Origin of the sequence: Comamonas trifloxystrobinivorans, assembly GCF_043359985.1 — a bacterium.
In the GTDB taxonomy this organism is placed as follows: Bacteria; Pseudomonadota; Gammaproteobacteria; order Burkholderiales; family Burkholderiaceae_C; genus Comamonas; species Comamonas trifloxystrobinivorans.
In genome coordinates this window covers 57,236-104,616 of record NZ_JBHZGV010000015.1, presented here as the reverse complement: position 1 = coordinate 104,616, position 47,381 = coordinate 57,236, and the positions used below count along the sequence as shown (strand labels likewise).

Here is a 47,381-nt window from a genome sequence, read left to right as displayed (position 1 = left end):
AAGGCAGTTTCCAAGACGTGGAGCTGTTACCTATGTCCTTGAACTAATGTGTTACCTATGAGTGTGAGTCATACCGGCACGTTTTTTCCCCTCGCTTTTTGTCGTGCAACAAAAAGGGAGGTCGCCTGCCGGGGCGAGACCCGGACAGCAGCGGCAAGCAACAAGCACCACGCCAGTGAGAAAACCAGCCCACCAAAATCGAGCCACCTACAGCGCGCTCGAATCCCGCGCCACCAATAACCCGTATCATCGCCGCCATGCCCGCTCCGCCCACCACCACCAGTTCCAACACCTCAGCCACGCAGGTGCAAGTGCGCGTGGCCGCAGCATCGGAGCAAATGGCACAGCAGCTGATCGAGCAACTGCAAACCACACTGGGAACGCCAAATGACTGGTTGTGGCAAGCCGATACCTATGCAACTCTCCACAGTGCCCGCCAAGCCACTGGCGATGCCGTGCTGCTGCTGGCCCCGCCGCTTGGCGCCAGCAATGGCAGCGATTCCGACGCACAAGCAGCACTGATGCAAACCCGCCAGCATCTGGTCGCGCATGGCCAGTCTTTTCAGCTGCTGTTCAGCCAAGGCCCGCGCCTGCTCGAAGAAGCTTTGACGGCCTTGTGCAACAGCTTCCCCGACGCCCCAGCCTTGCAAGCACGCCGCGCCGCCTTGCGCGAGCACGGCAATCTTTCGCGCTGGAGCTGGAGCTGCGAAAAGTGCAGCGATCCCGACTGCGAGCTGCGCTTGTTCAAAGGCCTGCTGAACACGGCGCAGACATAAAAAAACCACGCCGGCTTAGGCGTGGTTTGCGTGGATTGGGGCTTTGCATTCTTGCTTTTTTGAAAGCAGTACCGGCTTATTGCACCAGCTTCGATGCGGGCGGGTGGTTGCCCGGATCGGTGAACAAATGCGCTGCGTCTACCGCGTCAAACCGGTACTGCTGGCCGCAGAACTCGCAGCCCACTTCGATCAAGCCTTGCTCGGCCAGAATGCTGTCGGTCTCTTCCTGGCCCAGGTTGCGCAGCATATTGCCCACGCGCTCGCGGCTGCAGGTGCAGGCAAAGTGCGGGCCACCTTCGCCGTCTTCGGGCACAAAGCGCAAAAGCTTTTCTTCCCAGAACAGGCGGTGCAAGATGGTTTCCACATCCAGGCTCAGCAACTCGTCGCGGGTCAGGCTGGCGGCCAGGTGGGCGATGCGGTTGTAATCTTCGTTCTGACCGAACTGGTCGGCCTCTTCCGTGCCGTACGCGCCAGCGGCCAGGTTGCCTTCGCCCTTGATCGGCATGCGCTGCACCATCAAGCCAGCCGCCACTTGCTCGTTGGCGGCCAGCACCAGAACGGTATCGAGCTGTTCGGACTGGCGCATGTACTGCTGCAAGATGGCAGCCAGGTTGTTCAGCGGCTCGCCTTCGGCATCGACCAAAGGCACCACGCCCTGGTAAGGTTGCTGGCCAGGCAAGCGGTCCTTGGGGTCGAGCGTGATGGCGCAGCGGCCTTTGCCGTGGCGGTTGACCAGGTCGGTCAGCGTGTCGCTGGGCTGCACATCGCCAATCATGGTGACGGTGGAACGCACGCTCAGATTGGTCTGCACTTCGGCCACGGCCAGCTTGACCGGGCCGTCGCCCATGATCTGGAACACCAGGGCGCCATTGAACTTGATGTTGGACTGCATCAGCACGCCAGCGGCGCTCATCTCGCCCAGCAGCTCTTGCACCGGCAGCGGGTAGGCACCCGAGCTGGTGTTGGCGGCACGGCGGCGCAGAATCTCTTGCCACGCATCCGTCAGGCGCACGATGGCACCACGCACGGGCAGGCCATCAAACAAAAATTTATGCAGTTCAGACACCTTGTGTTCTTCCAATCCTGGTTGGCGTACGGCAGACGCGCTGCCGCCGCTGTTCGCTATTGTCAATCGGCCAATTTTCGCAGACCCGCCTGAAAGCGTTTCGCGTTGGCCATATACCCTTGGGCACTGCGCTTGAGGCCGGCAATCTGCTCCTCGGTGAGCTGGCGCACCACCTTGGCCGGGTTGCCGACGATCAGGCTGCCGTCGGGAAATTCCTTGTTCTCGGTGACCAAGGCACCGGCACCTACCAGACAGTGCTTGCCGATCTTGGCACCGTTGAGCACGATTGCTCCCATGCCGATAAGCGACTCGTCGCCAATCGTGCAGCCGTGCAAGATGACGTTGTGGCCGATGGTGACGTGCTTGCCAATGTCGAGCGGCTTGCCCTTGTCGGTGTGCAGCACGCTGCCGTCCTGGATATTGCTGCCCTCGCCCACCCGGATCGGGTCGTTGTCGCCACGCAAAACCGAGCCAAACCACACGCTGCTGTCTGCCGCCAGGTGCACCCGGCCAATCACTTGCGCGCTGTCTGCCACCCAGGCCGATGCGGCCACTTCCGGTTGCACTCCATCCAATTCGTACTTCGCCATCTTGTCTCCTGTTTTGATCTCGTCTGCCCATGCCGGCTGCATACGCGCAGCCGCAAAGCCGCGGCGCCAAGCGCCTCGGGGGCTGAGCCATAATTGTAGAGATGGAATTACGCCAAACCGCCCTGCAAGCCTTGTGCACGGCCGACCCCGAAGAAAAATCCGCCCTGGCGCTTGCCATGTATGCGCAACAAGCCAGTATTTCAATAGCCACCGAAGCCGTTCTGAGTGCCCCCGTCGGCATCGAGCTACCCGGCCACCCAGCCCGGCCCGAGCTCAAGCCCCACACCTCGGTGGCACGCCGCTCGCCGGCCACCGCCGAGGGCCGTGCCATCCTTTTACATGCGATCGCGCACATCGAATTCAATGCCATCAACCTGGCGCTCGACGCGATCTGGCGCTTTGCCGGCATGCCACGCGCCTTTTATCTGGACTGGCTGCAGGTAGCGGCCGAAGAAGCCAAGCACTTTCGCCTGCTGCGCGCCCACTTGCAAAAATGGGGCAAGGACTACGGAGATTTTCCGGCGCACCAAGGTTTGTGGACCATGTGCGAGAAAACCGCCTCTGACATTGTGGCGCGCATGGCCCTGGTGCCCCGCACGCTGGAAGCGCGTGGCTTGGATGCAACACCCCAGATTCAAGCCAAATTGCAACAAACCGGCGCCCCCGATGCGCTGGAGGCTGTCGCCATTCTGGACATCATCTTGCGCGAGGAAGTGGGCCATGTCGCCATTGGCAACCACTGGTACCGCCACCTGTGCCAACTCCAAGAGCTAGACCCAGAGGCGCATTACAGCGAATTGGTGGCTCGCTATGAGGCACCAAGGCCCAAGCCGCCGCTGAACCTGGCAGCCCGCAGCCAGGCCGGTTTCAGCGAAACCGAGCTGGCCTGGTTGCAGGCCCAGTTGTAACAAGCGCAACGCACTGCGCGGACGCGGCAATGCAAATAGCGATAAAAACCTGTGGCTGCAGTCCAGTCCACGCCGGTGGCAGCGTCCAAATTCAACGAGAATAATCGCTGGTTCCGAGATATAACGATTTGCCGAGTCCGCCCGTGCCGGCCAGTGCAGGCGGTGGTTCCAGTGGTCCATGCAACACACGAGCGCGTCATCTTCCTTCCCTCAACCCGCAGCTGCGGCTATGGATTTCACCTCCCCCGCACCCCCCATTGCCTGGCAGTCCATCAAGGATGCCAACGGGGCCTTGGTCGGCCACGAAATCTTCAACCGCTCGCGCACGGCCTCGGCCCACACCATGGATTCGGATCTGGCGCTGGCACATGCGGTGCTCTCGCACATCCAGCCCGTCTCGCTGCTCGACAACGGCCTGCTGTTCCTCAACACCACCTATGAAAGCCTGCGCGGCGCGCACCTGGATTTGCCGCCCGCCAACCAGATCGTGCTGGAAATCCCCTCGCTCGGCCACGCCGCGTCGAGCGAAGTCGAAGCCCGCCGCCCCGCGCTGGCCGCGCTGCGCGCCAAGGGCTTTGCACTGGCCTTCAACCACTCGGTGCTCGATTCTTCTTACGCACCCTGGCACGACCTGGTCAATTACCTGAAGATCGATTTCTCGGTGCTCGCCGCCGACCGCGCCGTGCTGATGATCCAGTGGGCACGCCGCATTCCTGGCGCCACGCTGATCGCCGACAAAATTGAAACCGCCGCCCAGCTGCAGTTGGCCCAGGAGAACGCCGTCGACCTGCTGCAAGGCTACGCCGTCAGCCGCCCCGAGCCGGTGCCCGCCCGCGTGGTGCTGCCATCTATCGAAGAGACCAATAGCCTGGTCGAACAACTCAACAACCGCGCCGAAACCGCTGCGCTGTCGGCTTTTTTACAGACCCAGCCGGCCCTGCTGTTCAACCTGCTGCGCATGGCGCGCTCGCTGGGCATGGCACAAAAACACAGCTACGCATCGCTGGAGCAATTGCTGAGCGTGCTCAGCCGCGAGCAACTCAAGGCCTGGGCCGGCATGTTGCATTCCGTGGCTACGGAGACAGAGCGCCCGCCCGAGTGCAAGCAAATCTATATCGACGGCAGCCTGCACCTGGTAGCCGCAGCCGCGCAGCAATGGCCGCAAGTGCCGCCCGCCAGCATCCACCTGATCAGCCACGCGCTGCTGCTAGGCCAAATGCTGGGCCTGCCTGTGCCGCTGTCGGCCGAGCAGCTGCTGCCGCCGGCTTTGTCGGCACCGGTTCAAGCGCTGGCCGAGCAATGGCAAGCTCTGGTGCAGCCGTACAGCCCGGATTGCTGAGCAGCAGCACCTGAAACACAGCCCACAAACCACAGCCCCGGCCACTCGCAGAGAGTGACCGGGGCTGTTTTCATGCTGCGCCACCCTGTTTGTTAACAAGGCGGCGCAAAGCCAGGCTGGTTTTCAATCATCCAAATGCTCTTCGTGCGCGCGCTCACGGATATAGAACGCCGCGATCAAACCCAAAGCCACGCCAAACATGACGTAGAAAGCCGGAGACATGGGCGAGCCCGTGGTCTTGATCAACCAGGTGACGATGAACTGGGCAAAGCCGCCGAACACCATCACTGCAATGTTGTAGGCCATGGACATGCCGACCGAGCGCACATTCGCTGGAAACAGCTCGGCCATCACCGTGCTGAACACGCCAAAGAATACCGACACAAACAGGCACACGACCACTTGCACGGTCATCAGCTTGGCAATCGTCGGGCCGTCCGTCAGCCATGCGTACAGCGGGTACAGCACGATCAGATAGCCCAGCAGCGAGCCGATCATCAGCGGACGACGGCCCACGCGGTCCGACCACGCACCCATGAAAGGCATCAACACCACCATCAGCGCCGCGCCCGCCATCTGCACCATGAAGGTGTCGTGCAGCGGCAGCTTGAGCGTCACGGTCGAGTAGGTCACCAGATAGGTGAAGGTGATGTAGATCGACACCGTGGCCGTCACCACCAGCCCCATGCCCACCAGGGTTTCGCGCGCGTGTGTGCGCAGCATCTCCAGCACGCCCACTTGGCGCACGGTGCCAGCGGCTTGCGCAGCCTTGAGCTTGACAAACGTCTCAGGCTCTTCGACATGGCGGCGGATATAAATGGCCACCGGCACAATCAGCAAGCCCACCGCAAACGGAATGCGCCAGGCCCAGGACATGAGCTGCTCCTGCGTGAAAAAGTCGGTGATCAAGGTGCCCACGGCAGCGCCAATCAGCAAGGCGGCCATCTGGCCCGTCATCTGCCAGGAGCCATAAAAACCGCGCTTGCCCTTGGGCGCGAGCTCAATCAGCAAAGCCGTCGAGGTACCGAACTCGCCACCCGCAGCAAAGCCTTGCAGCAGACGCGCCAGCACGATAAAGATCGGCGCCCAGATACCCACGCCCTGGTATGTTGGCGCGAAAGTGATGAGCGCAATGGCCACAGCCATGATGGCGGTCACCATCACCATGGCCGCCTTGCGGCCCTTGCGGTCGCCATACAGGCCCAACAAAATGCCGCCCACCGGGCGCATAAAAAAACCCACGCCAAACACGGCCGTGGTCATCAGAATCTTGTTGAGATCGTCGCTCGGATCGTTCGGGTTGCTCGGGAAGAACAGCTTGGCCACGATGGGCGTCATAAAGGCGAAGACGAGAAAGTCATACCATTCCAGCGCGTTGCCGATGACAGCGGCCAGAATATTTCTCTTGGATACAGCAGTTGATTGCACGCAAAAATCCTAAAAACACAAGTCGCAGTACAAGGTCAGCGCTGCCGGGTAAGCCCATCAGCACATGCCGTTGCTTTACACAAAACCCCTTCACCAGCAGCCACCGGGCCACGCCGCAACGCCGCTATGCGGTGCAAGCCAAAACTCTCAAAACGGGGGATTTGGAAAACAAGCGATGCGCGCGCCATGCGAAACCCACACGGGCGGCCAGAAAGAGGCAGGAAATTGTAGCGGCGGCCCTGCGCGCCGCCGCCCGGCGCAGCGATCTTTTCTGCATCAGCTACCAACCGCTGGGAATAAGCGGATAAAAATGCTGGTTTGCAGGAAGGCGAGCGCTGACCCTCCGACCTCACCGCTCTTCGCCCGATACCCCACCTGCACTTCCACCAAGCGGCACCGTTCTCGCAGGCTGTTCGGCTGCTCGGCTGCTCGGCTGCTCGGCTGCTCGGCTGCTCAGCTGCTCAGCTGCTCAGCTGCTCAGCTGTTCAGGATGCCCTTCCCCACCCCTTTCAGCCAGCGCCTGCGATCGCAGCCAATACCGGCGGTTTGGCTGCCGCAGAGCAGCCAAACTTCGTGCTCTGACTTGCGGTCGCTGTTTGAACGGAGAGCCTTCGGCTCGGAGTGAGTTCGACCGCACGCCGGTATTGGCTGTGATCGCAGGTTGCCCCGAAAGATTCGCTACGCGAAGCTTTCGGGGGACGCTGGATGTGGGGCAGATTTTTCGCCGGGGCGAGACCCGGCCAGCAGCCGCATGCAATGCCCACCAACACCAGTGAGGAAAACAGCCTGAAAGCCAGTACCCGAAGCACGCCACGCCAACCCGCGTAGCGCAAAAAATAGCCGCTGCCTGCCTAACAGGAAGCGGCCATCTTCAATGCTCGCGCGCGGCTGACGCAGCAGCATCAGCATCAGCAATAGCTACTGCCTCACCGCCTGTCCGCCAACGCATGGGCAATCGTGCCCAAATCCACATACTCCAGCTCGCTGCCAATTGGCACGCCCCGCGCCAAGCGGGTAAAGCCCACGCCTCGGCGCTGCAATGCCTCGCCAATCACATGTGCTGTCGCCTCGCCCTCGGCGGTGAAGTTGGTGGCCAGAATCACTTCTTGCACCACGCCATCGCTGGCTCGCTCCAAAAGCTGCTGCACGCCTATGTCGCGCGGGCCAATGCCGTCGAGCGGCGACAAGCGCCCCATCAGCACGTAATACAGGCCTTTGTAGGCACCGGTGCGCTCCAGCGCAGCTTGATCGGCTGGCGTCTCTACCACGCACAGGCGCGCTGCGTCCCGGCCAGCGTCGAGGCAAGTTTCGCACACTGCGTTCTCGGTAAAGGTATGGCAGCGCTCGCAATGCCGGATACGCGTGCTGGCCTCGTGCAGCGCGCGCGACAACTGCTCTGCGCCCGCACGGTCGTTCTGCAACAGGTGGAAAGCCATGCGCGATGCCGATTTGACGCCTACGCCAGGCAGGCGGCGCAGCGCCTGCACCAAGGCTTCGAGGGTGCTGGTATCAGACATGGAGGGCAGCCTCCGCCTCGCGCAGGCTGCCGAACAGCGACTGGGACAAGGCTTAGAACGGGAACTTCATGCCACCGGGCAGGCCTGGCATGCCAGCGGTGATCTTGCCCATCTTCTCGTTGCTGGTCTCTTCGGCCTTGCGCACGGCGGCGTTGAAGGCGGCAGCCACCAGGTCTTCGAGCATATCCTTGTCTTCGCTCAGCAGGCTGGGGTCGATGGTCACGCGCTTGACGTCGTGCTTGCAGGTCATCTGCACCTTCACCAGGCCAGCGCCCGATTCGCCTTCGACCTCGATATTCGCCAGCTCGTCCTGGGCCTTTTTCAGGTTGTCCTGCATGGCCTGGGCCTGCTTCATCAAACCAGCGAGTTGTCCTTTGTTGAACATGAAATTTCCTTGTTTCTTGAAAACCGGTCGTGCGTGCAAGCGCAGCGCTTGCACAAACGCGCCATCATAGGGGTTGAATACTGCCAGGCACGATTTTCGCGCCAAATTGCTGTATCAGCGACTGGACATAAGGGTCATTGCGCACCACTTCTTCGGCGGTGCGCTGGCGCGCATGCTGCGCCTGGGCCTTGCGCCGCGCCGGGCAATCCTGCACCGGGCCGACGCTGACCTCGATCTTGCCCACCAGGCCTGCAGTCACCAGCGCCGTGCGCAAGCGCTCAACCGTGCCGGGCTGCGCCAGCGACTCCAGATCAACCTGCAACCACCAGCATTCGGGCTCGCGCCGCAGCAACTGTGAGCGCAACGCCAACTGGCGCGCCACGGCGGTAATGGCCTCGGCCTCGATCAGGCGCACCACAGTGTCGTTCCAAAAACCGCCTTCGGGCGTATCGACAAAATCGGCAGGCACGCGGCCCAGGCTTTCGCCAAAAGTATTGGCCGGCTTGTCGTACTCGCTCACCTGGTGCGCTTGCACGGGCAAAGCGATCAGGCTGGCAGGCGCCGGAGCTGGGTGCTGGCCGTTGTGTGCGGCATCGTCATGCTGTGCAGCTGGCTGGTGCGCAGGCGCAGCATCTTGCAGATAGGCCTCGTCGGGCACATCGTCAAAATACGGCGCGTCGTCATTCGCTTCATGCGCCTGGGGCGCCATCTCTTCTTCGTCGTCGCGCTCGTCGGCATCGGCGCTTTCATCAACAACATCCTCTGCGGCGGCACTGGGCGCAGCGGGGATAGGCTGGGCGCGCGCTGGAATCAAATCTTCGGCCGTGCGGACCGGCAGCTTGACGGCATCGGCCGCTGGTGCCGCAACAGCGGGCACGGCGGCAACTGGCGCTGGCTCGGCTTGCACTTGGGGTGCAACCACTTCCACTTCTGCGGACTTTTGCGCAGGCTCGTCTGGCAACGGCTCCCAAGGCGGCACTTCGGCGGCTGGAGCGGGAGCAGGCTTATGTATCGGCGCTGCCGTGTTGACGGTCGGTGTTGCCGGGCTGGGTGCAGCCGCAACGGGTGCTGGTGATGGCGCCGCCGTTGGCGCTTCTACTGTTTTGATAGCTGCCGGCGCTGGCTGGACAGTACTTACAGTGGGTTTCGCTGCAGCCGCTGCATGCGGCGCAGTGCCAGCACCTAAATTATTTGCTGTTTTTTTTTCAGCCTCGCCCGCAGGCTTGAAGGCCAGCAAACGCAGCAGCGCCATGGTCAGCGCCGCGTACTCGTCGGGGGCCAAACCCAGCTCGGCACGGCCATGCAGGGCAATGCTGTAGAGCAACTGGGTTTCATCGGCTGGCATCAATTGCGCCAGGCGCAGCAGCTCTTGCTGCTCGGCATCGTCGCTGGCAACAGCCGCTTGGGCTTTGTCGGGTACCGCTTGCAGCACAGCCATGCGCTGCAATTGCACGCTCATATCCTCCAGCGTCGACACGGCAGACAAACCCTGGTGGCGCAACTGGTCTACCGTAGCTACCACCTCGGCACCATCGCCACGCGCCAGTGCATCAATCAGGCGGAACACATGGCTGCTGTCCACCGCGCCCAGCATCTGGCGCACGCCGGCCTCTTGCAACTGGCCGCCGCCAAAAGCGATGGCCTGGTCAGTCAGCGACAGCGCATCGCGCATGGAACCACGGGCCGAGCGCGCCAGCAAGCGCAGCGAAGGCGCATCGGCCGAAATATTCTCTTGTGCCAGCACCTTGGCCAGGTGCTCTTGCACCGTCTCGGGCGCCATCGGCCGCAGGTTGAACTGCAGGCAGCGCGAGAGCACGGTCACCGGCACCTTTTGCGGATCGGTCGTGGCCAGCACAAACTTCAGATACTCGGGCGGCTCCTCCAGCGTCTTGAGCATGGCGTTAAAGGCGGTATTGGTGAGCATGTGCACTTCGTCGATCATGAAGACCTTGAAGCGCCCCTGCACCGGCTTGTACACCGCCTGCTCCAGCAAGCCTTGCACCTCGTCCACGCCGCGGTTGGAGGCTGCGTCCAGCTCGGTGTAATCGGGGAAACGGCCGCTGTCGATCTCGGTACAGGCCGGACACACGCCGCAGGGCGTGGCGGTGATACCGCCCTGGCCATCAGGGCCCGTACAGTTGAGCGACTTGGCCAGAATGCGCGACACCGTCGTCTTACCCACCCCACGCGTGCCCGTGAACAAATAGGCATGATGCAGGCGCTGCTGGGTGAGCGCATTCGTCAGCGCCTGCACCACGTGCTCCTGCCCCACCATTTCAGAAAAATTCCGAGGGCGGTATTTGCGAGCGAGAACAAGATAAGACATAGCCCCGCATTCTACGGGCAGACGCAGCGGCCATCGGGGCCGCGCTGTCGGTTACAACCGACAAAGCCGCCCAAGCCGCGCCAGCAGCACCTCTGCGCCCTCGTCCCGGCTGATTTATGCCCGGATTGCCCCGAGGGCCCTGTTTCTTTCGGTACAATGCAGCGCTGACGGGCCTCCTCGCATGGGGAAGCGGCCAACCGGGTCAGGTGGGGAACCAAGCAGCCCTAACTGTGGATCCAGTGCCGAGGGTAAGGCTCGTCACCTTTCGATGGGAAACCTCTTTACAGACAAGAGGCTGTCTTTCCCAGCAAAGGCATTCAACCCAATTTGAAACGCCTCCGGCAAACTTTGTCGGTGCTTGGCTGCGCCTAGCCCTTGGTTGCGCCAAAGGCCATGGCATGCCCAGCCTCGCGTGCATGCGCCAGCGTTTTCACGACTTAAAAATCGTCGTTGCCAAAGCCGCCGCCAAAACCACCTCCGCCACCGAACGAGTCGTCCTGGGTGACGCCGAACGGATTTCCGTGAATGTCTACATCGTCCACCATCGGTGTTCCATCGATATTCACTTGCGGTTTGTTCAGGTCCGATAAATCGGACCCGATTTTTTCCATGCCGCTGTCAAATCCGAAAATATCCGTCAGCCACTTCAGCATACTCACCACCTCATAGTTAGTATAAATTTTCGCGCCCAGGCAAATTCTTCGCATCGAACTCTATAGCCTGCCGCTGCCGCTATCAATCACCCAGGCGTCGACCGCAAGCCTGAACCTGCGCGTACCCATCTCCGCAAGAGCGCCCGCCATACCAGTCTTCTCCCACTCGGTGATTTCCGACTTGGGTAACCAGCCAACTTCACCAATCGTGTGGAAAACAAAGCCTGAAAAAACTCGTCCAAAGATTTATTTTTAGTAAGCAGTCACACCGAATATGAAATGACGTTGTCGCTGCGCGACTGCGCGCAGAAAAAGGGCTGGGCAGCATTAAGATGAATCGCATGAGTACCACCGTAATTGAAATTCTTATTGTTGTAACCCTGGCGTCTGCTCTCATTCCTCTGCTTTTTCCAGACATCTTTGGCAATGGCAAAGATGAAGAGTAATCACCGTCCATAACAAAGCCCCTCGCAAGGGGCTCAGGGTTGATGACAGGTGAAAGAATTCACCGCTTCCCACCGCCTCCGGGGGGGGTTGTTGCTTCGGCCTTCTCCTGATGGATTGCCCGACTTGCTGGGCCAGCAATTTTTGGCCGCACCATCTCCACAGAAGCCTGAAACCCAGAAGCCGCAAACGTCTGCAGAGCTCACGCAGTCCAAGAAAGCTAAACAGCTGCAGGCCATGAGCGGCCCATAGCCGACCAAGCAACTGCTTTTCCTCGGCAATTCTTATTAGCCCGAGCTCTTCAAAAAAAGCACCTGCTCCTGCTTTTGGGCAGGAGCAGGCGCCGCGGGGCACTGCGTCAGACTGCTTTCCAGAAAATATAGTCGGCTTGGTATTGCACGACTTGCTTGCTGCCCAGGTTGCTGGCACCGCAGGCCATGCTCGGTGCGACTCCTCCCTTGGTTGTTACTCGCTGAATGTAGGTCACACCTTGCATGGCTCCCATGCCGGTGGCTGGGTTTGCCTTGACCAGTTGCAGCGGGATGTTGCCTGTACCAGCGGGCGCCACGGCCACCTGTGTCGCTGTGACTTTGGATCCATCATTGTTTTCCCAGGTAGCGGGTGGGCCCCAGTATTTGCCGATGACCGCGCCACTGCGGGTCTGCAGCTTGGCGTCGGGGCCGACAAACACCCATTCGTGTTCGTTCGCCATGTCCTTCTTGGCTCGGCATTCGTAGGTGATCTGACCGACGCCCACGGTTTCCATGGCTACTTTGTGCCCCGCAGGCACCTGCACGGCTGCAGGGAGCTCCGCTTGTGAATAGGTGGAGTGGGTGGACATGGATGAACAGGCGGTGAGGCTCAGCGCCGCTACGCCAAGGGCTGCCAGAGAGAGGGTCTGTTGATGCTTCATGAGAATGTCCTCGAACAAGGTGGAGAAAAACGCACCGCGCAGGTTTTGCTCGGTGCCCAGGGTGCTGCGTGTCAGGCCCCAAAAGACAGGGCGTTGCCGGGCAAAGGTTGCCCCAGCGCTGAGATCAGTGCGGTGTAGTGCATGGTCTCATCGGCGGCCAAACGGCCCGCAACCTTGGCCAGGTCACGGCTCTCAAATGCGGGAATGACGCCCAGGTAAGCGTTGGTCGCGCCAAGCTCCAAGCGTGCGGCCAGAGCCAACACATCGTTTTGGGTTTTGAGCGTGTTGGCCTTCAGCGCTTCGGCATAGGTCTGCATCGACGCCTCGGCCACCGGCTTGCCGCCCATTTTCTGAATGGTCGCAATCAGGGCGTCACGGTGGGCTTTGTGGTGGCTCTGAAACTGCACCGCCACATCCAGCACCGGCTTTTGCAGCAGGCCGCTGCCAGCGCCCAACTGGTAGGCATTGATGGCCTCATGCTCCAGCCCCAGGGCCACATTCAGAATTGATACGTCCTTGGACGGATCGCTGCTCATACCCTGCGCCAAGGCCTCGTTGCCCGCCAGCATGGCCACTGCCACCGCTGACAAAGTGCCTGTGGTGCCAAGAAAGCCGCGACGCGAGGCTTGCTGGAGAGAACGACCTGCAAACAGATGGATACCCATGATGACTCCTGGTTGACTGTGGGGCTGCGCCGGCCATTTTTTTGTGTCCGACACCTGTAATACGCAGCTCTTGAGGCAGCGGATTCAGGTTTTTGAAAATATTTTTTTCGGTGATTTATCGCCTGACCACATCCAGCCTGCGAGATGCTGCGTATAGATAAGCAGAGCAGATCGGCAAGAGCTGTTGGCATTTTTCCAACAGCGCCGCACGAAAGAGCGCTTGTGATCACAATGGCTGCATGAGCGCCCACACACCGGACAAGCAACTGATGGAACTACTCGACCGCGTAGCTGCCCGAGAAGAGGCCGCTCTCAAGCTTTTGTATGACCAGACCGCCTCGCGGCTGTATGGGCTGGCTTTGCGCATCGTCGGCAACAAGGAGTGGGCTGAAGATGTTCTGCAAGAGAGCTTTCTGGGTATCTGGCGCAACGCAGGCAGCTACCAGGATTCGCTCAGCCCGCCTTTGGCCTGGATGGGCATGGTGGTGCGCAGCCGGGCCCTGGACTTTTTGCGCCGACACCGGGCCGAGCGCCAGCATCTCCATCTGCCGGTCGAAGACCTGGAAGAGCAGTTGCCAGACCAGCAAACGCAAAGCCCGATGCAATACGTAGAGGCCAGCGAACAGGCAACCGTGCTGCAGCAATGCCTGCAACAGCTGGAGCAGCCCCAACGCCAGGTGGTGAGCCTGGCCTATCTGAGGGATTGGAGCCACAGCGAACTGGCCAGTCAGCTGAAGCTGCCGCTGGGAACCGTCAAAACCTGGATGCGCCGCAGCTTGGAGCAATTGCGCAAATGCATGGCTCGCCATGTTTGAGTACCGGGAGTCTGTGCCATGAATCTGAGCCAAAACCCCGAGTTGCTTGACCGTCTGGCTGCGGCCTATTCCCTGGGCACGCTGCGCGGCGGGGCCCGCCGGCGCTTTGAGCAACTGGCTCGTGAATACCCGCAAGTGCGAGCCGCCGCCCTGCTGTGGCAAGGCCGCTGGTCTGCCTTCGCCGAGGTGCAGCAACCAGTGGCGCCCGATGACGCGGTCTGGGTACGCATCAACAACCTGCTGCAAGCTGAAAAAACCAACGCCCCGCTAGCCCAGCAACACAACGCGGCACCACCATTACCCGTGCACGCACTGGCTTGGTGGCGTGGGCTGGCCTTGGCAGGCAGCTTTGCCGCAGTGGCCGCCGTCGCCGTGGGACTGTGGTCGCACCAGGGGCTCAAAGTGGCGTCACAGCAGCAGCTGGCGTCGCTACAAACGCAACTCCAGACAGCGCAGGCCGCATTGCAGGCTGCGCCGCAGATCCAATACGTGGCGGTGTTGGCCGACGGCAAGGCCGATGCGTCCATGCTCGTGACCTTCGACCCCAAAAACAAGCAATTGGTTTTGCAGCGCGTGAGCGGTTTCAAGGAGGCGGACAACCAGTCTCTGCAACTCTGGGCTTTGCCCCAGCAAGGTGCACCGCGCTCCTTGGGCGTGATGGGCGCCGGCAAGCTCGAGCAGATCTCCGCGCAAGAGACCGATGTGAACGCCATCCCAGCTCTGGCCATCAGCCTGGAGCCCAAAGGCGGCGTGCCCAGCGCAACGGGGCCAACGGGGCCGGTGCTGTTCAAGGGCGCACTCATTCGCCGGGATCTTTGATTCCGACCTGCGCCAACGCCTCAGCGCCCGGCGCCCAGTGCCCCGCGCCTGATGCCCGCGTGGCGAAAGCAGGCACGGCGATTTTTCAAGGCCCGTTGCCTTGCAAAAATCGCCGCACGTGCCCATCACACTTCCGTGCAGCACCCGGCTTCTTGAGCCGGGCAGCATAGAGCTTGGTCGGTGCAAAACACCCGTCAAACCACCTTGCCAGGGTTCATCAAGCCGTTCGGGTCCAGCGCGGCTTTGAGCGTGCGCATCAGCGCAATCTGCTCGGGCGAGCGCGCGTGGCCCAGCCATTTGCGCTTGAGCGTGCCTATACCGTGCTCAGCGGAGACGGTGCCGCCAAACTCGCGCACCAGGCCGTAGACGATGGCGTCGATCTTTTCCTTGGGCTGCTCCTCAGCGCCCGGCTCGTACACGATGATGTGCAGGTTGCCATCGCCGATATGGCCGTAGAACAGCGTGACCGGGTCGCGCAGCGCCGCGTGCAGCGCCTCGCGGCAGCGCACGACGTATTCGTCCATGCGGGCGATTGGCAGGCCCACATCAAAGGCCACATGACGCGGGAAAAACGAATGCAGATCGCCGGTTGCATCGCGGATCGCCCAGAACGCCTTGCCGTCGGCCAGCGACTGGGCAATGGCCGCGTTGGGGATACTGCCCTCTTCCAGCATTTCGCCGAGCCAGGCCTCAAAGCGCGGCGCATCGTATTCACCGTCCGTGCCCAGCGCCTCGATCAGCACGTAAGCGCCATGCGCCGTGGTGTCGCCTTCGAAGGGACTGCGCACGCCGGGCGCCTGGGTGGTGGCAAAGTTCCAGTACTCGGGCCACATCACTTCGAAGGCCGAAAGTATCGGCCCCAAACCTTGGCGGGCCGATTGCAGCAGCGTGAGCACATTGCCAAAATCACTCGCCGCGCAGATGGCGACCATGGTGGACGCCGGCTTGGGCGAGAGCTTGAGCACCACGCGGGTGATGACGCCCAGCGTGCCCTCGCTGCCGATGAACAGCTGCTTGAGGTCGAAGCCCGCGTTGTTCTTGATCATCTTGTTGAGGCTGGTGACGACCGTGCCATCGGCCAGCACCGCCTCGATGCCCAGCACCATCTCGCGCGCCATGCCGTAGCGGATGACGCGGTTGCCGCCCGCATTGGTCGCCAGGTTGCCGCCGATGGTGCAAGAGCCGCGTGCGCCCAGGTCCAGGGGGCAGAAAAAGCCGGCCTCGCTGGCCGCGTTCTGCACTGTCTCCAGCGGCGTGCCGGCCCAGACCGTCATGGTGGCCGATGCGGCATCCAGCTCTTCGATGCCGCTCATGCGCTCCAGCGACAGCGCAATCTGGCTCTCTGCCGCACGGGCGCCGCCGCACAGACCAGTCAAACCGCCCTGTGGCACCACGGCCACGCCATGCTGGTGGCAGATGCGCAGCGCGGCAGATACGCCAGCAGTATCGGCAGGCCGCACCACGGCCAGCGGCGTGGAAGGCAGCAGGCCGCTGTAGTCGTTGCGGTTGCGCTCGGGCACGGCGTCGCCGGCCAGCACGGCGGCCGGGCCCAGCTCCGCCAACAGCGCTTCGATCACGGAGCCCATCACAGTGTCTTGTGTCATATCGTTTGCTTGCCGGCCATCAGCCGCCGTAGAGGAACTTGGCTGGCCCGGTCACGAGCCAGGGGAAAATGACCATCAGCAACAGCATCAGGAACTCAGCGATCATGAAAGGCCAGACGCCCCGGATCACGTCGTCCATCTTGATGCGCGCCACCCCGGCCACCACGTTGAGCACCGTGCCCACCGGCGGCGTGATCAACCCGATGGAGTTGTTGATGATGAACAGCACGCCAAAGTAGATCGGGTCAATGCCGGCCGCTTTGACCACGGGCATCAGCACCGGCGTCAGAATCAGAATGGTCGGCGTCATGTCCATGGCCGTGCCCACCACCATCACCAGCAGCATGATCATGAACATCAGCAGCATCGGGTTGCCGATGAAAGGCTGCAGCATGTCCACCACCTTGCCAGGCAGATCGGCCACGGTAATCAGCCAGGCCGACACCAGCGCCGCCGCCACCAGAAACATCACCACGCCCGTGGTACGCGCAGCGGTAACGAACACGGCGTAGAGCTGCGAAAGCTTCAGTTCGCGGTAAATCACCACGGCCACGAAGATCGAGTACACCGCAGCCACCACGGCGGCTTCGGTCGGCGTGAACACGCCAAAGCGCAGGCCCACCAGAATGATCAGCGGCAGCATCAGCGCCCAGCCCGCCTTGCGGAAGGCCAGCCACACCTCGCCTTTGGTGGCGCGTGGTGGCGGCGTAACGTGCTCCTTGCGCACCAGCCACCACCAGGTGATCCAGAGCGAAGCGCCAATCAAGATGCCGGGGAAAATGCCGGCCAGGAACAGCTTGCTGATCGAGAGGTTGGCGGCCACGCCAAAAATCACAAAGCCGATCGACGGCGGGATGATCGGGCCGATCACGCCGGCCGCCGCGATCAGGCCGCCCGAGCGCGCCTTGTCGTGGCCAGCCGCCACCATCATCGGGATCAGCAGGGCCGACAGCGCCGCTGCATCGGCCACGGCCGAGCCCGACAGCGCCGACAACACACAAGCCGCCACAATGGCCACATAACCCAGGCCACCGCGCACATGGCCAACGATGGCCAGCGCCAAATCCACAATGCGCTTGGACAGGCCGCCGGTGTTCATCACCTCGCCAGCCAGCATGAAGAAAGGCACGGCCAGCAGCGGAAAGCTGTCGGCGCCGTTGACAACGTTCTGCGCCAGAATCTGCGCGTCGAACATGTCCAGGTGCCACATCAGCGCCACGCCGCACAGCAGCAGCGAGAAGGCGATAGGAATGCCGATCGCCATGGCGCCCAGCAGAGAAATCAGAAAGACAGCGATGGTCATGGTATTGGTTCTCCCGTGCTCAACGCTTGGCCGCAGCGTCGGCGGCAGCCTGGCGGTCTTCTTCGGCAATGCGCGCCTGCAGCGCCTCAAACTCGGCGGTTTCCTCAGACTCGCGCACCATCACCAGCGCATCGCCTTGCAGCTTGCCGCTGAGCACACGCCACAAATCCCACAGCAAAAAGACTGCGGCCGACGCAGCAAACACCACGCCCGAGAAATAGAAGATGCCGACCGACATGCCCGTGGTCGGGCCGGTAACGTCGAGGTTGATCTGCGTCTGCTCCCAGCTGCCCACGGCCAGCAGGTAGCACACCCACAGCATCAGCAGCTGGCCCACCACCAGGCAGAGCTTTTTGCCCCAGTCCGGCAGCCGGCTCACCAGCATGTCTACGCCCAGGTGGCCATGCTCCTTCATCGCCACCACGGCGCCCAGAAAGGTGAGCCACACAAACAGCCAGCGCGACACCTCTTCCGACACCGTGATGCCGGAGTTAAAAACATAGCGCAGCACCACGTTGCCAAACACCAGCAACACCATGCCGGCCAAGGCCAGCGCCATCAGAAAATCCAGCAGCTTGCAGTAGCGGTTCATCCAATATTCCATGGCTGTCTCCTTTGTTAGGTTTTGTTCTGGTCGCAGACCGGGAATCACAGAGGCTGGCGCGCAGCCAGGCCGCGTTGGACCAGGTGGTTGATGAAAGCGCGCAGGCCAAAGCGCCAGGGCGGCGCGGTCTCGCTGTGCGTCACGCGGTTGACCAGCGCGCCCAGCCGGGCACTGCGGATGGTGACGCGGTCGCCCAGCTTGTGCGTGAAGCCCGAGCCGGGCTGGTCGCGGTCTTCAATAGGCGCGAACAGCGTGCCCAGAAACAGCATGAAGCCGTCCGGGTATTGGTGGGCGGCCAGCGTCTGGCCCACGATGTCGGCCGGGTCGCGGCTGATGCTGGTCATGGTGTTGATGCCGCGCAGCACAAAGCCGTCCTCGCCCTCCACCGTCAGGTGCACGGTCTCGCGGCGCACATCGTCCATGCCAAAACCGGCATCGAACAGACGGATGAACGGGCCGATGGCGCAAGAGGCGTTGTTGTCCTTGGCCTTGCCCAGCAGCAGCGCGCTGCGGCCTTCGATATCGCGCAGATTCACGTCGTTGCCGAGCGCCGCGCCAACAATCTCGCCACGGCTGTTGACGGCCAGCACCACCTCGGGCTCGGGGTTGTTCCAGGCGGAATCAGCGCGAATGCCAATCTCATCACCGCAGCCCACCGAGGCCAGCACCGGCGCCTTGGTAAAGACCTCGGCATCCGGGCCAATGCCCACTTCGAGGTATTGCGACCACAGCCCTTGCTGCTGCAGCAGTGCCTTGAGCTCCATCGCCTTGGGCGAGCCCGGCTGGATACTGGCCAGGTTCTCGCCAATCAGCGCCACCACCTGGCCGCGCAGCTCCAGCGCACGCGATGCATCGCCCCGCGCCTGTTCCTCGATCACCCGCTCGATCATGCTGGTGGCAAAAGTAACGCCTGCGGCCTTCACCACTTGCAGATCGCAAGGCGCCAGCAACCAGGGCAAAGCCTCGTTGCGCACACCCGGCAGGCTGTTGGAGAGCAGCTCTTCAACGCTGCCAACCCGCGCTCCAGATGCAGCGCGCGCGGCTGCGGCCGGATCGCTGCTTTCGAGCAGCGTGCTCATGGTGGCAAACGACTGGCTCAGGTCGAAAACGCCCTCGGGGCGTAGCGCGACTACGGCCGGGCCGGCCAGCTTGCCAGGCAGCCAGGCCCGGCCCACCAGGGTGCCGGCCAGACCGTCTTCGGGAAGAAGTTGCGCCCATGCGGCGGCTTCACGTGACGTGCTCATGTGTTGGTCCATTTCAAGGTTGGGCGCCCGCCGCAACGGCTGCGGACGGGCGGTGGTTCAGTGGTTGTGGCGAGGCGTGACCTCGGCGATGCGGCGGTACTTCAGCGCAAACTCCAGCGTGGCGCCTTCGGCCAGCTGGCCCGTCTTCTCGCGGTACAGCTCTTCCCACGGCGAATGGCTGGCAGGGATGGGCGGTGGCGGCAGCTCGCGCAGCCGGCGCTCCACTTCCTCGGGCGCCACCAGCGCGTCGCAGCGGCCGGCGTTGAGGTCGATGCGAATGGTGTCGCCGGTCTGCAGCCAGCGCAGGCCGCCGCCGGCCGCGCTTTCGGGCGAGGCATTGAGGATCGATGGACTGTCGGCCGTGCCGGACTGGCGGCCGTCGCCCAGCGTGGGCAGCGTGCTGATGCCGCGCTGGATCAGTGCGTCTGGCGGCTGCATGTTGACCACCTCTGCCGAACCGGGCCAGCCCAGCGGGCCAGCGCCGCGCATCACCAGAATGCAGTGCTCGTCGATATTCAGCGCCGGATCGTTGATGCGGTGGTGGTAATCGTCACCGCCTTCAAACACGATGGCGCGGCCTTCGAAAATACCTTCCTGGCCCGGGCGCGACAGGTAACGCTCACGGAAGCGCTCCGAGATCACCGAGGTCTTCATGATCCCGAAATCGAACAGATTGCCCGCCAGCACCATGAAGCCCGCCTTGTGCATGAGCGGCTCGGCAAACGGGAAGATCACCTCGCGGTCGTGCGTCTGGCGGCCCTGCAGGTTCTCGGCCATGGTCTTGCCGGTGACGGTGGCGCAATCCCCATACAGCTTGCCGGCCTGCTGCAGCTCCCACATCACGGCTGGCACGCCGCCGGCGCGGAAGAAGCGCTCGCCCAGGTACTTGCCTGCAGGCTGCATGTTGACGATCAGCGGCAGGTCGTAGCCGTGCTCGGTCCAGTCGCTGGCATGCAGCTCCACGCCTGCATGGCGGGCCATGGCCATGATGTGTACCTGCGCATTGCTGGAGCCGCCGGCGCAACTGACCACCGACAGCGCATTGAGAAAGCTCTCGCGCGTGAGAATGCGCGAAGGCTTCAGGTCTTCCTGCGCCATTTCGACAATGCGGCGGCCGGTGGCGTAAGCCATCTGCGCGCGCTCGCGGTACGGGGCTGGAATGGCGGCGCAGCCTGTCAGCGACAAGCCCAGCGCCTCGGCCACCGCGTTCATGGTGGAAGCGGTGCCCATGGTGTTGCAGTGGCCAGCCGAAGGGGCGCTGCTGCAGGCACGCTGCAGAAACTCTTCTTCGTCAATCTCGCCCGCCGCCAGGGCGCGGCGGCTGCGCCAGATCACGGTGCCGGAGCCCACCAGCTCGCCCTCATGCCAGCCGTCAAGCATGGGCCCGCCGGACAAGACGATGGCAGGAATGTCCACGGTGGAAGCGGCCATGATGCCGGCCGGCGTGGTTTTGTCGCAGCCGGTGGTGAGCACCACGGCGTCGATCGGGTAGCCGTACAGAATTTCGACCAGGCCCAGATAAGCCAGGTTGCGATCCAGCGCGGCCGTGGGGCGGCGGCAGTTCTCGAAAATCGGATGCACCGGAAACTCGATCGGGATGCCGCCCGCGTCGCGAATGCCTTCCTTGACGCGGCGCGCCAGATCCAGGTGGATGCGGTTGCAAGGCGACAGATCGCTGCCGCTTTGCGCGATGCCGATAATGGGCCGGCCCGAGCGCAGCTCTTGCGGGGTCAGCCCGTAGTTCATGAAACGTTCGAGGTACAGCGCAGTCATGTCCGAGCGCTCGGGATCGGCGAACCAGTCCTGAGAGCGGAAGCGGCGGCCTTGCTTGGTATCCATGGGGTGTTCTTCTGGCAAAAGGATCGGGAAAGCGCGGAAAAGCGCGGGGAAAATCGCAGGGAAAAACGGGGGCCAAGACCGCGGTGCCAGCCAGAGACCTGGCGCACCGCGGACAGGCATGCCGCTTTACTTCTTGCGGGCTTTTTCCAGCTCGGCCATCAGCTCGCGCGTGGTGGCTTCGCCAAACTCCTTGCTGAACTTGGTCACCACCGGCTGCAGCTTGTCGCGCAGCTTGGCTTGTTCGGCCGGTGCCAGCTCGGTCACCTGCAGGTCCAGCTTCTTGAGCTCGTCCAGCGCCTTGCCATTGAGCGCCCGGATCGACTTGCGCTCAAACGCCGTGGCCTCAGCAGCGGCCTCCTTCACAATCTTCTGCTCTTCGGGCGAGAAGGTGTCCCAGGTCTTTTTCGACAGCAGCAGCACCCAGGCGCTGTAGATGTGGCGCGACTGCACCATGTGCTTTTGCACCTCGTAGAACTTGCTGGTGAGCACCGTCACCGTGGGGTTTTCCTGGCCGTCCACCGCCTTTTGCTCCATGGCCGAATACAGCTCGGTAAACGGCAGCGGCGTGGCATTGGCGCCCAGCGTGGAGAAGGTCTCGACGAACAGCGGGTTCTGGATCACGCGCAGTTTCAGGCCAGCCAGATCTTCGGCCTTGTTGATGGGGCGGCGCGAATTGGTGACGTTGCGAAAACCGTTCTCGAAATAAGCCAAGCCGATCAGTCCCTTCTCCGGCAGCTTGTCGAGCAGCTTCTGGCCGAAGGGGCTGTCAAGCACGGCATCGGCCTCTTGCTCGTTGGCAAACAGCATCGGCAGGTTCAGCACGCCGAAGTCCTTGACGATGGAGACCAGCGTGGAGCTGTCGGGGATCGTCATCTCCAGCGTGCCGCCGCGCAGCGCCGAAGTCATCGTCACATCGTTGCCCAGCGTGCCGTTGGCAAACACCTTGGCGGTGATCTTGCCACCGCTCTTGGCAGCCACCACCTCAGCGAAATGCTTGAGCGCCAGCGCCTGCGGATGGTCCTCGGTGATACCGGTGCCGATCTTGATGGTGCGCTCCTTGATCTGCGCCATGGCCGGTGCGGCCAGCGCCGCCAGGAGGGTTGCGGCAAGCGCAATGGACTTCAGCTTCATGTTATTTGTCTCCGGTGAATGTGGTTGCAAGCGGGCCCAGGCATCGGTCTTGCGCACCTGCAAGACACAGGTGCGCCAGCCCACTCAGTTGCGGAGATTAAAGATCGCTGCAAACATGGTCCAATCGAACTTTCCGCCCAACCCATTCCATTCAGTTATCGCAACCCCACCATGCCGGGCAAACCCTTATCCATGGCCACCGTCTGCAGTCGGCTGCGTTTCAGGCATCTGCAGTTCCTCGACATCCTCGGGCGCACGCGCAACCTGCGGCAGACGGCCGAGCAAATGCACATCACGCAGCCGGCCGCCACCAAAATCCTGTTGGACCTGGAAGAGACCTTCGGCACCAAGCTCTTTGAGCGCCTGCCACGCGAGATGCGGCCCAACGAGCTGGGCCTGTTCACCCTGCGCTACGCAGCTACCGCGCTGGCGGCCAACAAGCAGTTTGTGGACGAGTTCAACCTGCTCAAACAAGGCGGCCACGGGCAACTGGCGATAGGCGCCATCTCGGGCTCGGCAGCCCATTTGCTGACCACGTCGATCAGCGAAATCCAGCGACGCCGGCCCTTGCTGATGCTCAAGGTGTTCGAGCAAAGCAGCGACCAGCTCGCCCTGTGGCTGGCCAAACGCAAAATCGACCTGATGATCGGCCGCTTTACCGACGACAGCCAAGGCAGCCAATTCCATTACGAGCGCCTGTCGGGCGAACAGCTCTTGGTGGTTGGCGGGCCGCAGCACCCCTTGCGCGGCCTCGGCAACATGGAGCTGGGCAACCTGGCCCACTGGCCCTGGCTGCTCTACCCGCCCTCGACCGCCGTGCGCAAAGTATCTGACGAGCTTTTCCGCAGCTTTGGTACGGCACCGACATCAAGCCTGGTGGAAACCACCTCGTTTCTCTTCGCGCTCGAATCGCTGCAAAAGACCGACATGCTCTCGCTGCAACCGGCAACGCTCGTCAACAAATACATCAGCAAAGGCCTGCTGAGCCATATCGCCGTCACCATCCCCGACCGCATGCCCGACTACGGCATCGTCACCCGCCTGGGCGAAGTGCCATCGCTGCCGGCACAAGCCTTTATCAGCGTGCTGCGAGAGGTAGCCGGCACTACCGTGACAGCACCGCAGCCTGGTGCGAGCGGGGATGGTGAGATTTGCTGATCCCCGCATCCCTCTTGGGTGTTCTTGCGAGGGATCTGGTTCAAGCCTTGGTTGCCCTGTTGCGCGATGGCATAGCGCCGAGAATTGGCAGGGCCAAGAGCGCATTGCTGTGCTGGCCTTGGCGCGCGTGGCGTATTTGCAAGCTGGTGATGACGGCCTGGCCATGGTGCAAGAGCAGGTGGCGCAAACCATTCTTTATTGCAAGCGTCAGATGGAAGCTAAGCTGTGCGGCCCATAAACAGACAACACCCCAAGCAGCACTGAAACATGACCAAAATCCGCCTCTCCCACCCCAGCGATAGCAAGCGCGTCATTGAGATTTGGCGCGCAGCGGTCGATGCCACGCACCATTTTCTCCAGACTGAAGACCGCTTGCAGCTGGATGAGCTGATCTGCTCCGTCTTGCCGCAGGCGCCGCTTTGGCTGGCCGTTGATGACAAGGACCAGGCGCTCGCCTTCATGTGGCTAGAAGAAGGCCATATGCAAGCCTTGTTTGTGCATCCAAACCAGCATGGACAAGGGCTGGGCGCTGCGCTGGTGCGTCACGGCCTGGGTTTGCATCCGCAAATGAGCACGGATGTGAACGAGCAAAATACGCAAGCGCTGGGCTTTTACGAAAAAATGGGATTCAGGCGCACTGGCCGCTCCGAGCTTGACGGGCAAGGCCGGCCCTATCCCTTGATCCATCTGGCGCACTGAGCACAAGCGGCAGCGCTGCCGCCATGATCCCGCTAAAGAGCGCTTGGGCACCACATCCGCAAGCATTTGCCGGCTTTACAGCCGCCCGAATCAGCCTGGTTCAGCCCGATGGGCGCCACCAGGCATGGCGGCATGCATAGTCAGCGTGTGCCGAGCGGGCACCCAGGCGAGCGGCGCTCTTTGAAGGCGGGCGAAAGCACATAGAATGGGGCCTGGCCATTTTTTGACACCATGAAGTACTTGTTGTGGCTGCTCAAGGCAGTCATTTTTTTCACCCTGTTCGCGTTTGCGCTCAACAACCAGCGCGATGTGGTGGTGCATTTCTTCTTTGGCACGCAGTGGCAGGCGCCGCTGGTGCTGGTGGTGCTGCTGGCTTTCAGCGCCGGGGTGATTGTGGGTATTGTCGGCATGGTGCCGCGCTGGTGGAAGCACCGCAAAGCGGCGCAGCGCGCTGCCAGCCAGCCGCCAGTTGCCGAAGCTGCAGCTCCCGCCACCGCGGCTCCCCCAGAGGCCAGCTTCAAGGCCGAAACTCTGCCTCCTCATGGAATTTAATATCTCCTGGATCCTGCTGGGCTTTCCCGTGGCCTTTGTGCTGGGCTGGCTTGCCTCGCGCTTTGACTTGCGCCAGATCCGCCGCGAAAACCGCAGCGCCCCCAAGGCCTATTTCAAGGGGCTGAACTTTCTGCTCAACGAGCAGCAGGACAAGGCGATTGATGCCTTTATCGAGGCCGTGCAGAACGATCCGGACACGGCCGAGCTGCACTTTGCGCTGGGCAACCTCTTCCGCCGCCGTGGCGAGTACAGCCGCGCCGTGCGGGTGCACGAGCATTTGCTCTCGCGCGCCGATATCGGCAAGGCCGAGCGCGAGCGCGCCCAGCATGCGCTGGCGCTGGATTTTCTGAAGGCCGGCCTGCTGGACCGCGCTGAAGATGCACTCTCGCGCCTGGACGGCAGCCCCTACGAGAACGAGGCCCGCTTGTCGCGCCTGGCCATTTACGAGCGCGCCCACGATTGGCCGCAGGCCGTGCAGATTGCGCGCCAGATGCAGTCCGAAGGACAAGGCGATTACAGCGTGCGCATTGCCCACTATTTGTGCGAGCAGGCGCTGAGCCAGCAAGCCCACGGCCAGCTGGAAGCGGCCCGCAGCCTGCTGCAGGAAGCCCAGTCCGAAGCGCCGCGTGCGCCGCGCCCGCGTATCGAGAGCGCCCATTTGCAGCACAAGAACGGCCAGGCCATCCAGGCGCTGACCACTTTGCTGGAGCTGGCCGCAGTGTCACCCTCTTCTGTGCCGCTGGTGGCACCACTGATGGTGGAACTGGCCAAAACCGATACCCGCGCTGCCGAGGTGCGCGCCCTTTTGCATGCCAACTACCACAGCTCGCCTTCGCTGGATGTGATGCAGTGCCTGGTGCAGATGGACGAAGCAGGCATGGTGCCCGCGCCCACACCGCCGCTGGCACGCGATTGGTATATAGAGCATTTGCGCCACGAGCCCTCCCTGGTGGCCGCTGGCCGCTGGCTGGCCAACGAGACGCTCACGCACGAAGAACACCACCCGGCCGTGCAACGTGCGCTGGACAACGCGGCCAAGCCGCTCACTCGCTACCGCTGCGCGGCCTGCGGTTTTGAGGCGCGCCAGCATTTTTGGCAGTGCCCGGGCTGCCAGTCCTGGGACAGCTACCCACCGCGCCGCGTCGAAGAGCAGTAAGCGCCTCCAGCCCAAAAAGCCGCCGCAAACACACGGCTGGCAATACCTATGAGGCATTCGCTGACAGCGGCGTAAGCCCTGCACTCTCTTGCGCCATTTGCAGATGCCCACATAGGATATCGGCTACAGGATAGCTTCGGCCAATATCCTGTATCTGCTCGGGTTTTCGTAGCATGAGTTGATGACCTGGCTTGTAGAATCTGCCGAAAATGGCTCTTTCCTATCTGATCCTCCTCCCCTTTTTGGGCAGCGCGATTGCCGCGCTGCTGCCTGCCAATGCGCGTAATGCCGAATCAACTTTGGCGGGGGCGATCAGTTTGTTTTGCGCCATCCAGGTGGCCCTGCTTTTCCCCGAGGTGCAGAACAACGGCGTGGTGCACCAGACCTTGCCCTGGCTGGGCCAGCTCGGGCTGAACCTGCATTTCCGCCTGGACGGTTTTGCCTGGATGTTCTCCATTCTGGTGCTGGGCATCGGCTCGCTGGTGGTGCTGTATGCGCGCTACTACATGTCGCAAGCCGATCCGGTGCCGCGTTTTTTCTCGTTCTTCCTGGCCTTCATGGGCTCGATGATGGGCGTGGTGCTCTCGGGCAACCTGGTGCAGCTGGTGTTTTTCTGGGAGCTGACCAGCCTGTTTTCTTTCTTGCTGATCGGTTACTGGCACCACCGCAAGGATGCACGCATGGGCGCCCGCATGGCCTTGACGGTAACGGGCACCGGCGGCCTGTGCCTGCTGGCTGGCGTGCTGCTGCTCGGCCATATCGTCGGCAGCTATGAGCTCGACAACGTGCTGGCCGCCGGCGACCAGATCCGCAGCCACGAGCTCTACCGCGTTACTCTGGTGCTGATCTTGCTGGGCGCACTCACCAAGAGCGCGCAGTTCCCCTTCCACTTCTGGCTGCCACGCGCCATGGCAGCGCCCACGCCAGTGTCTGCCTATCTGCACTCGGCCACCATGGTCAAGGCCGGCGTGTTTTTGCTGGCGCGCTTGTGGCCGGCGCTCAGCGGCACCGAGGAATGGTTCTGGCTGGTGGGCGGTGCAGGCGCTGCCACCTTGTTGCTGGGCGGCTATATCGCCATGTTCCAGAACGATCTGAAAGCGTTGCTGGCCTATTCCACGCTCTCGCACCTGGGCCTGATCACCTTGCTGCTGGGCCTGAACAGCCCGCTGGCGGCAGTGGCGGCGGTCTTCCACATCATGAACCACGCCACCTTCAAGGCCTCGCTGTTCATGGCGGCCGGCATTGTCGACCACGAATCGGGCACACGTGATATTCGCCGCCTCTCGGGCCTGCGCAAGATGATGCCGATCACTGCCACGCTCGCCATGGTGGCCAGTGCGGCCATGGCCGGTGTGCCGCTGCTCAACGGCTTTTTGTCGAAGGAAATGTTTTTTGCCGAAACGGTGTACATCAACACCACGCCGTTTTTGCAGATTGCTTTGCCGGTGGCCGCTACGCTGGCCGGTATTTTCAGCGTGGCTTATTCGCTGCGTTTCACGGTGGATGTGTTCTTTGGCCCGCCTGCAACCGATCTGCCGCACACGCCGCATGAGCCGCCGCACTGGATGCGCGTGCCTATCGAGCTGCTGGTGCTGATCTGCCTGCTGGTAGGCGTGCTGCCCGCCTGGGCGGTGGGCAATTACCTCAACGCCGCTGCCTTGCCGGTGGTGGGCGGCACTCTGCCCGAGTTCAGCCTGGCGCTGTGGCACGGCGTCAATACGCCGCTGGTGATGAGCTTTATTGCCATGTTCGCCGGCATTGCGCTGTACCTGATGCTGCGCCAGCTCAGAAGCCAGGGCCGCGCCGAAGATGCGCCGGTTGCCAGCTGGTTCAACGGCCAGCGTATTTTTGATGGCGTGATGGCGCGTATTACCAATGTGGCGCGCCACCTGCGCCGCTTGCTGGGTACGCGGCGCTGGCAATGGCAAGCGCTGTGGCTGGTGCTGGCGGCGCTGATCACCGGCGCGCTGCCGCTGCTGATCCATGGCATGGAGCTGGGCAACCGCGCTGTGCAGCCGCTCTCGCCCGCCTTTGCAATCGTGTGGATCATCGGCATCGCCTGCTCGCTGTCGGCGGCCTATCTGGTCAAATACCACCGCCTGGCGGCCCTGGTAACACTGGGCGGCGCCGGCCTGGCCACTTGCCTGACCTTTTTGTGGTTCTCCGCGCCCGATCTGGCGCTGACGCAATTGGTGGTCGAGGTGGTCACCACGGTGCTGCTGCTGCTGGGCCTGCGCTGGCTGCCCAAGCGAGACAAGTCGCTTCAGACCGCTGCCAACCAAGGCGCCTTGGTGGCCTTGCGCCGCTACCGCGATCTGGCGATTGCGCTGCTCTCGGGCGCCGGCATGGCCTGGTTGTCGTTCGCCATGATGAGCCGGCCTTTCTCCGAAAGCACCTCCACCTTCTTCCTGGAGCGCGCCCAGCCCGAAGGCGGCGGCACCAATGTGGTGAACGTGACCTTGGTCGACTTCCGCGGCTTTGACACCTTCGGCGAAATCGTGGTGCTGGGCATCGTGGCGCTGACGGTGTATGCGCTGCTGCGCCGCTTCCGCCCAGCCCCCGAAGCCATGGATGTGCCCGAGCAGCAACGCTTTTTGCCAGCCGATTTGCACACCGACCTGCTCAACCCGCGCACTGCCACCGACACCGCCATTGGCTACCTGATGGTGCCCGCCGTGCTGGTGCGCCTGCTGCTGCCGTTTGCCGCTGTGGTGGCCATGTACTTGTTCATGCGCGGCCACAACGAGCCCGGCGGCGGCTTTGTTGCCGGCCTGACAATGGCCATCGGCCTGCTGCTGCAATACATCATCTCGGGCACGCACTGGGTCGAATCGCACATGCCGATCTACCCGCGCCGCTGGATTGCCGCCGGCCTGCTGTTCGCCCTGGGTTCGGGCGTGGGCAGCTGGTATTTCGGCTACCCCTTCCTCACCAGCCACACGGCCCACTTCACGCTGCCTCTGGTAGGCGAGATCCACGTGGCCAGTGCGCTGTTCTTCGATATCGGCGTGTTTGCGCTCGTGGTGGGCTCCACCATGCTGCTGCTCACCGGTATTGCCCACCAATCGGTACGAGGCTTCCGCTACCACGAGCGCCAGCAAAGCGAGCGTGACTCCGCGGCCGCCCCGGCCCAGCAATCCTAAGGAGACACCGATGGAAATCATGCTTGCCATTGCCATTGGTGTGCTGACCGGTTCGGGCGTGTGGCTGCTGCTGCGCCCACGCACTTTTCAGATCATCATGGGGCTGCTGCTGCTGTCGTTTGCCGTCAACCTGTTCATCTTCAGCATGGGCCGCTACGGCCTGGCGATCGACCGCGAACCGATTTTGCAAAAAGGCGTGCCCACCGATCTGCTGCACTACGCCGACCCGATGGTGCAGGCCCTGGTGCTGACCGCCATCGTCATCGGCTTTGCCATGACAGCCTTGTTCCTGGTGGTGTTGCTCGCCTCGCGCGGCATGACCGGCACTGACCACGTGGACGGCTCCAACTCCAACGACGCACAGGAGAACGCTTGATGTCGTTGCTAGGCTGGACCGAACGCCTGATGCCGCACCTGATGCTGGCACCGCTGCTGCTGCCCATGCTGGCCGCAGCGCTGATGCTGACGCTGGGCGAAAAGCACCAACGCACCAAGCTGCTGATGAACATCAGCGCTTGCGCGCTCAATGTCATCATCGCCATTGCCCTGGTGCAGTGGAGCAACCAGGATGGCGTGGCCAACACCATCAGCGTCTACCTGGCGGGCAACTGGGCCGCACCCTTTGGCATTGCCTTGGTGCTGGACCGCTTGACCGCGCTGATGCTGCTCACCACCAGCGTCGTGGCCCTGTGCGCCGTGCTGTATTCCGGCGCCCGCTGGCACCGCGCCGGCGTGCATTTCCACCCGCTGTTCCAGTTCCAGATGATGGGCTTGGCTGGCGCGTTTTTGACGGGCGACCTGTTCAACCTGTTCGTCTGCTTCGAGATCATGCTGGCGGCCTCGTACGGCATGCTCTTGCACGGCTCGGGCAAGGCCCGCGTGCAGCACGGACTGCACTACATTGCCATCAACCTGGTGGCGTCAAGCCTGATTCTGATCGGCGTGTCCATGCTCTACGGCATTACCGGCACGCTCAACATGGCCGATCTGGCGCGCATCATCCCCAGCGTCTCCAGCGCCGACCGCGGCCTGCTGCACACCGCTGCCGGCATCTTGGCCGTGGCCTTTTTGATCAAATCTGCCGTGTGGCCGCTCAACTTCTGGCTGGTGCCGGCGTATGGCGCCGCCACTGCGCCGGTGAGCGCTGTCTTTGCACTAATGACCAAGGTGGGCATCTACACCGTCTTGCGCCTGTGGACGCTAATGTTCAGCAGCGAAGCGGGCGACTCGGCACACTTTGGCAGCGCCTGGCTCATCCTCGGCGGCCTGGCCACCATGGCGTTTGGCGGCATCGGCATGCTGGGCACCCAGCGCCTCAACCACACGGCGGGCTACGCGGCCATTTTGTCGGCTGGCACCTTGCTGGCGGCCACCGGCTTTGGCCAGAACCTGATGACGGCCGCGCTGCTGTACTACCTGCCCAGCTCTACGCTGGCCGTGGCCGCGCTGTTCCTGGTGGCCGACCTGATCGACCGCTGGCGCACCGAAGGCAGCGATGTGGTGCACTTTGACGACGAGGAAGCGCCCTTCCTCACGCCCGAGCTGCTGCCGCGCGAAGGCCTGAACCTGGACGAAGACGAAGAGGTGCTGATCGGCCGTATCATCCCCGCTGCCATGGCTTTTCTGGGCCTGTCCTTCATGGTCTGCACACTGATCATCTCGGGCCTGCCGCCGCTGTCGGGCTTTATCGGCAAGTTCGCCATGCTCAATGCCTTGCTCAACCCGCTGGGCCTGGGCTCGTCGGCGGGCACGCAAATCGGCTGGCTGGGCGGCCTGTTCATGGTCACCCTCATCGCCACCGGCCTGATGGCCTTGGTCGGCCTGGTGCGCATCGGCATTCGTGAGTTCTGGTCGAGCGTGAGCCGCAGCACGCCCGAGCTCAAGCTGGCCGAAGGCCTGCCAATCGCACTGCTGCTGGGCTGCGCGGTGCTGATGGTGGTGTACGCCGGCGGTGTAATGCGCTTTACCCAACGCGCCGCCAACACGCTGCTGGCTCCGGGCACCTATATCCGCGCCGTGCTGGAAACCGAGCCCGTGCCCTACCCCACGGCGGCGCCGCTGCCCGACAAACGCCTGGGCCCAGACTCCGGCACCTCGGTGCCCGTGGCGCCGGCCGGCTCTACCGGCCACTTGCGTGCGCCGGAGGCAGACACCAGCAAGCCAGCAGGAGAAGCCCAATGAAACGCCTGTTACCCGCTCCGCTGCTGTCCGTCTTTCTGTGCGTGGTGTGGCTGCTGCTCAACCGCAGCCTGAGCGCCGGCCAGGTCATCCTGGGCGTGCTGCTCGGCCTGCTCATCCCCATGCTCACGCAAGGGCTGCGGCCGCGCGCAGTCAGCATCAAGCACCCGCTGACCATCATCCGCCTGGGCCTGCGCGTGGCCTACGATTCGCTCAAATCGAACGTGGCCGTGATCCGCCTCTTGCTGGCCCCCCAAACCCGCAAAGGCCCGCCCGCCTTCGTGCACATACCGCTGCAACTGCGCGACCCCAACGGCCTGGCCGTGCTGGCAATGATCGTCTGCATCACGCCGGGCACTGCCTGGGCCGAAGTCTCGCGCGACCGCTCAATGCTGCTGCTGCACGTGATGGAGGCGCAAGACCCGCAGGCCATCATCGACCATGTCAAAGCCTGCTACGAGCGCCCGCTGATGGAGATTTTTGAATGACCCCGATGAACCCGATCCTGGCCTGGACCATGCCCGCCGCGCTGTTCATCCTGCTGCTGGCCATGCTGTTTGCCATGGTGCGCCTGCTCAAGGGCCCGCAGGCACAAGACCGCGTGCTGGCGCTCGACTGCATGTACCTCATCGGCATGCTCGCCATGCTGGTGCTGGGCATCCACTACGCCTCGGTCAACTACTTCGAGGCGGCGCTGCTGATTGCCCTGTTCGGCTTTGTCAGCTCCACCGCCATGGCCAAGTTCCTGCTGCGCGGCGAGGTGATCGAATGACCGAAATCGCCCTGCCCGTCTGGGCCCAGATCCTGGTGTCTGTGCTGGTGCTGGCCGGCGCGCTGATTGCGCTGATCGGCGCCATGGGCCTGCTGCGCCTGCCCACCTACTACGAGCGCGTGCACACGCCCGCCATCATTGCCACCGCCGGCTGCTGGACCATTGTCTGGGGCTCGGTCGTCTTCGTGAGCCTGCTCAGCGATTCGCTGGCCCTGCATGCAGTGCTGATTGCCATCTTCATCTCGGTCACGGTGCCCATCACCACCATCTTTTTGATGCGCGCCGCGCTCTTCCGCGACCGCCGCATGAACAAGAACGTGCCCGCCAGCGTGAGCCGCATCGTGGTGGCCACACCTGACAGCAACGACGCCTGAGAGCGTGTTTACGATCTCCTCGCGCCGCGACAGCGGTTTTGCGAAGTAGCGGCTTGTTGGTGAGGTTTGCCTTTGCAGCGGCCAATATGCCATCTTGCTGCCGTGCTCGTGCATCGCAAAACCACTGTCCACAAGGGTTGCACTGAAATCGGCCGATTTCGCAGCGCTGGGCCTTGAATGCACATGGGTGCATTCTGCAACCCATCACAGCGAACTCGGACGCGATTGCAGCACAACGCGACTGCGTTGAGATCGTAAACACGCTCTGAGCACCGCATCGCCGATGCCCACCGCGACAGCCGCAGCAGCGCGGGTAGGCTAAGCTGCGGGGTCTGCAACCTCCCGCTGCCCATGCCATGACGACCCTGCTCCACAGCACCATCGACCGCACACTGACCCACTGGGTACAGGCCCGCCTGGCCGATCCGCAACCCGATGTGCTGTGGCAACTGTGGTGCTTTGAAGGGCTGCAAGCGCGCCGCGCCGCCGAGCAAAAGCTCGCCGCCCACGGCCTGCGCGCCCGCATTCGCAGCTGCTACAAACCGCTGGTGAATGCGGTGCTCGAAGAGGTGGAGCTGCACAAGCTGCAAGCGGTGGAGCTGCGCTACCCGGTGCATCCGCACGCGGCCGCCAACCGTTTTTTGCTGGAAGCCTACCCACTCGCCGCCATGCTGAACAGCGTGGCCCTGCACATGCAGCCCAGCACGCAAACCCAGCACTACGAACTGCACCTGCAATACCGGGGCGAGCGCCAGCAAGCGCTGCGCGTGTTTGCGCCCAACCGCATGTTTGCAGCCCAGCAAGGAGTGCCCGGCATCACGCCCTGTGGCTGGCAACGTGCGCTGGATGCGCAAGGCGGCCAGCTGTGCAACGAGGCGCTGATCACCGATTACGAAATGGCCTACGCACAGGCCATGCAAGCCATCCAGGCCCACGCCTGGCCGCAGAGCGAACCGTTTTTTGGCCGCCTGCAAATCAGCATGGCACTGCCCGGCTTTGAGCAAGCCATTGGCACAACGGGCGAGGTGATGAGCACGCCCGAGGCCATGCACGAAGAGCTGTACTTCTCGCTGCTCGAGCATTTCCAGCAAATCTCGGGCCGCCAAGCCGGCGACCGGCGCTTGCAGCCCGGCCAGATCGTGCCAGATATCCGCTTGGCCGAGCAAACCGAACCGCTGGCACTGCAGCAAATCACGGTGGATGTGAGCGTGCAGCCTTTGCCGCAACCTGCCGACCCAGTGCCAGCGCAGCTGGTGCAGCATGCCTCCATCGCATCGGCAGCAACCGCAGCCAGCCAACTGCAACAAGCGCCCAGCCTGGCCGAGATTGGGGCGTTGGTACAGCCACTGTTTGCCGCCAACGGCGTGGCCTGGCAAGGGCGCAGCGTGCAAGGCCGCAGCATTGCCGCCACCTACCAGCGCGGCAGCGACCACCCGGTGCTGCTGAGCGGCGGCCAGCATGCCAACGAGGTATCGGGCGTGACCGGCGGTGTGCGCGCCGCACTGGCTTTGGCGCAGCAGCCGGACAGCCACTTTGCCTACATCCCCGTCAAAAACCCCGACGGCTACGCCTTGCAACAATGGCTGAGCAGCTATGCACCGGAACAAATGCACCATGCGGCACGCTACACCGCGCTGGGCGACGACCTGGAGTACCGCGACCAAGCGCCCTGGTTTGAAAGCGCTGTGCCCTACGACGCCATTGGCGGCAGCGGTGCGCAACTGCACATCAACCTGCACGGCTACCCGGCGCACGAATGGACGCGCCCGCTCAGCGGCTATGTGCCGCATGGCTTTGATCTGTGGACCATTCCCAAGGGCTTTTTCCTGATTTTGCGCTACCACGAAGGCTGGCAAGACGCTGCCGAAGCCCTGGCCGACCGCATTGCACTGGCCCTGCTGCAAGTGCCCGGCCTGCCCGAATACAACGCCCGCCAACTGGCGCTCTACCAACGCCACTCGGGCCAGCAGCCGTTTGCGCTGCGCCATGGTACGCCCTGCACCATCAACCCCAACCAGGCATCGCGCGCGCCAGTCACGCTGATCACCGAGTTTCCCGACGAAACCGTCACCGGCGAAGCGCTGCAATTTGCCCATGGCGTGCAGCTGGCCACCGTGCTGGCCGCTTATGCCGCCTGGCAAGAGATCATGCAAAACCGCCAATAGCGGTGCGCGCCCAGCGCCGCTCACAGCAAAACCACAGCCCTTGCAGCCAACCGCTTTCTGCTAAGCTGCAACGCCTATGTGGAACCTCATCGGCATCTCGGTCGGCGCCTGCGCCGGCGCCATTGCGCGCTGGCAACTGGGCCGCTGGCTCAACCAACCGCATTCCTTCCTGCCTTGGGGCACGCTCGCCGCCAACCTGGTGGGCGGCTACGTCATCGGCTTGCTGGTGGCGCTGTTTCAGCACTCGCCGGGGATCGATCCGGTCTGGCGCCTGGTCTGGATCACCGGCTTTCTGGGCGCGCTCACCACCTTCTCCAGCTTCTCGGCAGAAACCGTTGCCATGCTGCAAGCCGGCCGCTTTGGCCTGGCGCTCTTGCAATGCAGCCTGCACCTGCTGGGCTCGCTCGCACTGACAGCCTTGGGCCTGGCCACCGGCAACGCGCTGTGGGCCGCTCGCTGATCTACTTTTTTTGACGTTTTTCTCCGTTGGCACGCTGGCAAATGCTATATATTCCGTAGCTATCAGCGCTTGCCATGGTGCGCTGGTAGCCGTGTTTACCTGTCGTGCCCGGCGCTTCCGGGCTGCACCACGATCGCGGGAGACTACTTTGGACGCCAATACCCAACTCGATGAACATGTGATGGCCCAGGACTGGAATTTGTTTGCCAGCGAGCGCAAGCAGGACAACCCGCTCAAACCCGACTCTTACCGCCTGGCCTTCGCCGACCCCGAATTTCTGAGCCGCCGCGAAACCCGCTCGATCCGCTTCCAGCTCGAAATGCTCAAGCCCGATCTGGAGTTGACGGCCCAGGGCATCAACAATACCGTGGTGGTATTTGGCAGCGCCCGCTTCATCTCGCCCGAAGAAGCCGAGCAAAAGCTGGACATCGCCAAGGCCCAAGGCGACGAAAAAACCCTGGCACTGGCCGAGCGCGCCGTGCGCAACAGCCGCTACTACGACGCAGCGCGCCGCTTTGCCCGCCTGGTGGCCAAGTTCAGCGAAACCCAAAAGCTCGAAGACCGGCTCTACATCTGCACCGGCGGCGGCCCCGGCATCATGGAAGCAGCCAACCGCGGCGCCTACGAAGAGCATGCGCCCAACGTCGGCATGAACATCACCTTGCCGCACGAGCAATCGGGCAACCGCTACATCACGCCCGAGCTGTGCTTCAAGTTCCACTACTTTGCGCTGCGCAAAATGCACCTGATGATGCGCGCCCGCGCCTTGGTCGTCTTCCCCGGCGGCTTCGGCACCATGGACGAGCTGTTTGAGGTGCTGACCCTGGTGCAAACCCACAAGGCCAAGCCCGTGCCCATCGTGCTCTTCGGCGTGGACTTCTGGACGCGCATGCTCAACTTCGACGTGATGGTGGAATACGGCACCATCTCGCCCGACGACGTAAAGCTCTTCCGCATTACCGACGATGTGCACGAAGCCTGCCGGGTGATTCAGGCGTTTTATCAGGGCTGATTAACCCCCGCTTGCAACGAATACAGCTGGCTTTTGCCGGCTGTTTTTGTTTGGAGCGCGTTGGTTGGGCGGGCTACGCATGTGCCGCGGCGAGCGCAGATAAAGCCCAACGCCAGAGTCGCGCTCCTGCGACTCCGTTATGGACCTTTTTTCTGCTTAGGCTCAACGTCGGTCACGTCACTGTCCGGCGGGACCGCCCCCGGTTCAGCCGTCAACGGCTTGAACGTCGGCATCGGCGTATGCCCCAGCAACCAGGCCATGCGGGAGCCTGCGCCAATCATTGCGCCCATCACCCAGAACACGCCACCCACGCCAATAGCGGCGCCGGCCGCGCCGAACATGAGCGGCATGCACACGCTGGAGCCGTTGATCAGCATCAGGCGCAGACCGACGGCTTCGCCGTGGCGCTCTTCCGGCGTGATCTGGTGCAGCATGCTCATGGCCATGGGCTGCACGCTGCCCAGCGCAATGCCCAACAGCGCGGAGCAAATCGCCATGGTGGTGGCGTTAGGCATCAGCGGGTAAACGGCAAACACGGCAGCCGTCAGCACCATGGCGGCCATCACCACCGTCATCTCACGCAGATGGCGCGAGATGCTGGGCAACAGCAGGCGGATAAAGAACGCCGCCAGCGCAAACACACCCAGCACGGTGCCGATCTGCGATGCGGCCAGGCCTTTCTCGTGGCCCAGCAAAGGCACCACAAAAGTGTGCACGTCCCAGCACGAAGCCACCAGCCAGTTCACCAGCAGCAGGCGGCGGAAGCTCTGCTCGCGCAGCAAATCCCAGGCGTGGTGCGGCTGGCCGTCGTGCACCACGGCCGCGGTCGGCTGCTCTTGGGCACCGCGCACGCACCACCAGGCCAGCAGCGCAAACGCTGACAGCACAGCAAAAGCAATTCGGTAAGAGAGATCGTCGCCCGCCTGTTTGGTGGAGTGGTCGATGATCAGGCCGGTCACCATCGGGCCGAGGAAGTTGGCAATCGCCGGGCCGAGCGAGAGCCAGCTGAAGATCTGGCGCAGCTCGCTCGCCTCGTGCGCTACGCGGCCGGCGTGCCGTTGCAGCGCAATGATCGAGATGCCGCAACCCGCGCCCGTGAGCAGCGCCGAGACGCACAACACGCCAAAACGCGGGTAAATGACGCCGATGATGGTGCCGGTGAACGCCAGGCCAATGGCGATCAGCATGGGCCGCATGAAGCCGTGCTTGTCGGTATAGCGGCCGGCGGGCAGCGCCAGAAATACCTGGGTCAGCGCAAACAAGGCCAGCAAAAAACCGACTGCGCCGGGCGTGTAACCATCGCGCAAAGCCAGCAAGGGCGCGGCCAGGCGCGTACCTGTCATGCAGGAATGGACAAAAAACTGGCCGACGATCAGCCGAATCAACTCGCGGTTCACGCACTCCCCTCAGGCGCTGGCTTGCCCGGCATTGTCGTTGCAGGCAGGCCCAGAGGGCTGTCGCCTTCGTCCTCGGCGGCGTCGCCATTTGGCAACTCATGCACGCCCGAGAGCTTGCGCTTGATGGCGCGGGTGCGCACATCGACCTGCTCGAACTTCTTGGCCGCCTGGTCGATGGAGCGGCGCGTGGCCTCCACCGCCTCGCCAAATTTGTTGAACTCGGTCTTGACCTGGCCCAGCACGGCCCAGACCTCGGAGCTGCGCTTTTCGATGGCCAGGGTTTTGAAACCCATCTGCAAGCTGCTGAGCATGGCGGCCAGGTTGGCGGGGCCGGAGATCATGATGCGGCAATCGTTTTGCACCGCTTCCACCAGGCCGGGGCGGCGCATCACCTCGGCAAACAGGCCTTCGGTGGGCAAGTAGAGCAGCGCAAAATCGGTGGTGTATGGCGGCGCCACATATTTGCTGTAAATCTTCTTGGCCTCGTGCCGGATCGATGCCTCAAAACCATTGCTGGCCGATTGGATGGCCGCCTTGTCCATGCTCTCCTGCGCATCGAGCAGGCGCTGGTAGTGCTCGACCGGGTACTTGGAATCGATAGGCAACCACACTGGCGCATCTTCGCGCTTGCCAGGCAGGCGAATGGCGAACTCCACCAGCTCGTCGCTGCCGGGCACGGTCTTCACGTTCTTGGCGTATTGCTCGGCGGTGAGCACGTTGTCGATGATCATGCCCAGCTGCAGCTCGCCCCAGGTGCCGCGGGTTTTCACGTTCGTCATCACCCGCTTCAAATCGCCCACGCTGCCGGCCAGCGACTGCATCTCGCCCAGGCCTTTGTGCACCTGCTCCAGCCGGTCACTCACCAGCTTGAAGGATTCGCCCAGGCGCTGCTCCAGCGTGGCATGCAGCTTCTCGTCCACTGTCTTGCGCATCTCGTCGAGCTTGTTGGCGTTGTCGCTCTGAATGCTGGCCAGCCGCTCGTTGAGCGTGCCGCGCAGCTGCTCGGCCTGCTGCAGATGGGCCATGGCCACCTGCGCCAGCTGCCGTCCCACGCCCTCTTGCAGGCTGCTCAAATGCGCCTGCACATCGCCCTTGAGCGCCGCCAGGCTTTGGTGGTTGGCACTGCTGAGCGCATCTACGCGCTGGGTGAGCGAGGTGTCCAGCACCGACAGCCGCTGGTTCACCGCCGCATCCAGGTGCGCCAGGCGCTGCGCCAGTTGCGCCTCAAAACCCGCCAGCGCCTGCTGCAGCTCTTGGCGGCCCAGGCGCGCCTCGGCCAGGCTTTGCGCCAGCCGCGCCTCCAGCGCTTCGCGGAACTCGCCCAGCACCTCCTGGTTGCTCTGGTTCAGCTCGCGCAGCTGCAGGTTCACCTGCTGCGACAAATGGCTCAGCGCCCCTTCGTTGCGCGCCAAAGCCTGCACCGTGGTTTGCTGATCGCGCGTCTGCTGCGCCAGTTGCTGCCCCCAAGGCTCACCCAGATCCACCTTGGGCCGGCGCAGCAACAAGATCAGCAAAATCAGCAAAGCCACCAGCAGCAAAGCCGCCAGCAATATCAGGTTCAGGTCCAGTGTCACAACAGACGTCCTGCGCAGTAAAACTTCAAAAATAATAGCTGCTTGCGCCCATCTGTGGGTGCAAGCAGCTAAAACTTGAGCAAGCGTCTGTTGTGCCTGCGGACAAGTACTTTAAGCAGTGCGGCGGCTGTGTGCCGAATCCAACTGGTTCACTGGCGTGACGGGTGCCTTGCCGCCCAGGTAGGCGATCAGGTTGTCTGCCGCCAGTTGCGCCATGGCCAGGCGCGTGGGCATGGTGGCGCTGGCAATGTGCGGGGTGAGCACCACGTTGGGCACTTTCAGCAGATCGGGGTGCACGGCGGGTTCGCCCTCGAACACGTCCAGGCCCGCTGCGGCGATTTGCTTGTTGGCCAGCGCTTTGGCCAGCGCAGCGTCGTCGACAATGCCGCCGCGGGCGATGTTGATCAGCGTGGCAGTGGGCTTCATTTGCGCCAGCTCGGCTGCGCCGATGGTGTGGTGCGCTTGCGGTGTGTAAGGCAGCACCAGCACCACGTGGTCAGCGGTTTTCAGCAGTTCTTCCTTGCTGACATAGCGCGCTTTGCATTCGGCTTCCAGCTCGGGTGAGAGGCGCGAGCGGTTGTGGTAGACCACGTTCATGCCAAAGCCGAATGCGCCGCGCTTGGCGATGGCCTGGCCGATGCGGCCCATGCCGATGATGCCCATGGTGGAGCCATGCACTTCGGTGCCGGCAAACAGGTCGTAGCGCCAATCCTTCCACTGGCCGGCACGCAGATAGTGTTCGCTTTCGCTAATGCGGCGCGCGGTGGCCATCAGCAGCGCAAAGCCGAAGTCAGCCGTGGTCTCGGTCAGCACGTCGGGGGCGTTGGTGCCTTGCACGCCGGCAGCTGTCATTGCGGCCACGTCGAAGTTGTTGTAACCCACGGCCATGTTGGCGCAGATTTTGAGCTGCGGGCAAGCGGCCAGCAAGGCGGCGTCGATGCGCTGCGAGCCAGTGGTGAGCACGCCATCCACGCCTTGCAGTTGGGCGATCAGCTCGGCTGGCGACCAGGCTGCATCGCTGGGGTTGTCGGTTACCTCAAAGTGCTCTCGCAGCGTAGCCACCACTTCGGGCGAGATGGCGCGGGCAATCAGGATGCGCGGCTTGGAATTCATGGCTCTCTTCTCTTTCTCGTTATAGCGATGGCAAGTCCATCGGCAATGGTGCAAGTTTCCACTAAGCTGCTCAGCGGGCACTGGGCAAAGTGCACAGCACCTCACTACTCCTCAGTACTTAGCGAAACCAGATAAACGTCATCACCACAAACAGCGGGATCAGGATGCAGCCCGACCAGGCCATGTAGCCAAAGAAGCTGGGCATGCGCACGCCACGACTTTCGGCGATGGCCTTGACCATCATGTTCGGTGCATTGCCGATGTAGGTGTTGGCGCCCATGAAGACCGCGCCTGCCGAGATGGCCGCCAGCGTGGAGCCCATGGTCGTCATCAGCACAGCCGGGTCACCGCCTGCCGTGTTGAAGAACACCAGATAGGTCGGCGCATTGTCAAGGAAGCTACTCAAAAAGCCTGTCGCCCAAAAGTACATGGCCGGATCGGGCGTGCCGTCGGGCCGGGTGACGGCGCGCACGATGGCACCGAACGGGCCATTGGTGCCCGCTTGCAGCATGGCGATGACGGGGATGATGGTGAGGAAAATGCCGGCAAAAAGCTTGGCCACCTCCTTCATCGGGCCCCACTCGAACTGGTTGGCCTCGTGCGCCGCCTTGGGCGTGAGCACCAACGAGGCCAGCGCCACGCCAATCAAACCGATGTCACGCACCAGGCCAGGCAGGCCGACGGGTGTGCCAGCAATGTCAAACGCAAGGTCGGATTTCCAGAAGCCGCTCATCAGCACCAGCGCCACCACCACGGCCAGCAACAGAAAGTTGACCTTGCCGACAAAGCCCAGACCTGCCGTGTCGGGCGTGGGATCAGGGCGGGTGATGGTGCCTTCAGCCTTGAAGCTGATGGTGTCGAGCACAAAAAAGATGGCCAGCAATGCGCCTGTCAGGAACAGCGTTTCCGGGAAGATGTGGCGCACCGTCCAGAAGAAATCCACGCCTTTCAAAAAGCCCAGAAACAGCGGTGGATCGCCCAACGGTGTGAGCGAGCCGCCCGCATTGGAGACGATGAAGATGAAGAACACCACCACATGGGCGCTGCGCTTGCGCACGTCGTTGGCACGGATCAGCGGACGGATCAACAACATCGAGGCGCCTGTTGTGCCCATGAAGCTGGCGAGCACGGCACCAATCGCCAAGATCGCGGTGTTAAGCGCAGGCGTGCCGTGCAGGTTGCCGCGAATATAGATGCCGCCGGACACCGTGAACAGCGCCGTCAGCAAGATGACGAAGGGAATGTATTCCGCCACCATGGCATGCACCAGGCTGGTGGCGGCCAGACCAGGCCCGAACACCAGCGCAAACGGCAGCAGAAAAGCCAGTGCCCAGCCCGCAGCCACCTTGCCAAAGTGGTGGTGCCAGAAATTGGGCAGGAACAGCGGCATCAACGCAATCGACAGCAGGATGCCAGCAAAAGGAATGCCCCAGGCCATGGACAGCTCGGCCCCGTTCAAGCTGGCGGCCGACGCCAGCCCGGGCAAAGCCGCCAGGCCCAGCACGGCCGCGCTGCGCCCTTTGCCACTCAGCGTTTTGCCTTGTGCCATGTTTCTCACTCCTTGGATCTGTGCAACCGCTGTCAGCTGCAGCAGGGCAGCACGGTCTTTTTATAAAAACAATAGCTGCCAGCGCATGCTGCGCGCAGCCTTTCAGCACATTTTAGCGAAAGCGCTCTGGGCGCAAGCGCCCCGAGGCGACCGAATACGTCCCGACAAACCCGCAGAGATTGAGCGACCGAACCTGCTCAACCCGCACGCGCCGGAGCCGGTGCCACGCCTTGCTGCGCGGCGTGCTCGTGGGGCGGCAGGTTGAATACCTGGCGCAGGTAGGCCAGGTATTTCTCGTCGTCACACATGCCTTTGCCGGGCGTATCTGAAATCTTGGCCACTGGTTGGCCATTGCAGCGCGTCATCTTGATAACGATTTGCAGCGGCTCGTAACCGAGATCATTGGTGAGATTGGTGCCCACGCCAAAAGCCAGCTGAGCGCGGCCATGAAAGCGCCGGAACAGCTCGATGGTGCGCGGTATGGTGAGCGCGTCGCTGAAGATCAAGATCTTGCTGAGCGGATCGACCTTGTATTTCTGGTAGTGCGCGATCAGGCGCTCGCCCCAGGTGATGGGGTCACCGCTGTCGTGGCGCGCGCCATCGAAGAGCTTGCAGAAATACAGATCGAAATCGCGCAGGAAAGCGTCCATGCCATACACGTCGGACAAGGCAATGCCCAGGTCGCCCCGGTATTCCTTGGCCCACATCTCGAAGCCGAAGATCTGGCTTTCGCGCAAGCGCGGGCCTAGCGATTGGCAGGCCTGCAGGTACTCGTGCGCCATGGTGCCCAGCGGCGTGAGCCCCAATTGTTTGGCCAGCCACAGGTTGCTGGTGCCAGCCAACTGGCCGGCGCGCTCGCCGGGCTTGGCCGCCTGCGTGGCAATGCCCAGGCCGCCCACCAGACTGCGCAGCACCTCTTCCTGCCATTGGCGGCTGAAGCGGCGGCGCGAGCCGTAATCGGCAATCTTCAGCTCCTCCAGGCCCGGTGCATGCATCGCCTCGATCTTGGCGGCCAGGCGCTGGCGGCCCTCTTCCCAATCGGGCTCGGGCTGGGTGTTGCGAAAGTAGACCTCGTTGACAATGGCCAGCACCGGAATCTCGAACAGCACCGTGTGCAGCCAAGGGCCACGGATGGTGATGTCGATCTCGCCACTGGGCAAGGCGCTCACCTGGATGTACTTCTGGTTGAGGCGGAAGATGCGCAGAAAATCGATGAAATCGCTTTTGATAAAGCGCAGCGACTGCAGGTAGGCCAGTTCGTCGTCCGTGAACTGCAACTGGCACAGGGCCTGGATTTCGCGCTGAATCTCTTCCACATACGGCGCCAGTTGCACGCCTGGGTTGCGACAGCGAAAGCGGTACTCCACCTTGGCACCGGGAAACTGGTGCAGCACCACCTGCATCATCGTGAACTTGTACAGGTCGGTGTCCAGCAGACTTTGGATAATCATTGGTTGGCTGCGCGGGCGCACACCACCGGCTTGGCGGTTGGTGGCCTCAATGCCCTGCGCTCTGAATAGATTGGTCGCAACAGCGCTGAGTGTAGGCGATTGCCCGGCCCTGTGCGGGCAGCGGGGAGACTGGGCGGCGCAGTACTACCGCCAAGGCCCGCAACGCTCAGGAAACCAGCAGCGCTTGCAACGCCGTTTGCAACGCAGCAGGCAGCTCTACCGGACGGCGGCTGTCGCGGTCTACATAAACATGGATAAAGTGGCCGCAGGCCGCCGACAGCGGCTCACCGGCAACGAAGATGCCCACTTCATAGCGCACGCTGCTTTTGCCCATGTGCGCCACACGGATGCCCACATCCACATCTTGCGGGAAAGCCACGGGCGCAAAGTAATTGCACTGCGTCTCGATCACCAGGCCAATCGTCTGGCTGGCGTGGATGTCGAGCGCCCCCTGCTCTATGAGATAGCGGTTCACCGCCGCATCGAACCAGCTGTAGTAAACGACGTTGTTCACATGGCCGTAAATATCGTTGTCCGCCCAGCGCGTGGTGATGCGCTGAAAGTGGCGGTAGCCACTGCGGGGCTGCGCTTGCGGACGCTGGGGGCTGGCCGTTGCCGTCATGTCAGAGCTTTCTCAAGGGCTTGAAAAGCGCGATTGTAGGTGGCAGTCCGGCTGACAGAACCAGGGTCTGCCACCTAGCGGACAGCGGCCCGACACACGGCTGACACGGTGCAGTGCTACAACCGCAATAGCGTTGGCGGGTGCCCGCAAAACAGCTGCAATATGGTTGCTTTTTCAACCATCTAAGCGTCGCTTAGTGGATTGAAATCAAATAAAAAACACTTTGTTGCTGCAGTGCACAAAAAATACTTGCAAAACGCTTGGCGATCCCTACAATACGAATCATTGTGCAGTGCAGCAAATTGAGATCGCAATGCACAAGGATCGCAGATGCAGACCGGTATCTGGATCTTGACCCTTGATTGTTTGACCTACTCTAACGGAGCATGAAAATGGCATTGACCCCTGATCAAATCCTGGCAGCACACCGCGCAAATCTGGAAACCCTGGTTGGCCTGACCAACAAGGCCTTCGAAGGCGTGGAAAAGCTGGTGGAACTGAATGTTGCCGCCACCCGCGCAGCCCTGAACGACGCCGCCACCAACGCCAAGTCGGTGCTGGACGCCAAGAACGCCCAAGACCTGATGAGCGTGCAAGCCGGCCTGCTGCAGCCTCTGGCTGAAAAGAGCGCCGCTTACAGCCGCCACCTGTACGAAATCGCTGCTGCTACCAGCCTGGAATTCAGCAAGGCCTTCGAAAACCAAACCACCGAAGCCCAAGCCAAGTTCAACGAATTCGTTGACACCGCTGCCAAGAACGCTCCCGCTGGTTCGGAAAGCGCCGTGGCCGTGATGAAGACCGCTGTTGCTGCCGCCAACAACGCTTACGACAGCGTGCAAAAGGCCGTCAAGCAAGCTGGCGAAGTGGCTGAAACCAACTTCAACACCATCACCAACAACGTGGTGAAGGCTGCCGGCAACGTGGGCGCCGCCGCCAAGAAGCGTTAATTCGCCACCGGGCGAGCCCCGCGCCGTGCTGCCGAGCTTGTTGCCAAACCCCTACAGTTTGGTAAAAAAAGCACAGCAGCACTGGACAAGCACCAGGGTAAACCCTAGAATAGCTTTATTGCGTTGACGAACTCAACGCAGCCAGTTGTCTCCTTGGATCTTTTCGAAACCCAGTTTCTTAGATCCCTTCAAAGCCCGGTTTCTGACCGGGCTTTTTTTTGCCCGTTTTACAGCCAGCCTTGTGCCCTGGGCTATGCCAGCGGCAGCCGCTGATGGCATGCGCACACGCCACGAACGGCCACGAACCGGCAAAAAAGCACGCATTTGCACCGCCTTCTATTGATATTAGTAATACAAAGCATAGGGCTGCCCTGAAATCAATTAGGAATGGTTCTTGTTTGGATTACCATTGCACATCTTTCGTTCTCCGCTCTTTATTCACCACATGCTGCAATCCATCAAAGTTCTGGCGCTGGCTTGCGCCACGCTGGCCGGCTCCATGGCCGCTCAGGCCGAAGAAGTTGTCAACCTGTACTCGGCGCGCCACTACTCGACCGACGAAGCGCTCTACAGCAACTTCACCAAGGCCACTGGCATCAAGATCAACCGCGTCGACTCGGACGACGCCGGCATCATCGCCCGCCTCAAGGCCGAAGGCACGGCGTCGCCCGCTGATGTGATCTTGATGGTGGATGCAGCACGCCTGTACCGCGGCGAGAAGGACGGCCTGTTCCTGCCCATCCGCTCGGCCAAGCTTGAAGAAGTGATTCCCAGCAACCTGCGCGCCCAGCCCGAGGCTGATGGCGGCATTGCCTGGTTTGGCCTGTCCACGCGCGCCCGCATCATTGCCTACAACAAGGTGAAGGTGAAAAAGGAAGACGTAGACACCTACGAAGAGCTGGCCGATCCCAAGAACAAGGGCAAAATTTGCATCCGCTCGGGCTCGCACCCTTACAACCTGAGCATGTTCGGCGCCATCACCGAGCACATGGGTGAAGAAAAAGCCCAGCAATGGCTGCAAGGCGTGAAAGACAATCTGGCGCGCCCACCCAAGGGCGGCGACACCGACCAGATCAAGGCCGTGGCCGCTGGCGAATGCGATATCGCGGTGACCAACAGCTACTACTTTGCCCGCATGTTGCGCTCGAACAACCCCGAAGATGTGGCCGTGGCCAACAAGGTGGGTGTGGTGTTCCCCAACCAGAACAGCTGGGGCACGCACCTGAACATTGCCGGCGGCGCCATCGCCAAGAACACCAAGAACAAGGACAACGCCGTCAAGTTCCTGGAATACCTGGCCAGCCCCGAAGCGCAAAACTACTTTGCCAACGGCAACAACGAGTGGCCTGCCGCCAAGAACGTGCAGGTGGACAACCCGGCCCTCAAGGCCATGACGCAAGGCAAGGCGTTCAAGAGCGAGACCATTCCTATCAGCGCCGTGGGCGCCAACATGGGTAAGGTGCAGCAGATGCTGGACCGCGCCGGCTTCCAATAAGCCAGGCTGCCACCCAAGTGACACAAAAAGCCCGTTCGCGGGCTTTTTTTGCGCCCGGGCGGTGCTGCGAGTCAGCGAAGGCTCAGGTAAGATGGGCGCCAATTGACGTTAACGTCAACGCAAACCCAACCAGCAGGAGACACCCATGCAGATCGCGAACAAGGTATTCATCGTCACCGGCGGCGCGTCCGGCCTCGGCGAAGGCACGGCACGCATGCTCGCCAAAGAAGGCGCCACCGTCGTCATTGCCGATATGAACAGCGAAAAAGGCGAAGCCATCGCCAAGGAACTGGGCGGCGCCTTTGTCAAATGCGATGTGGCCAATGCCGAGCAAGGCCAGGCAGTGGTCGACAAGGCCACCTCGCTGGGCAAATTGTTCGGCCTGGTGAACTGCGCTGGCATTGCGCCGGCCGAGAAAACCGTGGGCAAGAACGGCGCGCACTCGCTCGACGTGTTCAGCAAAACCATCACCGTCAACCTGATCGGCAGCTTCAACATGATCCGCCTGGCCGCCACGGCCATGAGCAAGAACGAGCCAGAAGCCACCGGCGAGCGCGGCGTGCTGATCTCGACCGCCAGCGTTGCCGCCTACGACGGCCAGATCGGCCAAGCCGCCTACGCGGCCTCCAAGGGCGGCGTGGTGGGCATGACCTTGCCCATCGCCCGCGATCTGGCGCGCAACGGCATCCGCAATATGACGATTGCTCCCGGCATTTTCGGCACACCCATGCTGTTTGGCATGCCCCAGGAAGTGCAAGACGCCCTGGCCGCCGGCGTGCCCTTCCCCAGCCGCCTGGGCAAGCCCGAAGACTACGCCAAGCTGGTCAAACAAATCATCGAAAACGACATGCTCAACGGCGAAGTAATTCGCCTCGACGGCGCTATTCGTCTGGCTCCGAAGTAAATTCTTTGGTAGCCAAAGCAAAATGCCTTCCACTGCGGAAGGCATTTTTGTTTTCAAAACGGTAAAAAACTGACCGCACGCAGGGAAACCAACCCATTTGGGTGCCTGCATCTTGGGGATGCCCGATTATCTTGGTGATATTTGAGCCTCTCCGCCACCAAGAGGAGTAGAAATAGAAAAAGCCTTCCTGTTTTCCAACAGAAAGGCTTGTATCTGGCGGAGTGGACGGGACTCGAACCCGCGACCCCCGGCGTGACAGGCCGGTATTCTAACCAACTGAACTACCACTCC

Annotated in this window: 42 protein-coding genes, 1 tRNA gene and 1 other RNA gene; 22 read left to right on the top strand and 22 right to left on the bottom strand. The window is 62.4% G+C overall.

Going from position 1 to position 47,381, the window contains the following annotated elements:
* The first annotated feature begins 257 nt into the window (after window positions 1-257).
* Complete coding sequence (locus tag ACFIQF_RS18960) at window positions 258-776, top strand: hypothetical protein (protein ID WP_393945201.1); 519 nt, start codon at window positions 258-260, stop codon at window positions 774-776.
* 76 nt (window positions 777-852) lie between these two features.
* Here the strand turns inward: ACFIQF_RS18960 and hslO are convergent, their stop codons facing one another.
* Together hslO and ACFIQF_RS18950 are read right to left on the bottom strand one after the other, a co-directional pair.
* Window positions 853-1,842 (bottom strand): Hsp33 family molecular chaperone HslO, encoded by a 990-nt coding sequence (gene hslO, locus ACFIQF_RS18955; RefSeq protein ID WP_393945200.1) that lies wholly within the window; start codon window positions 1,840-1,842, stop codon window positions 853-855.
* 62 nt (window positions 1,843-1,904) lie between these two features.
* A complete protein-coding gene (locus ACFIQF_RS18950; RefSeq protein ID WP_393945199.1) occupies window positions 1,905-2,432 on the bottom strand; it encodes a gamma carbonic anhydrase family protein in 528 nt (175 codons plus the stop codon).
* Between the two features lie 101 nt (window positions 2,433-2,533).
* Here ACFIQF_RS18950 and ACFIQF_RS18945 point away from each other — a divergent pair, with 101 nt between their 5' ends.
* Both ACFIQF_RS18945 and ACFIQF_RS18940 read left to right on the top strand, forming a co-directional pair.
* Window positions 2,534-3,340, top strand: coding sequence for a ferritin-like domain-containing protein (locus tag ACFIQF_RS18945; RefSeq protein ID WP_393945198.1), 807 nt, complete (start codon window positions 2,534-2,536; stop codon window positions 3,338-3,340).
* A 229-nt stretch (window positions 3,341-3,569) separates the two neighbouring features.
* Window positions 3,570-4,679 (top strand): EAL domain-containing protein, encoded by a 1,110-nt coding sequence (locus tag ACFIQF_RS18940; RefSeq protein WP_393945197.1) that lies wholly within the window; start codon window positions 3,570-3,572, stop codon window positions 4,677-4,679.
* A 123-nt stretch (window positions 4,680-4,802) separates the two neighbouring features.
* Here the strand turns inward: ACFIQF_RS18940 and ACFIQF_RS18935 are convergent, their stop codons facing one another.
* The 4 genes from ACFIQF_RS18935 to dnaX form a co-directional block, all read right to left on the bottom strand.
* Window positions 4,803-6,107: an MFS transporter gene (locus ACFIQF_RS18935; RefSeq protein ID WP_393945196.1), complete on the bottom strand. Its 1,305-nt coding sequence runs from the start codon at window positions 6,105-6,107 to the stop codon at window positions 4,803-4,805.
* A 926-nt stretch (window positions 6,108-7,033) separates the two neighbouring features.
* Window positions 7,034-7,624 carry a recombination mediator RecR gene (gene recR / locus ACFIQF_RS18930; protein ID WP_393945195.1) on the bottom strand — a complete coding sequence of 197 codons (591 nt, stop codon included), beginning with the start codon at window positions 7,622-7,624 and terminating at the stop codon, window positions 7,034-7,036.
* A 52-nt stretch (window positions 7,625-7,676) separates the two neighbouring features.
* Entirely contained in the window at window positions 7,677-8,009 is a 333-nt protein-coding gene (locus ACFIQF_RS18925; RefSeq protein WP_393945194.1) for a YbaB/EbfC family nucleoid-associated protein, read from the bottom strand.
* A gap of 64 nt (window positions 8,010-8,073) precedes the next feature.
* The gene (gene dnaX, locus ACFIQF_RS18920; RefSeq protein WP_393945193.1) at window positions 8,074-10,335 is read right to left on the bottom strand and encodes a DNA polymerase III subunit gamma/tau; all 2,262 of its coding nucleotides are present in this window, start codon (window positions 10,333-10,335) and stop codon (window positions 8,074-8,076) included.
* 166 nt (window positions 10,336-10,501) lie between these two features.
* Between dnaX and ffs the strand changes: the two genes are divergently transcribed.
* Window positions 10,502-10,598, top strand: an RNA gene (ffs, locus tag ACFIQF_RS18915) — signal recognition particle sRNA small type.
* Window positions 10,599-10,772: 174 nt separating this feature from the next.
* Here the strand turns inward: ffs and ACFIQF_RS18910 are convergent.
* From ACFIQF_RS18910 to ACFIQF_RS18900, 3 genes are all read right to left on the bottom strand, one after another.
* Entirely contained in the window at window positions 10,773-10,988 is a 216-nt protein-coding gene (locus ACFIQF_RS18910; protein ID WP_393945192.1) for a hypothetical protein, read from the bottom strand.
* Window positions 10,989-11,790: 802 nt separating this feature from the next.
* Complete coding sequence (locus ACFIQF_RS18905; RefSeq protein WP_393945191.1) at window positions 11,791-12,345, bottom strand: DUF3455 domain-containing protein; 555 nt, start codon at window positions 12,343-12,345, stop codon at window positions 11,791-11,793.
* Window positions 12,346-12,416: 71 nt separating this feature from the next.
* Complete coding sequence (locus ACFIQF_RS18900; protein WP_393945190.1) at window positions 12,417-13,010, bottom strand: ferritin-like domain-containing protein; 594 nt, start codon at window positions 13,008-13,010, stop codon at window positions 12,417-12,419.
* 239 nt (window positions 13,011-13,249) lie between these two features.
* Here ACFIQF_RS18900 and ACFIQF_RS18895 point away from each other — a divergent pair, with 239 nt between their 5' ends.
* Both ACFIQF_RS18895 and ACFIQF_RS18890 read left to right on the top strand, forming a co-directional pair.
* A complete protein-coding gene (locus ACFIQF_RS18895; protein WP_393945189.1) occupies window positions 13,250-13,825 on the top strand; it encodes an RNA polymerase sigma factor in 576 nt (191 codons plus the stop codon).
* A gap of 18 nt (window positions 13,826-13,843) precedes the next feature.
* Window positions 13,844-14,644, top strand: a complete 801-nt coding sequence (locus ACFIQF_RS18890) for an anti-sigma factor (protein ID WP_393945188.1) — start codon at window positions 13,844-13,846, stop codon at window positions 14,642-14,644.
* Between the two features lie 194 nt (window positions 14,645-14,838).
* On the opposite strand, the gene ACFIQF_RS18885 is transcribed toward ACFIQF_RS18890, so the two are convergent.
* The 6 genes from ACFIQF_RS18885 to ACFIQF_RS18860 all read right to left on the bottom strand — a co-directional run bounded on the left by ACFIQF_RS18885 (window position 14,839) and on the right by ACFIQF_RS18860 (window position 22,369).
* Window positions 14,839-16,248 (bottom strand): FAD-binding oxidoreductase, encoded by a 1,410-nt coding sequence (locus ACFIQF_RS18885; RefSeq protein WP_393945187.1) that lies wholly within the window; start codon window positions 16,246-16,248, stop codon window positions 14,839-14,841.
* A 19-nt stretch (window positions 16,249-16,267) separates the two neighbouring features.
* The gene (locus tag ACFIQF_RS18880; protein ID WP_393945186.1) at window positions 16,268-17,551 is read right to left on the bottom strand and encodes a TRAP transporter large permease subunit; all 1,284 of its coding nucleotides are present in this window, start codon (window positions 17,549-17,551) and stop codon (window positions 16,268-16,270) included.
* Between the two features lie 19 nt (window positions 17,552-17,570).
* Entirely contained in the window at window positions 17,571-18,155 is a 585-nt protein-coding gene (locus ACFIQF_RS18875; RefSeq protein ID WP_393945185.1) for a TRAP transporter small permease, read from the bottom strand.
* A gap of 44 nt (window positions 18,156-18,199) precedes the next feature.
* Entirely contained in the window at window positions 18,200-19,399 is a 1,200-nt protein-coding gene (locus ACFIQF_RS18870; RefSeq protein ID WP_393945184.1) for a fumarylacetoacetate hydrolase family protein, read from the bottom strand.
* Between the two features lie 57 nt (window positions 19,400-19,456).
* A complete protein-coding gene (locus tag ACFIQF_RS18865) occupies window positions 19,457-21,238 on the bottom strand; it encodes an IlvD/Edd family dehydratase (RefSeq protein WP_393945183.1) in 1,782 nt (593 codons plus the stop codon).
* A 126-nt stretch (window positions 21,239-21,364) separates the two neighbouring features.
* Window positions 21,365-22,369, bottom strand: coding sequence for a TRAP transporter substrate-binding protein (locus ACFIQF_RS18860; protein ID WP_393945182.1), 1,005 nt, complete (start codon window positions 22,367-22,369; stop codon window positions 21,365-21,367).
* A gap of 192 nt (window positions 22,370-22,561) precedes the next feature.
* Here ACFIQF_RS18860 and ACFIQF_RS18855 point away from each other — a divergent pair, with 192 nt between their 5' ends.
* From ACFIQF_RS18855 to ACFIQF_RS18795, 13 genes are all read left to right on the top strand, one after another.
* Complete coding sequence (locus ACFIQF_RS18855) at window positions 22,562-23,527, top strand: LysR substrate-binding domain-containing protein (RefSeq protein ID WP_393945181.1); 966 nt, start codon at window positions 22,562-22,564, stop codon at window positions 23,525-23,527.
* Between the two features lie 267 nt (window positions 23,528-23,794).
* A complete protein-coding gene (locus ACFIQF_RS18850; protein ID WP_393945180.1) occupies window positions 23,795-24,226 on the top strand; it encodes an acetyltransferase in 432 nt (143 codons plus the stop codon).
* Window positions 24,227-24,457: 231 nt separating this feature from the next.
* Entirely contained in the window at window positions 24,458-24,778 is a 321-nt protein-coding gene (locus ACFIQF_RS18845; protein ID WP_393945179.1) for a LapA family protein, read from the top strand.
* On the top strand, window positions 24,768-25,934 hold the full coding sequence (lapB, locus tag ACFIQF_RS18840) for a lipopolysaccharide assembly protein LapB (protein WP_393945178.1): 1,167 nt from the start codon (window positions 24,768-24,770) through the stop codon (window positions 25,932-25,934). The genes ACFIQF_RS18845 and lapB overlap by 11 nt, the downstream gene beginning before the upstream one ends.
* A gap of 209 nt (window positions 25,935-26,143) precedes the next feature.
* Window positions 26,144-29,077 carry a monovalent cation/H+ antiporter subunit A gene (locus ACFIQF_RS18835; RefSeq protein ID WP_393945177.1) on the top strand — a complete coding sequence of 978 codons (2,934 nt, stop codon included), beginning with the start codon at window positions 26,144-26,146 and terminating at the stop codon, window positions 29,075-29,077.
* Between the two features lie 10 nt (window positions 29,078-29,087).
* Window positions 29,088-29,453 carry a Na+/H+ antiporter subunit C gene (locus ACFIQF_RS18830; RefSeq protein WP_393945176.1) on the top strand — a complete coding sequence of 122 codons (366 nt, stop codon included), beginning with the start codon at window positions 29,088-29,090 and terminating at the stop codon, window positions 29,451-29,453.
* Window positions 29,453-31,258 (top strand): monovalent cation/H+ antiporter subunit D, encoded by a 1,806-nt coding sequence (locus ACFIQF_RS18825; RefSeq protein ID WP_393945175.1) that lies wholly within the window; start codon window positions 29,453-29,455, stop codon window positions 31,256-31,258. Before ACFIQF_RS18830 ends, ACFIQF_RS18825 begins: the two co-directional genes overlap by 1 nt.
* Window positions 31,255-31,743 (top strand): Na+/H+ antiporter subunit E, encoded by a 489-nt coding sequence (locus ACFIQF_RS18820; protein WP_393945174.1) that lies wholly within the window; start codon window positions 31,255-31,257, stop codon window positions 31,741-31,743. Before ACFIQF_RS18825 ends, ACFIQF_RS18820 begins: the two co-directional genes overlap by 4 nt.
* Window positions 31,744-31,748: 5 nt before the next feature.
* Window positions 31,749-32,027, top strand: a complete 279-nt coding sequence (locus tag ACFIQF_RS18815; protein WP_393945206.1) for a K+/H+ antiporter subunit F — start codon at window positions 31,749-31,751, stop codon at window positions 32,025-32,027.
* Complete coding sequence (gene mnhG / locus ACFIQF_RS18810) at window positions 32,024-32,401, top strand: monovalent cation/H(+) antiporter subunit G (protein ID WP_393945173.1); 378 nt, start codon at window positions 32,024-32,026, stop codon at window positions 32,399-32,401. The genes ACFIQF_RS18815 and mnhG overlap by 4 nt, the downstream gene beginning before the upstream one ends.
* A 356-nt stretch (window positions 32,402-32,757) precedes the next feature.
* The gene (locus ACFIQF_RS18805) at window positions 32,758-34,566 is read left to right on the top strand and encodes a M14 family metallopeptidase (protein ID WP_393945172.1); all 1,809 of its coding nucleotides are present in this window, start codon (window positions 32,758-32,760) and stop codon (window positions 34,564-34,566) included.
* Window positions 34,567-34,642: 76 nt separating this feature from the next.
* Window positions 34,643-35,026 carry a fluoride efflux transporter CrcB gene (gene crcB / locus ACFIQF_RS18800; RefSeq protein ID WP_393945171.1) on the top strand — a complete coding sequence of 128 codons (384 nt, stop codon included), beginning with the start codon at window positions 34,643-34,645 and terminating at the stop codon, window positions 35,024-35,026.
* Between the two features lie 148 nt (window positions 35,027-35,174).
* On the top strand, window positions 35,175-36,038 hold the full coding sequence (locus tag ACFIQF_RS18795; RefSeq protein WP_393945170.1) for an LOG family protein: 864 nt from the start codon (window positions 35,175-35,177) through the stop codon (window positions 36,036-36,038).
* 137 nt (window positions 36,039-36,175) lie between these two features.
* On the opposite strand, the gene ACFIQF_RS18790 is transcribed toward ACFIQF_RS18795, so the two are convergent.
* The 6 genes from ACFIQF_RS18790 to ACFIQF_RS18765 form a co-directional block, all read right to left on the bottom strand.
* Entirely contained in the window at window positions 36,176-37,435 is a 1,260-nt protein-coding gene (locus ACFIQF_RS18790; RefSeq protein WP_393945169.1) for an MFS transporter, read from the bottom strand.
* Complete coding sequence (locus ACFIQF_RS18785) at window positions 37,432-39,009, bottom strand: DNA recombination protein RmuC (RefSeq protein ID WP_431193947.1); 1,578 nt, start codon at window positions 39,007-39,009, stop codon at window positions 37,432-37,434. Before ACFIQF_RS18785 ends, ACFIQF_RS18790 begins: the two co-directional genes overlap by 4 nt.
* Before the next feature lie 111 nt (window positions 39,010-39,120).
* Complete coding sequence (locus ACFIQF_RS18780) at window positions 39,121-40,122, bottom strand: 2-hydroxyacid dehydrogenase (protein WP_393945168.1); 1,002 nt, start codon at window positions 40,120-40,122, stop codon at window positions 39,121-39,123.
* A gap of 118 nt (window positions 40,123-40,240) precedes the next feature.
* Window positions 40,241-41,671, bottom strand: coding sequence for a sodium:proton antiporter (locus ACFIQF_RS18775; protein ID WP_393945167.1), 1,431 nt, complete (start codon window positions 41,669-41,671; stop codon window positions 40,241-40,243).
* A 197-nt stretch (window positions 41,672-41,868) separates the two neighbouring features.
* Window positions 41,869-43,122, bottom strand: a complete 1,254-nt coding sequence (pncB, locus tag ACFIQF_RS18770) for a nicotinate phosphoribosyltransferase (RefSeq protein WP_393945166.1) — start codon at window positions 43,120-43,122, stop codon at window positions 41,869-41,871.
* A gap of 166 nt (window positions 43,123-43,288) precedes the next feature.
* Window positions 43,289-43,744 (bottom strand): acyl-CoA thioesterase, encoded by a 456-nt coding sequence (locus ACFIQF_RS18765; RefSeq protein WP_393945165.1) that lies wholly within the window; start codon window positions 43,742-43,744, stop codon window positions 43,289-43,291.
* A gap of 392 nt (window positions 43,745-44,136) precedes the next feature.
* On the opposite strand from ACFIQF_RS18765, the gene ACFIQF_RS18760 reads away from it, so the two are divergent.
* From ACFIQF_RS18760 to ACFIQF_RS18750, 3 genes are all read left to right on the top strand, one after another.
* Complete coding sequence (locus ACFIQF_RS18760; protein ID WP_393945164.1) at window positions 44,137-44,691, top strand: phasin family protein; 555 nt, start codon at window positions 44,137-44,139, stop codon at window positions 44,689-44,691.
* A gap of 445 nt (window positions 44,692-45,136) precedes the next feature.
* Window positions 45,137-46,186: an extracellular solute-binding protein gene (locus ACFIQF_RS18755; protein WP_393945204.1), complete on the top strand. Its 1,050-nt coding sequence runs from the start codon at window positions 45,137-45,139 to the stop codon at window positions 46,184-46,186.
* Between the two features lie 145 nt (window positions 46,187-46,331).
* Window positions 46,332-47,090 (top strand): 3-hydroxyacyl-CoA dehydrogenase, encoded by a 759-nt coding sequence (locus ACFIQF_RS18750; RefSeq protein WP_393945163.1) that lies wholly within the window; start codon window positions 46,332-46,334, stop codon window positions 47,088-47,090.
* A gap of 214 nt (window positions 47,091-47,304) precedes the next feature.
* On the opposite strand, the gene ACFIQF_RS18745 is transcribed toward ACFIQF_RS18750, so the two are convergent.
* Window positions 47,305-47,381, bottom strand: a tRNA-Asp gene (locus ACFIQF_RS18745).

Coding starts and splice junctions, on each gene's coding strand:
- ACFIQF_RS18960 (WP_393945201.1), top strand. CDS start 258: ATGCCCGCTCCGCCCACCACCACCAGTTCCAACACCTCAGCCACGCAG.
- ACFIQF_RS18950 (WP_393945199.1), bottom strand. CDS start 2,432: ATGGCGAAGTACGAATTGGATGGAGTGCAACCGGAAGTGGCCGCATCG.
- ACFIQF_RS18945 (WP_393945198.1), top strand. CDS start 2,534: ATGGAATTACGCCAAACCGCCCTGCAAGCCTTGTGCACGGCCGACCCC.
- ACFIQF_RS18940 (WP_393945197.1), top strand. CDS start 3,570: ATGGATTTCACCTCCCCCGCACCCCCCATTGCCTGGCAGTCCATCAAG.
- recR (WP_393945195.1), bottom strand. CDS start 7,624: ATGTCTGATACCAGCACCCTCGAAGCCTTGGTGCAGGCGCTGCGCCGC.
- ACFIQF_RS18925 (WP_393945194.1), bottom strand. CDS start 8,009: ATGTTCAACAAAGGACAACTCGCTGGTTTGATGAAGCAGGCCCAGGCC.
- dnaX (WP_393945193.1), bottom strand. CDS start 10,335: ATGTCTTATCTTGTTCTCGCTCGCAAATACCGCCCTCGGAATTTTTCT.
- ACFIQF_RS18910 (WP_393945192.1), bottom strand. CDS start 10,988: ATGCTGAAGTGGCTGACGGATATTTTCGGATTTGACAGCGGCATGGAA.
- ACFIQF_RS18905 (WP_393945191.1), bottom strand. CDS start 12,345: ATGAAGCATCAACAGACCCTCTCTCTGGCAGCCCTTGGCGTAGCGGCG.
- ACFIQF_RS18900 (WP_393945190.1), bottom strand. CDS start 13,010: ATGGGTATCCATCTGTTTGCAGGTCGTTCTCTCCAGCAAGCCTCGCGT.
- ACFIQF_RS18895 (WP_393945189.1), top strand. CDS start 13,250: ATGAGCGCCCACACACCGGACAAGCAACTGATGGAACTACTCGACCGC.
- ACFIQF_RS18890 (WP_393945188.1), top strand. CDS start 13,844: ATGAATCTGAGCCAAAACCCCGAGTTGCTTGACCGTCTGGCTGCGGCC.
- ACFIQF_RS18885 (WP_393945187.1), bottom strand. CDS start 16,248: ATGACACAAGACACTGTGATGGGCTCCGTGATCGAAGCGCTGTTGGCG.
- ACFIQF_RS18880 (WP_393945186.1), bottom strand. CDS start 17,551: ATGACCATCGCTGTCTTTCTGATTTCTCTGCTGGGCGCCATGGCGATC.
- ACFIQF_RS18875 (WP_393945185.1), bottom strand. CDS start 18,155: ATGGAATATTGGATGAACCGCTACTGCAAGCTGCTGGATTTTCTGATG.
- ACFIQF_RS18870 (WP_393945184.1), bottom strand. CDS start 19,399: ATGAGCACGTCACGTGAAGCCGCCGCATGGGCGCAACTTCTTCCCGAA.
- ACFIQF_RS18865 (WP_393945183.1), bottom strand. CDS start 21,238: ATGGATACCAAGCAAGGCCGCCGCTTCCGCTCTCAGGACTGGTTCGCC.
- ACFIQF_RS18860 (WP_393945182.1), bottom strand. CDS start 22,369: ATGAAGCTGAAGTCCATTGCGCTTGCCGCAACCCTCCTGGCGGCGCTG.
- ACFIQF_RS18855 (WP_393945181.1), top strand. CDS start 22,562: ATGGCCACCGTCTGCAGTCGGCTGCGTTTCAGGCATCTGCAGTTCCTC.
- ACFIQF_RS18850 (WP_393945180.1), top strand. CDS start 23,795: ATGACCAAAATCCGCCTCTCCCACCCCAGCGATAGCAAGCGCGTCATT.
- ACFIQF_RS18845 (WP_393945179.1), top strand. CDS start 24,458: ATGAAGTACTTGTTGTGGCTGCTCAAGGCAGTCATTTTTTTCACCCTG.
- lapB (WP_393945178.1), top strand. CDS start 24,768: ATGGAATTTAATATCTCCTGGATCCTGCTGGGCTTTCCCGTGGCCTTT.
- ACFIQF_RS18835 (WP_393945177.1), top strand. CDS start 26,144: ATGGCTCTTTCCTATCTGATCCTCCTCCCCTTTTTGGGCAGCGCGATT.
- ACFIQF_RS18830 (WP_393945176.1), top strand. CDS start 29,088: ATGGAAATCATGCTTGCCATTGCCATTGGTGTGCTGACCGGTTCGGGC.
- ACFIQF_RS18825 (WP_393945175.1), top strand. CDS start 29,453: ATGTCGTTGCTAGGCTGGACCGAACGCCTGATGCCGCACCTGATGCTG.
- ACFIQF_RS18820 (WP_393945174.1), top strand. CDS start 31,255: ATGAAACGCCTGTTACCCGCTCCGCTGCTGTCCGTCTTTCTGTGCGTG.
- ACFIQF_RS18815 (WP_393945206.1), top strand. CDS start 31,749: ATGAACCCGATCCTGGCCTGGACCATGCCCGCCGCGCTGTTCATCCTG.
- mnhG (WP_393945173.1), top strand. CDS start 32,024: ATGACCGAAATCGCCCTGCCCGTCTGGGCCCAGATCCTGGTGTCTGTG.
- ACFIQF_RS18805 (WP_393945172.1), top strand. CDS start 32,758: ATGACGACCCTGCTCCACAGCACCATCGACCGCACACTGACCCACTGG.
- crcB (WP_393945171.1), top strand. CDS start 34,643: ATGTGGAACCTCATCGGCATCTCGGTCGGCGCCTGCGCCGGCGCCATT.
- ACFIQF_RS18780 (WP_393945168.1), bottom strand. CDS start 40,122: ATGAATTCCAAGCCGCGCATCCTGATTGCCCGCGCCATCTCGCCCGAA.
- ACFIQF_RS18775 (WP_393945167.1), bottom strand. CDS start 41,671: ATGGCACAAGGCAAAACGCTGAGTGGCAAAGGGCGCAGCGCGGCCGTG.
- pncB (WP_393945166.1), bottom strand. CDS start 43,122: ATGATTATCCAAAGTCTGCTGGACACCGACCTGTACAAGTTCACGATG.
- ACFIQF_RS18765 (WP_393945165.1), bottom strand. CDS start 43,744: ATGACGGCAACGGCCAGCCCCCAGCGTCCGCAAGCGCAGCCCCGCAGT.
- ACFIQF_RS18760 (WP_393945164.1), top strand. CDS start 44,137: ATGGCATTGACCCCTGATCAAATCCTGGCAGCACACCGCGCAAATCTG.
- ACFIQF_RS18755 (WP_393945204.1), top strand. CDS start 45,137: ATGCTGCAATCCATCAAAGTTCTGGCGCTGGCTTGCGCCACGCTGGCC.
- ACFIQF_RS18750 (WP_393945163.1), top strand. CDS start 46,332: ATGCAGATCGCGAACAAGGTATTCATCGTCACCGGCGGCGCGTCCGGC.